We start from the raw sequence: 56,885 nt of genomic DNA, 5'->3' as shown, positions 1-56,885 counted from the left end.
ACGACAAGGCCAATCGCAGCAGCGGCAAGTCGTTTCGCGGTCTTGGAATGGATGAGGGCTTGCGCATTCTGTCCGAAGTGAAGCGTCAGCTCGACGTGCCCGTTCTGACCGATGTTCACACGGAAGAAGAAATCGGCCCGGTCGCATCGGTGGTCGACGTGCTGCAAACGCCCGCGTTCCTGTGCCGTCAGACCGACTTCATCCATGCGTGTGCGCGTTCGGGCAAGCCCGTTAACATCAAGAAGGGCCAGTTTCTCGCGCCGCACGACATGAAGAACGTGATCGACAAGGCGCGCGATGCGGCGCGTGAAGCCGGTCTGTCGGAAGACCGCTTCATGGCGTGCGAGCGCGGCGTGTCGTTCGGCTATAACAACCTCGTGTCGGACATGCGCTCGCTCGCGATCATGCGCGAAACGGGCGCGCCCGTCGTCTTCGACGCGACGCATTCGGTGCAACTGCCGGGCGGGCAGGGCACGAGTTCGGGCGGCCAGCGCGAGTTCGTCCCCGTTCTGGCGCGCGCCGCTGTCGCGACGGGTATCGCGGGCCTGTTCATGGAAACTCATCCGAGGCCGGCCGAAGCGAAGTCGGACGGCCCCAATGCCGTGCCGCTGCATCGCATGGCCGATCTGCTCGAGACGCTGCTGACGCTCGATCAGGCCGTGAAGCGCACGCCGTTCCTCGAGAGCGATTTCAACTGATGCGCGGACGCGGCGAGCGACGCCGTCATCCGGCGTGGCCCGCGCGCACCAACCCGATGGTCGTCGAACGCGTCCGGACGCGAGCAGTCCAAGTGAACCGGACGTCTCACCTTAAGAATTCATCGTTATTTCAGAGGAAACCATGAGTGCTATCGTAGATATCATCGGTCGCGAGATTCTCGATTCGCGAGGCAACCCCACCGTCGAATGCGACGTGCTGCTCGAATCGGGCACGATGGGCCGCGCGGCCGTTCCTTCGGGCGCATCGACGGGCTCGCGCGAAGCGATCGAGCTGCGCGACGGCGAAACCGGCCGCTACAGCGGCAAGGGCGTGCTGAAGGCCGTCGAGCATATCAACACCGAAATCTCCGAAGCGATCATGGGTCTCGACGCTTCCGAGCAGGCTTTCCTCGACAAGACGCTGCTGGAGCTGGACGGCACCGATAACAAGTCGCGTCTGGGTGCGAACGCGATGCTGGCCGTGTCGATGGCCGTCGCGAAGGCCGCGGCTGAAGAAGCCGGCCTGCCGCTGTACCGCTACTTCGGCGGCTCGGGCGCAATGCAGTTGCCCGTCCCGATGATGAACATCGTCAACGGCGGCGCGCACGCGAACAACAGCCTGGACATCCAGGAATTCATGATCGTCCCCGTCAGCCAGCCGACTTTCCGCGAAGCGCTGCGCTGCGGCGCCGAAGTGTTCCACGCGCTGAAGAAGATCCTGTCGGATCGCGGCATGAGCACGGCCGTCGGCGACGAAGGCGGCTTTGCGCCGAACTTCGGCAGCAACGACGAGTGCCTGTCGACGATCCTGCAGGCGATCGAAAAGGCCGGCTACCGCGCCGGTGAAGACGTGCTGCTCGCGCTCGACTGCGCGGCAAGCGAGTTCTACCACGACGGCAAGTATCAGCTGGCGGGTGAAGGGCTGCAGCTGTCGTCGGCGGAATTCACGGACTACCTGGCCACGCTCGCCGACAAGTTCCCGATCGTCTCGATCGAAGACGGCATGCACGAAGGCGACTGGGAAGGCTGGAAGCTGCTCACCGACAAGCTCGGCAAGAAGATCCAGCTGGTCGGCGACGACCTGTTCGTGACGAACACGCGCATCCTGAAGGAAGGCATCGAGAAGGGCATCGCGAATTCGATCCTGATCAAGATCAACCAGATCGGCACGCTGACGGAAACCTTCGCGGCAATCGAAATGGCCAAGCGCGCGGGCTACACGGCTGTGATCTCGCACCGTTCGGGCGAAACGGAAGATTCGACGATCGCGGACATCGCCGTCGGCCTGAACGCCGGTCAGATCAAGACGGGCTCGCTGTCGCGCAGCGACCGTATCTCGAAGTACAACCAGCTGCTGCGCATCGAGGAAGACCTGGGCGATATCGCCAGCTACCCGGGCAAGTCGGCGTTCTACAACCTGCGTTGAACGACGCCCGACGGGCAACCTTCGAGGCAGATCGGCGCGCGAGAGTGACGCTTGCCGTCAACAATTTGTCTCAATAACCGTTAAAACGGTTATGCTTCGCTACTGATTCACCTTTGCCGCCCTGCGTACAGCGCAGGGCGGCGCGTATTCCACCCTGCAATTCAATTCATGCGGCTCGTCACCGTCGTTCTGCTCGTCCTGCTGGTGCTGATCCAATATCCGCTGTGGTGGGGCCATGGCGGTTGGCTGCGCGTTCACGAGCTGCAACAGGAACTCGCTCAGCAACTGAAAAAGAACGCCGACGAGAAGACGCGCAACGAGCGCATTCAAGGCGAAGTGCAGGATCTGCAGAACGGCTCGGCTGCCGTTGAAGAACGCGCCCGCTACGAGATGGGCATGGTGAAGGACAGCGAAGTGTTCGTGCAGTTCGTGTCGCCGAACGCGCCGCTGTCCGCTTCGAGTGCCGCGCAATCGAATACGTCGACGCGTGGGCAGATCACGGGCGCGCCGTTGCGCGTGGTGCCGAACCCGGAATCGCGCGCGAAGCCGGATCGCAAGCACTCGAAAAAGGATGCGAAGGAGAAGAAGCCGGGTTGATGTCTGACGCGGTGTGGCGAGAAGCCAGTGCGCTTGCAACGAAAAGGCGCGGTTCATCATGAGCCGCGCCTTTTGTTTTTCATCGTGCGTGCCGTTCGAACGAGCCGGGCGGCGTCCGTTCATGCAAGCAGCGATTCAAGGGCGTATTACCAGCCCCAACCCCAGCCCGGTGCATATCCATAGCCGATGCCCGTGCCCCAGCCATGTCCCCAGCCGCCGCTGGAGTAGCTGCCATAGACGGTGACAGGCGGCGCGGCGTAGCGCGACCAGGCCTGTGCGGCTGCATCGGCGGCCATTGCCTCGTTTTGCTCGACCATCACCTGCTTGTCGATTGCGTCGTAACGCGCGCGCTCCTCGGGCGTGAGCGGATGCGCGGTCGCGGCGATGCCCGACTGGTCGGCGGGCAAGCGGCTGTATATCGGCGACGGACCGGGCGGGTCCATCATGCAGCCGGACAAGGCGGCAGCGCCGGCAACGAGCGTGAGCGTACACACCCGGGCTGGAAGAGTGACGCGTAACAGGGCAAGGATTTTCATTTGGACCTCCATCGATCGGATGCCTAAGCAATTCGGCTGTCAGTGCAATCAGCAATCAGGCAACCGTCAATGTCCGATGATACTGCGCCGCCCGCCGGCGGGGGCGGCTCATGGCGACGCAGTCTGTTCCGGCTCAATGCCGCTGGTCAGCGGCCGGCGCCACACCTTGTGAGAGCCCGGCGGCGACGAAAAGTTGCGCCACGTCGACGGGGTCGAACTCATACCGCTGATTGCAGAACTCGCAGTGGATCTCGACGTGACCGCGCTCTTCGATCACGCTGTCCACTTCCTCGCGCCCCAGCATCTTCAGCATGCGGCCGACTTTTTCGCGCGAGCACGTGCACTCGAAGCGCGTTCTCGCCGGCTCGAAATGCTGGACGTTCTCCTGCCAGAACAGGCGCCGGAACAGCGTGGTCGGTTCTTCGCTCAGCAGTTCGTCCGTCGACAGCGTGCCGCCGAGCGTGCAGAGACGATTCCACGTATCGGCGTCGATTTCGCTGGGATGCGGGACGATGCCGCCGTCGCCGGGCAGCTTCTGCAGCAGCATTCCCACCGCGCGCTGGTCGTTGGCCGCGAGCCACAGACGCGTATCGAGCTGCTCCGAGTGATGCATGTAGTGCTCGAGCACTTCCGCCATCGACTTCAGCGGCCCGTCTTCGCCCGACAGCGGTACGATGCCCTGATACGGCTGCTGGCCGGGCGCCTTGCTCTTCGGGTCGAGCGTGATCACGCAGCGGCCATGGCCGCCTGCGTTGACGAGATCGACGAGCGTGAGATCGTCGGTGATCGTGTACGCGGCGTCGCCGGCGAACTTCGCTGTCGCGCGCATCGACAGGTCCGAGTTGCATTGCACGACGAGCATCTTCACGGGGCCGTCGCCGAAAATCTGCATGATCAGCGTGCCGTCGAATTTCAGATTCGCCGACAGCAGCGCGCACGCGGCCATCATTTCGCCTAGCATGTTCCGCACGGGCGCGGGGTAGCTCCTGCGCGTCAGCACTTCCTGCCACGTATTGGCCAGCGAAACGATCTCGCCGCGAACGGGCGCCGCGCTGAACATGAATTTTTGCAACTGATCACTCACAACTTTTCCTCGATCGAACCGCGCGGCGGGAAGGCCGCGCTTGACGCGTCGTGCCGCCGGTCTTAGCCGATGCGGACGAGTTGCGCCTTGAAATAGTCCCTGCGCTCGACGTAATTATCGGCGATGCGCTGCAGGCCTTTGATATCTGCTTCAGTCAATTCTCGGACGACCTTTGCGGGCGCACCGAGAATCAGAGAATTGTCGGGAAAAACCTTGCCTTCGGTAATGACGGCGCCCGCTCCGACCAGACAATTGCGGCCGATCACGGCTCCGTTCAAGACCACAGCCTGGATGCCGATCAACGCGCCTTCCTTGACCGTGCAGCCGTGCAACATAGCCTGATGACCGACCGTCACGTTCGCTTCGAGCGTCAGCGGAAAGCCTGGATCGGCGTGAAGCACGGCGCCTTCCTGAATGTTGGTGCCTGTGCCGATGGTGATCGGCTCGTTGTCGCCGCGGATCGATGCGCCGAACCAGACGCTCGCGTTTTCTTCGACCGTTACCTTGCCGATGATGGTCGCCGTGTCTGCGACGAACACGCTCTCGTGAATGGTCGGGGCGGCGTCGCCCAGCTTGTAGATTGCCACAGTGTCTCCTCGGTCGTCGGAGGCCTTGCCGCCGCTCATCGGCGGCCGGCGCGGCACGTTGCGCGGATGGCGGCATCCCGCGCTGCATGGTCGGATCGCGTATTGTAAACGGTTGTGCAATAAGCCCGCGTGCCGCGAGCCGTTGCAGCAGCGCTGGCTTCTTTTTTCACGTATCGCTACGTAAGGCACCATGCATTTCCCCGATTTTCCCCGTTCGGATGTCTCCATTTGCGCCCGTGCCGAAGCCTTGGCCGTGCTGGGCGAGCGCGTGCCCGCGACGAAGGCAGCGGCGGCGCAGGCCCTCTATGCGCGCGTGCACGGCGGGACGGCGGCCGTGTCGCCGGAACGGGTGCTGGATGAGCCGGACGGGCTGCCGGGGCGTCCCGCGCGTCCCGAACTCGTCGAGCCGCGCAAGCTCGGGCGGCGCAGCATGCAGTCGCCGGAAGGGCGCGCGGTGCTGCTGCACGCGCTCGCGCATATCGAGTTCAACGCGATTAATCTGGCGCTCGACGCAGTGTGGCGCTTCAGTGGCATGCCGGAGGCGTTCTACGTCGACTGGATGAAGGTTGCGTCGGAGGAAGCGCATCACTTTTCGCTGTTGTCCGCGAGGCTTGCGGAGTTCGGCCACGCGTACGGCGACTTTCCGGCGCACGACGGCCTCTGGGACATGTGCGAGCGCACGCGCGACGACGTGCTCGCCCGCATGGCGCTCGTGCCGCGCACGCTGGAGGCGCGCGGGCTCGATGCGTCGCCGCCGATCCGTGCGCGGCTGCATCAGGCGGGCGATCATGCGTCGGCGGCGATTCTGGACGTGATCCTGCGCGACGAAATCGGTCATGTGCTGATCGGCAACCGCTGGTTCCGCCATCTGTGCGACGAGGCGGGCATCGATGCACATCAGACCTATCTGCGTCTGTCGGATGAATATCGCGCGCCGAAACTGCGCGGACCGTTCAATTTCGAAGCGCGGCGCAGCGCCGGCTTTGAAGAGGAGGAACTGGCGGCGCTCGCCGGCCTTGACGCGCCGCGGCGCGCGGACGACTAAGCGACTGACGCAGCCTTCCACGCGGCCACGCGCGGCGGCGTCGCTATCTCGATATAATCGAACGACCATTCTTTTTAAGCCGCGCCATGGACAGCCCTTTGAATCCTTCCGTTTCCGAATTCGTCACCGTGCGCAGCGTGCGCCTGCACGTGCGCCGCTGGGGCAACCCCGACGCACCGACGCTCTTCATGCTGCATGGCTGGATGGATGTCGCCGCATCGTTTCAGTTCGTCGTCGATGCGCTCGCCGGCGACTGGCAGGTGATCGCGCCCGATGCGCGTGGTTTCGGGCTGTCCGACTGGCCCGTCGCGGAGAAGGGCGGCGGTCACTACTGGTTCCAGGAATATCTGGCGGACCTCGAGGCGCTGCTCGACCACTACGCGCCGACGGGCGAAGTGAACCTCGTCGGGCACAGCATGGGCGCGAACGTCGTGTGTCTGTATGCGGGCGTGCGGCCGGAGCGGGTGCGGCGCGTGGTCGATCTGGAAGGGTTCGGGCTCGCGCCGTCGAAGCCGTCGCAACTGCCCCGCCGTCTCGCGTCGTGGCTCGACGAATTACGCGAGCCGCCGTCGCTGCGCCCGTACGCGACGCTCGACGACGTCGCCGCGCGCCTCATCAAGACCAACGCGCGGCTGGACCCGCGGCGCGCGCGCTTTCTCGCGCAGCACTGGTCGAAGCCGGATGGCAAGGGCGGCTACGTGCTGCTCGCCGATCCCGCGCATAAGATCCGCGGACCGATGCTGTACCGGCTCGACGAAGTGATGGCCGTCTGGGCGAACGTGCGCGCAAAGGTGCTGCATGTCGAAGCGACGGCATCGCCGACGCTCGCGATGCTGGCGGGCAATATTCCGCTCGATGAATTCAAGGCGCGCTTCGGCGCGTTTGCCGACTGGCGCGAAGCGTTCATCGACGAAGCGGGCCACATGGTTCATCACGATCAGCCCGAGCAGGTCGCTGCATTGATCGAAGGCTTTTGCGCCTAGCGCGCATGCCTCGCATCGGGCCGGCGATTCCTCTGCGTTTGCTTACTGCCTTGCAGTAGAATGAGACGTTCAGCTTATCCAGACGACGATGAACGCCGACTTGCATTGCCATTCCACTGTGTCCGACGGCGCCTTTGCGCCCGCCGAAGTCGCGCGCCGCGCGCATGCGGGCGGCGTGACGCTGTGGGCGCTGACCGATCACGACGAGGTGGGCGGCCAGGTGGAGGCGCGCGAGGCGGCCGAGGCGCTCGGCATGCGGTATCTGGACGGCGTCGAGATTTCAGTCACCTGGGCGTCGCGCACGATTCACATCGTTGGGCTGCATGTCGATCCCGCCTGCAAGGAGCTGCTCGACGGGCTCTATCGCACGCGCAACGGCCGCTCGGCGCGGGCCGAAGCGATCGGCGAGCAGCTGGCTACGCTCGGCATTCCCAATGCGTATGAAGGTGCGCTGAAATACGTATCGAATCCCGACATGATCTCGCGCACGCATTTCGCGCGCTTCATGGTCGAGCAGGGCTACGCGAAGGATACGCAGGACGTGTTCTCGCGTTTTCTCGGCGAAGGCAAGCCGGGCTACGTGCCGCATCGCTGGTCGAAGCTCGCCGACGCGGTCAGGTGGATCAAGGCTGCGGGCGGCGAAGCGGTGATCGCGCATCCGGGACGCTACCCGTACACGCCGACCGAATTCGACGCGTTGTACGCCGAATTCATCGATCTCGGCGGCAAGGCGATCGAAGTCGTCACGGGCAGCCACACGCCCGATCAATACCGCGAATACGCGGACGTCGCCCGTCGCTTCGGCTTCGAAGCGTCGCGCGGGTCCGATTTCCATGCGGCGGGTGAAGGCCGCGTCGAACTGGGCAGCCTGCCGCCGCTGCCGTCCGATCTGAAGCCAGTCTGGGAACGTTGGCTGTAAGCTCTGAATTCGCGCCGGCGCGCGGGCACGGGCGCTGCGTGGATGCGCTGTCGCTGTTCCCCGACTTCCTGACCGACATCATGTCCCAATACTTTCGGCTTCATCCGGACAATCCGCAGCCGCGTCTGATCAAGCAGGCGGCCCAGATAATCGAAGGCGGCGGCGTGGTCGCGCTGCCGACCGATTCGAGCTACGCGCTCGCGTGCCAGCTCGACAACAAGAACGCCGTCGACCGCGTGCGGCGCATCCGCGGCATCGATGAACGGCAGCTGCTGTCGTTGCTCGTGCGCGATCTGTCCGAGCTGGCGAACTTCGCGATCGTCGACAACCGCCAATACCGTCTGATCAAATCGGTGACGCCCGGCCCCTACGTGTTCGTGCTGCAGGCGACCAAGGAAGTGCCGCGCCGCCTGTCGCATCCGTCGCGCAAGACGATCGGCCTGCGCGTTCCGGACCACGCGATCACGCTTTCGATACTCGAAGAACTCGGTCAGCCGCTGCTCGGCTCGACGCTGGTGATGCCGGGCGAAACGCAGCCGCTGAACGATCCGGAGGAAATTCGCGAAAGGCTCGAAAAACAGCTCGATCTGGTGATCGACGGCGGCGCGTGTCCGTGCGAGCCTTCGACGGTCATCGACCTGACGGGCGAGGAGCCCGTGCTGGTGCGTGCGGGCCGCGGCTCGCTCGCGCCATTCGGTCTCGAAGAGACGGCCTGATCGTGGTGACATGAGCGAAAGCCGACAGGGCCGCAAGGCGGCGTTGTTACAATAGAGCAATATGGATTCCTCCCTGATACAGACCATCGTCGTCTATGCGCTGCCCGTGATTTTCGCGATCACGCTGCACGAGGCCGCGCACGGCTACGTCGCGCGCATGCTCGGCGACAACACCGCTTACGTGCTCGGGCGCGTGTCGTTCAATCCGATGCGGCACATCGACCCGCTCGGCACGATCTTCATTCCGCTGCTGCTTTACTTCGCCACGAGCGGCGCATTCATGTTCGGCTACGCGAAGCCCGTGCCCGTCGCGTTCGGCAATCTGCGCAATCCGCGCTGGGGCTCGCTGTGGGTCGCGCTGGCGGGCCCGATGTGCAACTTCATTCAGGCGCTCGTGTGGGGCGTGTTCGGCGTGTCGCTCGCCCTCATGCATGTCGACGAGCCGTTCTTCACGCGCATGGCGGCTGCGGGCGTCGGCGTGAATCTCGTGCTCGGCGTGCTCAATCTCTTTCCGCTGCCGCCGCTCGACGGCGGGCGCGTGCTGACGGCGCTGCTGCCCGTGCGTCCGGCGATGATGCTGGCGCGCCTCGAGCCGTATGGCTTTTTCATCGTGATGGCGCTCGTGATGACGGGAACGTTGACGCGCTTCTGGCTGCGTCCGCTCGTGAATATTGGCTATGAAGCCGTCACGGCTATCCTGACTCCTCTCGTTTCGCTTTTCTAAACCAAAACCATGTACCCCGACCGTATCTTCTCCGGCATGCGGCCCACTGGCTCGCTGCACCTCGGCCACTATCACGGCGTGCTGAAAAACTGGGTGCGTCTGCAGTCCGAGTATCCGTGCTTTTTCTGCGTGGTCGACTGGCATGCGCTGACGACCCACTACGAAACGCCCGACGTGATCGAAAAGAACGTGTGGGAAGTGCTGATCGACTGGCTCGCGTCGGGCATCGATCCCGCGCAGGCAACGCTCTTCATCCAGAGCCGCGTGCCCGAGCATGCGGAGCTGTCGCTGCTGCTCGGCATGAGCGCGCCGCTCGGCTGGCTCGAACGCGTGCCGACGTACAAGGAGCAGATCGAGAAGCTGAAGGACAAGGATCTGTCGACCTACGGCTTCCTCGGCTATCCCGTGCTGATGGCGGCTGACATTCTGCTGTACCGCGCGTCGCTCGTGCCCGTCGGCGAAGACCAGGTGCCGCACGTCGAAATGACGCGCGAAATCGCGCGCCGCTTCAACCATCTGTACGGCCGCGAGCCGGGCTTCGAAGAGAAGGCGATGGAAGCGGCCAAGAAGCTCGGCGGCAAGCGCTCGAAGCTGTATCACGAGCTGCGCAACGCGTATCAGCAGGAAGGCGACGACGAAGCGCTCGAACAGGCGCGCGCGATGTTGCAGGAGTCGCAGAGCCTGTCGATGAGTGATCGCGAGCGCCTGTTCGGCTATCTCGAAGGCTCGCGCAAGATCATCCTGGTCGAGCCGCAGGTGCTGTTGACGGAAGCGTCGCGGATGCCCGGCCTCGACGGCCAGAAGATGTCGAAGTCGTACGGCAACACGATCGGTCTGCGCGAAGACGCGGAGACGATCACGAAGAAAGTCCGCACGATGCCGACCGACCCGGCGCGCGTGCGCCGCACCGATCCGGGCGATCCCGACAAGTGCCCGGTGTGGCAGCTGCATCAGGTCTACACCGACAAGGACACGCACGACTGGGTGCAGAAAGGTTGCCGCTCGGCGGGCATCGGCTGCCTCGAATGCAAACAGCCCGTGATCGAGGGCATCCTGCGCGAGCAGCAGCCGATGCTCGAACGCGCGCAGAAGTACATGGACGATCCGTCCCTGTTGCGCGCAATCGTCGCCGACGGCTGCGACAAGGCGCGCCGTTTCGCGTCGGAGACGATGCGCGACGTACGCGAGGCGATGGGCCTCGCGTACACCTGATGCCAGCGACAGACGGACGATGAGCGGCGAACTGCCCGACGTGCGTTGCGCGAGCCATGTGGCCATCGGCGAGCCGTCGCGCTGGGTGAAGCGCTGGGCGCATCTGGTGGAAGGCGGTGGCGCGGTGCTCGACGTGGCGTCGGGCGCGGGGCGCCACGCGCGGTTTTTCGCGTCGCGCGGCCATTTCGTCACGGCCATCGACCGCGATCAGGTCGCGCTGGCCACGATGGACGGCATGAGCGGCATTACGACGCTCGCCGCCGACATCGAAAACGGTCCATGGCCGCTTGCTGCCGATGCGCGCTTCGCGGCCGTCGTCGCGACCAACTATCTGCACCGTCCGCTCTTTCCCCGATTGCTGGACGCGCTGGCGCCCGCCGGCGTGCTGATCTACGAAACCTTCGCGCAAGGCAACGAAACCGTCGGCAAGCCGTCGAACCCCGCATTTCTGCTCGCGCCCGGCGAGTTGCTCGACGCCGTGCGCGGACAGTTACGTGTCGTTGCATTTCAGGACGGTTTCCTCGCGGAACCGCGCCCCGCCTACATTCAGCGGATCTGCGCGATTCGCGAGCCGGATGGATCGGTCAAAACGGATAATACGGGTCTTCCCCCGCGTTACGATTTGGCCGGTTAATCCGCTACAATCGCAGTTTATTGAACAAATTCATGGCGTTTCATGGCTAACGGCACTCAGCAAGACGGCGTCGCGATTCGCGGCAGCATTCCCGCCATCATCACCCCGATGCTCGAAGACGGCAGTCTCGATCTGCCGGCCTTCCGCAAACTGATCGACTGGCATATCGAAGAGGGCACGAACGCGCTGGTCGTGGTCGGCACGAGCGGCGAATCGGCGACGTTGTCGGTCGAAGAGCACGTGCTGATGGTCAAGACGGCCGTCGAACAGGCGGCCGGCCGCATTCCCGTGATCGCGGGCGCGGGCGCCAATTCGACGACGGAAGCGATCGAGCTGACGGAGCAGTCGAAGAAAGTGGGGGCCGATGCGACGCTGCAGGTCGTGCCGTACTACAACAAGCCGACGCAGGAAGGCATCTACCGCCATTTCGCGAAGATCGCCGAGGCCGTCGATCTGCCCGTGATCCTCTACAACGTGCCGGGCCGCACGGTCGCGGACATGTCGAACGAAACGATCCTGCGCCTCGCGAACGTGCCGGGCATCGTCGGCGTGAAGGAAGCGACGGGCAACGTCGACCGCGCCGCGCACCTGATCAAGTCGGCGCCGGCGCACTTCGGCATCTACAGCGGCGACGATCCGACGGCGATCGCGCTGATGCTGCTGGGCGGCCACGGCAATATCTCGGTGACGGCGAACGTTGCGCCGCGTCTGATGAGCGAGTTGTGCAAGGCCGCGATCGCGGCGGACGCGAAGACGGCGCGTGAGATCCATCTGAAACTTCTCTCGCTGCACAAGAACCTCTTCATCGAATCGAATCCGATTCCGGCGAAGTGGGCGTTGCAGCAACTGGGCCGCGTCAAGGGCGGCATTCGTCTGCCCCTCACGCCGCTCGACGCGCGCTACCACGACGTAGTCCGCGCCGCGCTGCGCGAGGCGGGGCTGCTGGGCTGAGCGCCTGAAGGTTCAGGCGCCTCCCGGCATTTTTTCAACTGACGTCGATATCGCCCCCGGTCCCGCACCGAACCAGGCAGCGCGTTTAGCTTCACGAAGGACCCCATGAAACGTTCCGCACTTTCCCTCCACGCAACGCGCCTGGCGGCGTTGACGCTTGCGGCTGGCACGGTTGTGTCGCTTTCTGGCTGCGAGTCGCTGAACGACGTACTCGCGTCCGACCGTGTGAACTACAAGGACACGACGAGCGCGCCGCCGCTCGCCGTGCCGAGCGATCTGACGGCTGCGCAGATCGATCAGCGCTACGTGGCGCCGCCCGTGGGCACGGCGCTCGGCGGCGCGCCGCAGCGGGCGAAGACGCAGGCAGGCAATCTGACGGAAGGCGTGCCGAGCGCGCGGGACCCGCTCGGCATGCACGTCGAGCGCGACGGCGATCGCCGTTGGCTGGTCGTCGACGGTCGTACGCCGGAACAGCTGTGGCCGCAACTGAAGGAATTCTGGACGGAGAACGGCTTTTCGCTGAAGACCGACGCGCCGACGACGGGCATCATGGCCACCGACTGGGCCGAGAATCGCGCGAACATTCCTGACGACTGGTTCCGCCGCACGGTCGGCAAGGTGATCGATTTCGCGTACTCGTCGGGTACGCGCGACAGCTTCCGCACGCTGGTCTCGCGCGATGCGAGCGGCGCAACCGACATCTCGATCACGCACGCCGCGATGGAAGAAGTGCTGACGGGGCAGGACAAGACGTCGTCGCGCTGGGTCGAGCGTCCGCGCAATCCCGCGCTGGAAGCCGAGTTCCTCGCCAAGCTGATGCAAAAGTTCGGCCTCAGCGACGCGCAATCGAAGCAGTTGCTGACCGATGCGCGTGCGTCGACGGCGCACGCGCAGCTCGACAGCGCTGCGGGCGGCGCGACGCTGGATCTGCCTGAATCGTTCGACCGCGCGTGGCTGCGTGTCGGCCTCGCGTTGGATCGCACGAACTTTACCGTCGACAACCGCGATCGCGAAAAGGGCATCTACTACGTGCGTTACGCGGATTCAATGCAGGAACTCAAGCGCGACGGCATCTTCGGCAAGCTGTTCTACAGCGACAAGAGCACGAAGAAAGATGCTCACGAGTTTCTCGTGAACGTGCGCTCGAAGAGCGACACGCTGACGCAGGTTGCCGTCGTCGATGCAAACGGCCAGGTGGATACGTCGTCGGACGCGCAGCGCATCGTGTCGCTGCTGCACGCGCAACTGAACTAAGGCGGGTCGTGCGATTCGCCAGTCTGGGAAGCGGCAGTGAAGGCAATGCATTGCTGGTCGAGGCCCAAAACGGAGCGACGACCACGCGGGTTCTGCTGGACTGCGGCTTCTCGGCGAAGGAAATAGCCCGCCGGCTGGAGCGGCTAGGCGCGGGCGTCGATGAACTCGACGCCATTCTCATCACTCACGAACACAGCGATCACATCGGCGGCGCATTGACGCTCGCCCGCAAGCTATCGATTCCGCTCTACATGAGCTGGGGCACCGCGCGTGCGGTCGGCGCGGACGAAGCCGATGTCGATCTGCATGTGATGTGGAGCGACGAAAGCGTCACGATCGGCGATCTGAGCATGTTGCCGTACACCGTTCCGCACGATGCACGCGAGCCATTGCAATACGTGTTTTCGGATGGCGCGTCGCGCCTGGGTGTGCTGACGGACGTCGGTACGTCGACGCCGCATATCAGCGCGGTGCTGAGCGGCTGCGACGCGCTCGTGCTCGAATGCAACCACGATGTGCAGATGCTTGCGGCTTCGCGTTACCCGCCGTCGCTGAAGGCGCGGATCGGTGGCAATCATGGGCACCTCAACAATGAGGCGGCGGCGGAAATCCTTGCGTCGCTGGATCGTTCGAAGCTGCGGCATGTGGTTGCCGCGCATCTGAGCCAGCAGAACAATCTGCCGGAACTGGCACAAGCGGCGATGGCGGCTGTGCTCGGCGCGGCGGCGACGGAAGTGGTGGTCGCCACGCAAGGCGAAGGGTTCGGCTGGCTCAGTCTTTAAAAGTCGTGGCCGCGGCGAGAGCGCTCGCAGTCTTGTTAGTGCAGACAGCAAAACGCCCGTGACGATTGCTCGTCACGGGCGTTTCGTTTTGGTTCAGGCGTTGAAGCGATCGATCAGTTACGGTTGCCGCCGAAGATACCGAGGATCGACAGCAGATTCACGAACACGTTGTACAGGTCGAGGTAGATCGCCAGCGTCGCCGTGATGTAGTTCGTCTCGCCGCCGTTCACGACGCGCTGCACGTCGAACAGCATGTACGCTGAGAAGATCACGATCGCGAGCACCGATACCGTCAGCATCAACGCGGGCAGTTGCAGAAACAGGTTCGCGACCATCGCCAGCAGCAGCACGATCACGCCGACGAACAGCCACTTGCCGAGGCCCGAGAAGTCACGCTTGCTAACCGTGGCGACCGTCGCCATTGCGGCGAATATCACACCAGTGCCACCGAACGCGAGCATGATCAGCGAAGGCCCGTTCGAAAAGCCGAGAATGAAGCTGAGCAGCCTTGACAGCATCAGGCCCATGAAGAACGTGAAGCCGAGCAGAACGAATACGCCGGCGGCGCTGTCCTTCGTCTTCTGGATCGCGAACATGAAGCCGAAGGCGATCGCGAAGAACGCGAGCATGCTCATGGCGGGGCTGGTCGCGGCGAACAGCGAGAAGCCGGTCGCGACGCCCACCCACGCGCCGATTACCGTCGGCACCATCGACAGCGCGAGCAGCCAATAGGTGTTGCGCAGTACGCGGTTGCGGGTTTCGGCCGTGGTGACGGAACCGCCCCGGCCGAAGTTATAGGGATATTCGTTCATGGTCTCTCCTTGCGTCGGACGCAGTGTTGCGCAGTGGCTTGCAACGGTTTTCGTACGCTGCTGGCAGACGGGTTGCCGCCGGCACGCGAATCCACAACCCTAAGATTAACGCGAGAACGAGGAGTTTCAACGCCGGGGAATTCACCCGCTATTACGTTTTGTTACCCACCGGCCCGCATCTTCGGTATCGGAACTTCGACCCTTACAGGATCGTAAGGGTTCAATCGCAATCATACACGGGAACATGCTACAATAGCGGATTCATTTAAATCTGTAACCTCTTAATTTTCTGGAGTTTTTATGGCGATCGAACGCACCCTGTCGATTATCAAGCCGGACGCAGTGGCCAAGAACGTGATCGGCCAGATCTACAGCCGTTTCGAAAACGCTGGCCTGAAGATCGTGGCATCGCGCATGGTTGCTCTGTCGCGCGCCGACGCAGAGAAGTTCTACGCTGTGCACGCAGAGCGTCCGTTCTTCAAGGATCTGGTCGAATTCATGATCTCGGGCCCGGTGCAGGTTCAGGTTCTGGAAGGCGAAAACGCCATTCTGAAAAACCGTGATCTGATGGGTGCAACGGATCCGAAGAAGGCCGACAAGGGCACGATCCGTGCTGACTTCGCCGACAGCATCGATGCGAACGCAGTCCACGGTTCGGACGCAGCAGAAACGGCTCGCGTCGAAATCGCGTTCTTCTTCCCGGAAGTCAACGTCTACTCGCGCTAAGCAGATAACGCCAGTAGGACAGCAGTAACAGCAGCAGGAGCGGGCGCGAACGGTACCCGCGTTCATGCAGCTTGTTGCATGAACGCAGTCTCGCACTCAATGGCAGGATTCGATATGACGAGCAGTCCAACCGTCAACCTTCTCGATCTCGACGCCGCGGGCCTTGTCGCGTATTGCGACAGCCTCGGCGAGAAGCCGTTTCGCGCCAAGCAATTGCAGCGCTGGATTCACCAGTACAACGCTGCCGACTTCGACGGGATGACCGATCTCGCGAAGTCGCTGCGCGAAAAGCTGAAGGGCCGCGCATCGATCACGATGCCCGGCATCGTCAGCGACCATATTTCCGCCGACGGCACGCGCAAGTGGCTCGTCGACGTCGGCAACGGCAACGCCGTCGAAACCGTCTTCATCCCGGAAGAAACGCGCGGCACGCTGTGCGTGTCGTCGCAAGCGGGATGCGCGGTCAACTGCCGGTTCTGTTCGACGGGCAAACAAGGGTTCTCACGCAATCTCACCACGGGCGAAATCATCGGCCAGCTTCGCATGGCCGAATTTGCGCTGCGTGCGTCGCTCGGCGAGGCCGGCGGCCGCGCGACGGGCGGTGAGGGCAAGGGCGAGCGCGTCGTCACGAACGTCGTGATGATGGGCATGGGCGAGCCGCTGCTCAATTACGACGCCGTCGTGCCCGCGATGCGCCTGATGCTCGACGACAACGCCTACGGCCTGTCGCGCCGGCGCGTCACGTTGTCCACGTCGGGCGTGGTGCCGATGATGGACCGGCTCGGCGCTGATCTGCCCGTCGCGCTCGCCGTCTCGCTGCACGCGCCTAACGACGCGTTGCGCGACATGCTGGTGCCGCTCAACAAGAAACATCCGCTGCGCGAACTGATGGCCGCGTGCCAGCGGTATCTGAAAGTCGCGCCGCGCGACTTCATCACGTTCGAGTACTGCATGCTCGACGGGGTGAACGACAGCGAGGCGCACGCACGCGAGTTGCTGGCCGTTACGCGTGACGTGCCGTGCAAGTTCAACCTGATTCCGTTCAATCCGTTCCCGGAATCGGGTCTGTTGCGCTCGAAGAACGAGCAAATCAAACGGTTCGCGCAGGTGTTGATCGACGCAGGGGTCGTCACGACAGTGCGCAAGACTCGCGGCGATGACATCGACGCTGCCTGCGGCCAGCTGGCCGGCGCGGTCAAGGATCGCACGCGCCTTGCAGAGCGCACGGGGAAGGCGAAAGTCATCGAAGTTCGCGCGGTGTAAGGCTCGTGACAGGCGAATGAGCCGGGATCTCAGCCAGTCTGCATATCGGGACGGGCCTCGTCGCGCGAAGCGAAAAGAAAGTTTGCAAAAGCGATCGGAAGCGGCACGCACAGCCGCGCATTTTGTTATAAACGGTCTGCGAAACGGGACGAAGCCATGTGCCGCCGGTTCGCAAGAGTGAAAAAAGAATCGACGCGAAAGGATTTGGGATGAGTGAGCCGCAGCACCCGCAACCGCACGACGAAGATACGCATTCGGGGCGCCCGCTGTCAGCGGCACCGGCAGTAGCGCAGCCGGGCGGGTTCGACTCGCTGGCTGCCGTCGGGGCACGGCTCGCGCAGTTGCGCGAATCGAAGGGCTTGTCGGTAGAGGATGTGTCGGCGCGTCTGAAGGTCGCGCCGGGCAAGCTGCGGGGACTCGAAGCGGGCGATCTCAGCCAGCTTCCGGATACCACGTTCGCGCTCGGCGTCGTGCGCAGCTACGCGAAGATCGTCGGCGCCGATCCGGCCCCGATGACCCAGGCGCTGCGCCGCGAAAAAGGCGTGCCCGAGCCGGCGCTGACGATGCCGGCTTCCGCAGGGATGGATTTGCCGCGCGGGAAAGTATCGCTGTCGCTAGGCGGCAGCGCGCCGCGCCGGCGTTCGTGGATGTGGGGCGTGGCGCTTGCCATCGTCGTGCTGATCGCGCTCGCCATGTGGCATACGAATAATGGCGAGTCGACGGCGTGGCTCGCGCGGCTGAAGGGAATCGCGGGCGTTCCTGCGACAACCGACAAGGCGTCGGCGGCCGTGGGCGAGTCCGCCAGTAGCGCAGCCGCGACGGGTGAGATCGCGGCATCGCAGGCGCAGACGGATACGCAGGCGGCCGCCGCCGACGGCGCGTCCGCCACGCCGATGCCCGCGCCGCTGCCGACGGCAGGCGCCGCGCCGGCTTCGACGGCTGCATCGGCCTCGATCGCATCGGCTGGGTCGGCCGGATCGGCTTCTACGCCGGCCGCCGCCGCGCCGAAAGCGGCGAGCGCTGCGCCGGCAGTCGCGGCTGCGGCGTCGGCGTCGGCTGCGAGCGAGCCGTCCGCCGCACCAGCGGGTTCGTCGACGATCGCGCTGGCCGTCAAGCAGGACAGCTGGTTCAGCGTGCGCCAGAAGGACGGCAAGGAAATGTTCTCGGGCCTCGTGCATGCGGGCGAGACGAAAGAAGTAAGCGGGTTGCCGCCGCTCAAGGTGACGGTCGGCAACAAGGCGGGTCTGGATTCGATCACGCTGGACGGCCAGCCGGTCGACCCGGCCAAATATGCGTCGGCGAAGGGCAATGTGGCACGCTTCGCGTTGCCCTGACGCAGTTCAATCGCGTGCGTTGCGGCTTTTGAGGCCGCGACGCTTTGTCAATTCACGCGTCGTATTCAGCGACCGGCCGGGACGCTTTCCGGGCCGCGAGCGGGCGGCGTAAGCGGGTTTATCGATGCACTCCGATCAAGTGAAATCCAGCAGTCAGATTGTTTCGAACGTGCCGGTGTTCGGCGGTCATGCGCCGCGTCGCCGTTCGCATGCTGTCGACGTCCGTTGGGGCGGCCAGCTCGTGACGATCGGCGGCGACGCGCCCGTGCGCGTGCAGTCGATGACCAACACGGATACGGCTGACGCGATCGGCACCGCGATCCAGGTGAAGGAGCTGGCGCAGGCGGGTTCGGAACTCGTGCGCATCACCGTGAACACGCCGGAAGCGGCGGCAGCCGTTCCCGCGATTCGCGAGCAACTCGACCGCATGGGCGTGACGGTACCGCTCGTCGGCGATTTTCACTACAACGGCCATCTGCTGCTGCGCGACTATCCGGGCTGCGCGGAATCGCTGTCGAAGTACCGGATCAATCCGGGCAACGTCGGCCAGGGCGCGAAGCGGGACACGCAGTTCGCGCAGATGATCGAAGCGGCCGCGAAGTATGACAAGCCGGTGCGCATCGGCGTGAACTGGGGCAGCCTCGATCAGGACCTGCTCGCGAAGATGATGGACGAGAACGCCGCTCGCGCCGAGCCTTGGGAAGCGCAAAGCGTGATGTACGAAGCGCTGATCCAGTCGGCGATCGGTTCGGCGGAACGCGCCGTCGAGCTCGGCCTCGGCCGCGACAAGATCATCCTGTCGTGCAAGGTGAGCGGCGTGCAGGACCTCATCGCCGTATACCAGGAACTCGCGCGCCGTTGCGACTTCGCGCTGCACCTGGGCCTGACGGAAGCGGGCATGGGCTCGAAGGGTATCGTCGCGTCGACGGCCGCGCTGTCGGTGCTGCTGCAGCAGGGTATCGGCGACACGATCCGCATTTCGCTGACGCCGGAGCCGGGCGCATCGCGTACGGGCGAAGTGATCGTCGGCCAGGAAATCCTGCAGACGATGGGCTTGCGTTCGTTCACGCCGATGGTCATCGCGTGCCCGGGCTGCGGCCGCACGACGAGCACGCTGTTCCAGGAACTGGCGTCGCAAATCCAGACGTATCTGCGCACGCAGATGCCCGTGTGGCGCGGCACGTATCCGGGTGTCGAGAAAATGCACGTGGCCGTGATGGGTTGCATCGTCAACGGTCCGGGCGAATCGAAGCACGCGAACATCGGCATCAGCCTGCCTGGGTCGGGTGAGAATCCGGCCGCGCCTGTCTTTATCGACGGCGTGAAGGTCAAGACGCTGCGCGGCGAAAACATCGCGCAAGAATTCCAGCAGATCGTGAGCGATTACGTCGAGCGCAGCTATGGTCCCAATGCGGTCCGCGCCGAAGCGACGAACTGATTCGCTCCACCCCATTCGTCAACCGAATACAGATGACTGAACAGAAGAAACGGCTTGAAAAGTTGTCCGGCGTGAAGGGCATGAACGACATCCTTCCGCAGGACGCCGGCTTGTGGGAATTTTTCGAAACGACTGTCAAGTCGATGCTGCGTTCGTACGGATACCAGAATATCCGCACGCCGATCGTCGAGCATACGCAGCTCTTCACGCGCGGCATCGGCGAAGTGACCGACATCGTCGAAAAAGAGATGTACAGCTTCACTGACGCGTTGAACGGCGAGAACCTGACGATGCGTCCGGAGAACACGGCCGCCGTCGTGCGCGCGTCGATCGAGCACAACATGCTGTACGACGGTCCGAAGCGCCTGTGGTACATCGGGCCGATGTTCCGCCACGAGCGTCCGCAGCGCGGCCGTTATCGCCAGTTCCATCAGGTCGGCGTCGAGGCGCTCGGCTTCGCCGGACCCGACGCGGACGCGGAAATCATCCTGATGTGCCAGCGTCTGTGGGACGACCTCGGCCTGACGGGCATCAAGCTCGAAATCAACTCGCTGGGTCTCGCCGAAGAGCGCGCGAAGCATCGCGTGGAGCTGATCGCGTATCTCGAGAAGCACGTCGACGTGCTCGACGACGACGCGCAGCGCCGTCTGTATACGAACCCGCTGCGTGTGCTGGACACGAAGAATCCGGCCATGCAGGAAGTCGTACAGAACGCGCCGAAGCTGATCGATTTTCTCGGCGAGGAATCGCGCGCGCACTTCGAAGGACTGCAGCGCCTTCTCAAGGCGAACAACATTCCGTTCACGATCAACCCGCGTCTCGTGCGCGGTCTCGATTACTACAATTTGACCGTGTTCGAATGGGTCACCGACAAGCTCGGCGCGCAAGGCACGGTCGCGGCGGGCGGCCGTTACGATCCGCTGATCGAGCAGCTGGGCGGCAAGCCGACGGCCGCGTGCGGCTGGGCGATGGGCGTCGAGCGTATTCTCGAGCTGCTGAAAGAAGAAGATCTGGTGCCCGAAGCGGAAGGCTGCGATGTGTACGTCGCGCATCAGGGCGAGGCGGCTCGCGAGCAGGCGTTCATCGTCGCCGAGCGTCTGCGCGACACGGGGCTCGACGTGATTCTGCATTGCAGTCCTGACGGTCAGGCAGCGAGCTTCAAGTCGCAGATGAAGCGCGCCGATGCAAGCGGCGCCGCGTTCGCGGTGATCCTCGGCGAGGACGAGATCGCGAACGGCACGGCAGGCGTCAAGGCGCTGCGCGACACGGCGCAGAGCGGCGCGAAGAGCGAGCAGCAAACGGTGCCGCTGGAAAACTTGACCGAACATCTAATCAATGCGATGGTTGCGTCCACCGAAGACGGCGACGACTGATCGCGGCGTCGCGCATCGTCGTTAAACGGGCCGCAAAAGCTGCGGCCCCAATCAGACAAGGCACCAGGAAAGAGGGAATCGCGTCGCGATGAGTTACCACGACGAACAAGAATCGATTGAGAGCCTGAAGGCATGGTGGGCGCAATGGGGTAACGCGACCACGTGGATCGTGCTGGTGGCGCTCGTGGCCGCAGCGGGCTGGAACGGCTGGAATTATTGGCAGCGTCATCAGGCAGCGGAAGCGGCCGTGCTGTACGACCAGGTCCAGCAGGCGGCAGCGGGCACCGACAAGGCGATCATTACGCGCGTCGCCACCGACATGGAAGACAAGTTCGGCAGCACCGCGTATGCGCAGATGACGGCGCTCACGGCCGCGAAGGCGCTCTACGCAGCGGGCGACGAGCCGGGCGCGAAGGCGCAGCTCCAATGGGCCGTCGACCATGCGAAGGACGACGAATTCAAGCAGATCGCGAAGCTGCGTCTTGCGTCACTGCTGCTCGACGAGAAGGCTTATGACGCCGGTCTTGCGTTGCTCGGCGAGCCGCAATCGGGTGCGTTCAAGGGCGTGGTCGCCGACCGCCGCGGCGATCTGCTCGCCGCCGAAGGCAAACGCGACGACGCGCGCGCCGCGTACAAGCTCGCGCTCGACTCGCTGTCGAAGAATGATGCGTCCGCCCGTCAGCTGATCCAGTTCAAGCTCGACGCGCTGGGCGGCTGAGCGTTGCAGCTGTTGCAGCGCTTGCCGTTTCCTTTTGATCACTAGAACCTACATGCTTCGCTCACCGATGAATCTGCTGAAACGTTACGCCGTGCCCGTTGCCTGTGCGATGACCGTGCTCGCTCTGACGGCCTGCTCATCGTCGAAAGACGAGCGCCGCGTGCCCACGCCGCTCACCGAGTTCAAGTCCGTGCTCGATGTCCAGCAGACGTGGACGGCTAGCGTCGGCAAGGCCGGGCGCTATATGTTCTCGCCCGTGGCCGTCGGCGACGCCGTATACGCGGCGGGCGCGAACGGCTCCGTCGCGAAAATCGACGCGAAGACGGGCAAGGACGTCTGGCGCACGAAACTCGACGGCGACCTGTCGGCGGGCGTCGGCACGGACGGCACGCTCACGGCTGTCGGCGGCCTGAAGGGCGAAGTGTTCGTGCTCGACCAGAACGGCAAGCTGTCGTGGAAGGGCACCGCGCCGGGCGAAATCCTGTCGCCGCCGCTGGTCGGCAACGGTCTCGTGGTCGTGCGCACCGTCGACGGCCAGATCACCGCGTTCAATGCACAAACGGGCGAGCAGAAGTGGAACTATCGCAATCGCGCGGTGCCGCTCAATCTGCGCGTGTCGTCGGGCATGACGTTCGCGGGCGACGCGGCCGTGCTGGCCGGCTTCCCGGGCGGCCAGTTCGCGGCGATCAACCTGCAGACGGGCGATGCCTACTGGACGACGCCCGTGTCGTATCCGAAGGGCGTGACGGAAGTCGAGCGCATCAATGACGTGACGGGCCCGCCGACGCTGGTCGGCGCCGAAACCTGCGCGGTGACGTTCCAGGGACAGCTCGGCTGCTTCGACGCGAACTCGGGCCGTGCGCTGTGGGAAAAGGCGTTCTCGAGCACGAGCGGCCTCGCACAGGACGACCGCGTCGTGGTGGCGGGCGATGACTGGGCGATCGTCTCGGCGTTCGACGCTACGACGGGCCAGCAGTTGTGGCGCAACGACCAGCTGAAGAGCCGCGACGTCAGCGTGCCGCTGCTGCTCGGCCATGCTGCCGTGGTGGGTGACTACAAGGGCTTCGTGCACTTCCTGTCGCGTGACGACGGCACGTTCGTCGCCCGCGCGAAGACGGATGGCAGCGCGATCACGGCTGCACCCGTCCTGGCCGGCGATACGCTGGTCGTGCAGACGCATGACGGCGACCTGTACGGTTTCCGTCCGCGTTAAAGGCTGTTCGGCTGTGCGGCGCGTTTGAAGATTACAGAGGCGCCGTGCGGTGACTTGCGGGCCGGCTTTGCCGGCCGCATGCATTTTGTTGGCGCCGACGTCGTCGATGGCGCCTGATGATTCGGCACATGGCTGCTACCTGAATCCTGTCGGACAGGACCAGGCGGACCGCCTGCAATGCCGTCAACAATTCGAGATCGTCAGTCGGGCTGCGCGGGCGATCGTTCAATGCGCGTTGTGCTGCTGTCGTAGGTGAACAATTGCAACGAGGCGGCGGCGCAATCGCTGCGTCGTGCATTCGATGCAATGCGTGCCGAGCCTTGTGCTCAACGCTCGACGCAGCCACTCAGGCAGCCAACCTGAAATCCGTTCGTATGCGCAAGCTCCGCGCGTCCGAAATGGGTCAAATTCGTGATAATTTTCGTCAAACGCAGCCGTGCAACGGCCGCATGGCGTTGCCAGTGCGGAAGGTCGGGTTTTCGACGCCGCGCTTCACTGTGAACAACATCTGATGAAACCCGTTATTGCCCTCGTCGGGCGCCCCAATGTGGGGAAATCCACGCTGTTCAACCGGCTCACGCGTTCGCGCGATGCGCTCGTCGCCGATCTGCCGGGCCTTACGCGCGACCGTCATTATGGCGAAGGGCGCCTCGGCGACCGGCCGTATCTCGTCGTCGATACGGGCGGTTTCGAGCCCGTCGCGAAGGACGGCATTCTGCACGAAATGGCGCGCCAGACGCGCCAGGCTGTCGAAGAGTCGGACATCGTCGTCTTCATCGTCGACGGCCGCAACGGTCTCGCTCCGCAGGACAAGTCGATCGCCGACTATCTGCGCAAGACGGGCCGGCCGATTTTCCTCGTCGTCAACAAGGCCGAGGGGATGCGCTATTCGGCCGTGGCCGCTGACTTCTACGAGCTCGGCCTCGGCGATCCGCGCGCGATTTCCGCTGCGCACGGTGACGGCGTCGCGGAGATGATCAACGAGGCGCTCGACGCTGCATACGCCGGCCAGCCGGAAGAGAGCGAGGAAGAGAAGAAAGCGCACGGCATCAAGATCGCGATCGTCGGGCGGCCGAACGTCGGCAAATCGACGCTCGTGAATACGCTGATCGGCGAAGACCGCGTGATCGCGTTCGACATGCCCGGCACCACGCGCGATTCGATCTACGTCGACTTCGAGCGGCAAGGCAAAAAATACACGCTGATCGACACGGCCGGCCTGCGCAAACGCGGCAAGGTGTTCGAGGCAATCGAAAAATTCTCGGTCGTGAAGACGCTGCAATCGATCTCCGACGCCAACGTCGTGATCCTGCTGCTCGACGCGCGCCAGGACATTTCGGAGCAGGACGCGCATATCGCCGGCTTCGTCGTCGAGCAGGGGCGGGCGCTCGTGGTCGGCGTGAACAAGTGGGACGGGCTCGATCCGCATGTGCGTGAGCGCACGAAAAACGATCTTCAGCGCAAGCTAAAATTCCTCGAGTTCGCGAAGTTCCATTTCATTTCCGCAGCTGAAAAGACGGGAATCGGCCCGCTGATGCGCTCCGTCGACGATGCTTACAAGGCCGCGATGTCTAAGCTGCCAACGCCGAAGCTGACGCGTGCGCTGATCGAAGCTGTCGAGTTCCAGCAGCCGCGTCGCCGCGGCCCCGTGCGTCCGAAACTGCGCTACGCGCACCAGGGGGGGCAGAATCCGCCGATCATCGTGATCCACGGCAACGCGCTCGATGCCGTCACCGACACGTACAAGCGCTACCTTGAAAACCGCTTCCGGGAAACTTTTGCGCTGACGGGCACTCCATTGCGGATAGAGTTCCGGTCGTCGACGAACCCCTACGCGGACAAGGGCTGAACGCGCTGGCGACCGGGCCCGAAACCCGCATGTAGACTGGCTCCTGGCCGAATGGCCAGGCGAAGCGCTGGTCAATAAAAATCGGCTATAGTGTAGCGATTGACGGCGGATTTCTTTTTCTTCGCCGGCAATTAAGTCAACCTGCAAAAAAATACGGAGTTTGCTATGAGCAACAAAGGGCAATTGTTACAAGACCCGTTTTTGAACGCACTGCGTAAAGAGCATGTGCCGGTCTCGATCTATCTCGTCAACGGCATCAAGCTTCAAGGGAACATTGAATCGTTCGACCAGTACGTCGTGTTGCTCCGGAATACGGTGACCCAGATGGTGTACAAGCACGCAATCTCGACCGTCGTGCCTGCCCGTCCGGTAAATTTCCATCCCGATTCCGAATCGTCCTAACCTCTCGTCGCGGCCGGTCGAGCGTCGTCGGCTGGCGACACTGACCGGCCGCTTCATTTTGACATCCACCAATTTGATCAACGCAGCGCTTGTCGGCATCGACTTCGGCAAAATCGATTTCGAAGCCAGTCTCGAAGAACTCAGCCTGCTCGCGCAAAGTGCGGGCGCCCATCCTGCCGTCACCCTCACCGGACGCCGTTCGAGCCCCGATGCCGCCATGTTCGTCGGCAGCGGCAAGGCCGAGGAATTGCGTGTCGCGTGCGAGGCGAACGACATCGAAATCGTCATCTTCAATCACGCACTCGCGCCGGCGCAGCAACGTAATCTGGAGCGCGCGCTTAACAGACGCGTCGTCGACCGCACGAGCCTCATTCTTGACATCTTCGCGCAGCGCGCGCGCAGCCATGAAGGCAAGCTGCAGGTCGAGCTTGCGCAACTGCAATATCTCGCGACGCGGCTGGTTCGCGCGTGGACTCACCTGGAACGGCAAAAAGGCGGTATCGGCCTGCGCGGCCCCGGTGAAACGCAGCTCGAAACCGACCGCCGGCTGATCGGCGATCGCATCAAGATGCTCAAGGGGCGGCTCGAAAAGCTGCGCCGCCAGCATGGCACGCAGCGCCGCGCGCGCGCCCGCAACCAGACGATGTCGGTGTCGCTCGTCGGCTATACGAACGCGGGCAAGTCCACGCTGTTCAATGCGCTGACGAAAGCGCAAGCGTATGCCGCCGACCAGTTGTTCGCGACGCTCGATACGACTTCGCGCCGCGTCTATCTTGGCGAGGAAGCGGGGCAGATCGTCGTATCGGACACCGTAGGATTTATCCGCGAGCTGCCTCACCAACTGGTGGCCGCATTTCGCGCGACGCTCGAAGAAACGATTCACGCCGATCTGCTGCTGCATGTTGTAGATGCATCGAGTGCGGTGCGGCTCGATCAGATCGATCAGGTCAATGACGTCTTGCGCGAGATCGGCGCGGACACGATCCGGCAGGTGCTCGTGTTCAACAAAATCGACGCTGTGCCAGAACTGGCGGCCCGAGGCGACGCGGTCGAGCGGGACGAGTATGGTAATATTTCGCGCGTCTTTTTGAGCGCGCGCACGGGGCAAGGGCTGGACACACTGCGCGCTGCCATCGCCGAAATCGCGACAGCCGAACATCTTTCGGAATCTGACGGTCTACTGTTGGAGGGAGACCCGAGAGCGGCGGCATTTCAACAAGATCAGCGCGATGATGCGGGCGAAGACCACCGCGAAGACCGCAAGATCCCAGACACGGGCATCGACCCGTTCCAATTGCATTGACCCGCTGTCTACTCTGGTGAACGAACACAGGTGAACGATTACAACGAGCGGAGTATCTGGCTGCGTCTGCGTGCCATGTTGTCGCTGAACGACCCGCGGTGGGGCCGGGGCGATAGCAATGGCGACCGCCAGCGTCTGAACGATTCGAAGCGTCCGCCTAACGGCAAGGAAAGCGAAGGGCCGCCCGATCTCGATGAAATGTGGCGCGACTTCAACCGGCGCCTGTCACGCATGTTCGGCCGCAAGGGCGGAGGCGGCGACCGTCGGCCCGACAACGGGCGCGGCGCGCGCATCGGCGTCGGCATCATCATCGGCGTCTTGATCGCGATCTATCTCGGCAGTGGTGTATTCGTCGTGCAGGATGGCCAGGAAGCCGTGGTGCTGCGCTTCGGACAGTTGCGCGGCACGGCTGCGCAGGGCGTGCACTGGCGTCTGCCCTATCCGTTCGAATCACACGACGTCGTCAATGTCGGCCAGTTGCGTTCCGTCGAAATCGGCCGTAACAACATCGTGCGTCTCGCGAACGTGAAGGACGCGTCGATGCTCACGCACGATACCGATATCGTCGATGTGCGCTTCGCCGTTCAGTACCAGATCCGTAAGCCGACCGACTACCTGTTCCGCAGCGCCGACCCCGATCTCAGCGTGATGCAGGCGGCGCAGGCGGCCGTGCGCCGGATCGTCGGCTCGCGCAGCACGAACGACATCCTCTATCAGGATCGCGAAGCCATCCGTGCGCAACTGACGGAAGCGATCCAGCATTCCCTGGATGAATATCGCACGGGTCTCGCCGTCACGGGCGTGACGATCCAGAGCGTGCAGGCACCCGACCAGGTCCAGGCTGCATTCGACGACGCCGCGAAAGCGCGTCAGGACCGCGCGCGGGCGAAGCGCGACGCGCAGGCCTACGCGAGCGATCTGCTACCCCGCGCGCAGGCGGAAGCCGCGCGCATCATCGACGACGCGAAAACTTATAGCGACCGCGTGGTCGCGCAGGCGGAAGGCGATGCCGAGCGCTTCAAGGAAGTGTACGCACAGTACTCGAAGGCACCCGCCGTGATCCGCGAGCGCATGTACCTCGAAACCATGCAGCAGATCTATTCGAATACGACGAAGGTGTTCGTCGACAGCAAGTCGGGCAGCAACGTGCTCTATTTGCCGCTCGACAAGCTGGTCGAACAGACGCGTCAGCGCTCGGCCGAAGCGGCTGCGGCCGCTGCGGCTGGCTCCTCTCCGGGTGCCCAGGCCGCGCCGTCCACGCCGAATGCACAGGGCGCGTCGAATCCGTCGAACACGCAGCCGGCAACCCAGGGCGGTAACCCGCCGACCATCGTCGCGCCGCCCGCCGCGCCTGTGAGCAGCGCAAGCCAGGCCGCCGCCGCGAGCGACGCATTCCGTTCGCGCGATTCGCTCCGCAGCCGCGGACGCGAAGACGATCTGCAATAAGGAGCGCGAACATGAACAAGATCGTTGCGCTCGTCGTAGCCATTGTGATCGTGCTGTTCGCGGCATCGTCGATGGTGTTCGTCGTCGATCAGCGGCATATGGCCGTCGTCTCCGCACGCGGCGATGCCGCGCCGACGCTTGCCGGTCCCGGCTTGCACGTGAAGCTGCCGCCGCCGTTGCAGACGGTGACGTCGGTGGATACGCGCATCCAGTCGCTCGATTCGCCCGACGAGGACCACTACGCGACGTCCGACAAGACGGAAGTGCTGGTGAATCCCGTCGTGAAGTTCCGTGTGTCCGATCCCGCGAAGCTGGTTGCGGAAACGAAGGGCGACCTGCAGAGCCTGCCCGATCGTCTCGCGCTGCTCACGCGCGGCGCGCTCGGCGACGCATTCGCGAAGTACGCGTTGCCCGACGCGCTCGCGAAGCAGGATGCGATCGCAACCGAGGCGCGCGAAGGCATGCAGAAGGGCGCGGCGTCGCTGGGCGTCGATGTCGTCGACGTGCAACTCACGCGCATCGATTTCCCCGCTGCGATGGCCGACGCGGTGTACAAGCGGATGATCGCCGCGCGCGAAGAGGCGGCCAGCCAGGAACGCGCGCAAGGCGCGTCGGAAGCGGATCAGATCAAGGCGGATGCCGGCCATCAACAGCAGGCGATCCTCGCCGATGCGTACAAGCAGGCGCAGTCGATCAAGGGCGACGGCGATGGCAAGGCCGCATCGATTGCCGCCGACGCATTCAGCCGCGACCCGCAGTTCTATCAGTTCTACCAAAGCATGCAGGCCTACAAGAACAGCTTCAAGCCGGGCGACGTGATGGTCGTCGACTCGAGCAGCGAGTTCTTCCGCTTCATGCGCAGCCCGGACGGCGCAGCCGCCGCTGCTCAACCGACTTCCGGCGCGTCGACGGGCGCGCACAACAAACACTGATTACGGGAGCGCCGCGGCAAACGCATCGCGGCGGCCGCATCGCATGGACATAGCCGGCTCGTTTTTGCTCGCGATCGCACTGATGCTGATCATCGAGGGGATGTTCCCATTCGTATTTCCGAGCGCCTGGCGCGACACGTTTCGTAAAATAGCGGAGCGTCCGCCGCACCATATCCGGATCGGCGGACTGATCGTCATGGTGCTCGGGCTGTTGCTGCTGATGGTTGCGACATGACGAAGAACCATGCGGCTTCGAACGGCGCTCATGAGGCGCGGTACGTACATGGACTCCATGCATTGAGTTTGCGGTATCACGCGCCGGTTCCCGTTTCGATCGCGCGTTGACCGCAGCGCCTCTGGACAGCATCGGTCGGCCAGCAATTCGCCGCCGCTGGCCGAACGCAACGCGCAGCGCCGGCACGAATGCATCGTGTCCCCGTGCACAGCGCGCCATTCATATTTCCAACGGCGTTTGTGATGACGCCGGATTCACCGTCGTAGGACTGTATCGATGTCGACCTGGTTACTTCCCGAGAACATTGCCGACGTGCTGCCGTCGGAGGCACGCAAGATCGAAGAACTGCGCCGCCGGCTGCTCGACCGTTTTCGCGCATACGGCTACGAGATGGTCATGCCGCCGCTGCTCGAATACCTGGAGTCGCTGCTGACGGGCGGTGGCAGCGATCTGAACCTGCGCACCTTCAAGCTCGTCGATCAACTGTCGGGCCGCACGTTGGGCTTGCGCGCCGACATCACGCCGCAGGTCGCGCGCATCGATGCGCATCTGCTGAACCGCCAGGGCGTGACGCGGCTGTGCTATGCGGGCAACGTGCTGCACACACGTCCGCGCGGCCTGCACGCGACGCGCGAGCAGATCCAGATCGGCGCTGAAATTTACGGCCATGCGGGCCTCGAAGCGGACCTGGAGATCCAGCAACTGATGCTCGATGCGCTGCATCTCGCGGGCCTCGGCAGGGTGCGTCTCGATTTGTGCCACGCGGCCGTGCTCGCAGCGCTGATCGACCACGAGCCAGCTGCAGCCTCGCTCGGCGAGGCGTTGTTCGAAGCGCTCGCAGGCAAGGACGTGCCGCTGCTGAACGAATTGACGGCGAATCTCACGCCCGTCACGCGTGACGCGCTGCGTGCGTTGCCCACGCTTTACGGCGATGCATCGGTGCTTGAGGAGGCACGTGCGCGACTGCCTAACGCGCCGGAAATCTCGCGCGCGCTCGACGATCTCGCGTTCCTCGCGCAACAGGTTGGCGGCGCGGAAGTGATGATCGATCTCGCCGATCTGCGTGGCTATGCGTACCACAGCGGCGTGATGTTCTCGGCGTATGTCGATGGCGTGCCGAATGCCGTTGCGCGCGGCGGCCGATACGACAAGGTCGGTCAGGCGTATGGCCGCGCCCGCGCGGCAACGGGCTTTTCGTTGGACCTGCGCGAAGTCGCGCGCATCTCGCCCATCGAGGCGCGCAGCAGCGCCATTCTCGCGCCGTGGCAGCACGACGACGCGCTGCGCACGAGCGTCGCTGCGTTGCGCGATGCGGGTGAAGTCGTGATCCAGGCACTGCCGGGCCACGACCATGCGCTCGACGAATTTGCGTGCGATCGCGTGCTGATCGAGCGCAACGGCCAGTGGGTCGTCGAAGCGAAGCCCTGAGTGTGGCGCTCGAGTGTCGTGCTCAGTGTCGTGCTCAGTGTCGTGATTACGCACTGCGTCATTTGAAAAGTGACGCCGCAACGATCGGGATGCGTGCCGCCGCGAGCCGCGCGTGACGGCGCCAAAGCGCGTCGCCGCATCCCATGCCTTTGAGCCGAAACGGAAAAATCCCGCGATCAGTCGGTGAAAAAATCGGGAACCGTCGTCGAACATAGGTAAAATACGTTTTTAACCAGCTTAAGAATCAACATGTCTGCCAGCGCAGTGAATGTGAACCCTGGGCGCAATGTCGTCGTCGTGGGTACCCAGTGGGGTGATGAGGGCAAGGGCAAGATCGTTGACTGGCTGACGGACCACGCGCAAGGCGTCGTTCGTTTCCAGGGCGGTCACAACGCCGGACATACGCTCATCATCGGCGGCAAGAAAACTATCTTGCGTCTGATTCCGTCGGGCATCATGCGCCCGGGCGTCGCCTGCTATATCGGCAATGGCGTCGTGTTGTCGCCGGAGGCACTCTTCAAGGAAATCGAAGAGCTGGAATCCGCCGGCATCGACGTCCAGAAGCGTCTCTTCATTTCTGAAGCCACCACGCTGATCCTCCCGTATCACGTCGCCATCGACCAGGCCCGCGAAGCACGCAGTGGCGCCGGCAAGATCGGCACGACGGGTCGCGGCATCGGTCCGGCGTATGAAGACAAGGTCGCGCGCCGCGGTCTGCGCGTGCAGGACCTGTTCGAGCCGAAGGCATTCGCGGAACGTCTGCACGCAAATCTCGACTTCCACAACTTCGTGCTCACGCAATACCTCGGCGCACCTGCTGTCGACTATCAGCAGACGCTCGACATGATGCTCGGCTATGCCGACCGTCTGAGGCCGATGGTCACGGACGTCTCCCGCCGTCTGTACGACGAGAACCACGCCGGCCACAACCTGCTGTTCGAGGGCGCGCAAGGCACGCTGCTCGATATCGACCACGGCACGTATCCGTTCGTCACATCGAGCAACTGCGTCGCGGGCGCGGCCACGTCGGGCGCGGGCATCGGTCCGCAGAAGCTGAACTACATCCTCGGCATCACGAAGGCGTACTGCACGCGCGTCGGTTCGGGCCCGTTCCCGAGCGAGCTCTACGACGCGGACAACGCAAGCCGCCAGGAAGAAGTCGGCCTGACGCTCGCGAAGGTCGGCAAGGAATTCGGCTCGGTCACGGGTCGTCCGCGCCGCACGGGCTGGCTCGACGCCGCGGCGCTGCGCCGCTCGATCCAGATCAACGGCGTGTCGGGTCTGTGCATCACGAAGCTGGACGTGCTCGATGGCCTCGATGAAGTGAAACTGTGCGTCGGCTACACGGTCGACGGAAAGAATGCCGACATCCTGCCGCGCGGCGCGTATGAAGTGTCGCGCTGCGAACCCGTCTACGAGACGTTCGGCGGCTGGAAGGAAAGCACCGTCGGTATCAAGGAATGGGACAAGCTGCCTGCGAATGCCCAGGCGTATCTGGCGCGCGTGCAGGAAGTGGCGGGCGTGCCGATCGACATGGTATCGACGGGTCCGGACCGCGATGAAACCATTCTTCTCCGTCATCCGTTCAAGGCTTAATACATGACGCAGGGTGTACCGATGATTGCGATGAAAGACCCACGCAACGATGACCGCAATCTGTGGGTTGGCTGGGACGAATATCACCGGCTGATCGAAATGCTCGCGCTGAACGTGCACGAATCCGGCTGGAAGTTCGACAAGATCCTGTGCCTCGCACGCGGCGGCCTGCGTGTCGGCGACCAGCTGTCGCGCATCTACGATCTGCCGCTGGCTATTCTCGCGACCAGCTCGTATCGCGAAGCGGCGGGCACGGAGCAGGGCGAACTCGACATCGCGCAATACATCACGATGACGCGCGGCGAACTGTCGGGCAACGTGCTGCTCGTCGACGATCTGGTCGACTCGGGCGTGACGCTCGCGCGCGTGCAGCAGCATCTGAAGGAGCGTTATCCGGCCATTACGTCCGTGCGTTCGGCCGTGCTGTGGTGGAAGGCATGCTCGAAGGTGAAGCCGGACTATCACGTCCAGTATCTCGCGACGAACCCGTGGATCCATCAGCCGTTCGAGGAGTGGGACACAGTGCGTCCGCACAATCTCGGCGCGTGGATCAAGCGCGGCCAGGAGCGTTCGACGGACGCAAGCTAGCCAGCCTTGTCAATGCCGTCGCGCACCGTTGCGGCGATCGGCAGCGAATCGAGCGGAGCCCTTCGGGGCTCCGTTTTTTTTGTCCGGGACCTGGCGAACGCGAGCGGGAGGGAATTTAACAATCACGCGATTGACATTCGCGAATGCCCGTCCGGAGCGGGAGTGCGATGCTACACTGCTTGTCACGAAGCGTTGCTACGTGGCGTTTGCACAACGGGTCGAATGGTGGGCTTTAATGCCCATATTCTTTAGAATAGCGTTCGTTTTTGCCGCTCAGGAACGGATTCTTTTCGCGTTTATGACAAACAATCATCACGTCCCGAAGCAGCCGTTGCCATCGCTTGCAGTCGCTGCGATCGGCGTGGTTTTCGGGGACATCGGCACTAGCCCGCTGTATGCGCTGAAAGAAGCCTTCAGCCCCTCCCACGGCATTCCCCTTACTGACGGTTCCATTCTCGGCGTCATTTCGCTGCTGTTCTGGGCGATCATCGTCGTCGTGAGCATCAAGTACGTGATGTTCGTGATGCGTGCCGACAATAACGGCGAAGGCGGCGTGCTCGCTCTGATGGCGCTGTCGCTGCGCTCGTTCGACGCGAAGAGCAAGGCGGCCGGCTTGTTGATGATGCTCGGCATTTTCGGCGCGTGCATGTTCTATGGCGATGCCGTCATCACGCCGGCCATTTCGGTGATGTCGGCCGTCGAAGGGCTGGAGATCGCTGCGCCCAAGCTCACGCATCTGGTGCTGCCGCTCACCATTGTGATCCTGATGCTGCTCTTCTGGATCCAGCGCCACGGCACGGCGATGGTAGGCCGCCTGTTCGGCCCCATCATGGTGATCTGGTTTCTCACGCTGGCCGTGCTCGGGGTGTCGCATATCGTGCAGTCGCCGGAGGTCATCAAGGCGCTCAATCCGTATTACGCGGTCTCGTTCATGGCCGCGCATGTGCTGCAGGCGTATGTCGTGCTTGGCTCTGTCGTGCTGGTGCTGACGGGCGCCGAAGCGCTTTATGCCGACATGGGCCACTTCGGCGCGAAGCCGATTCGCTATGCGTGGTACGCGCTCGTGATGCCGTCGCTGGTGCTGAACTACTTCGGCCAGGGCGCGCTTCTGATGCACGATCCGAAGGCCATCGAAAACCCGTTCTATCTGCTCGCGCCGGAATGGGCGTTGCTGCCGCTCGTCGTGCTGTCGACGGTCGCGACTGTCATCGCGTCGCAAGCGGTGATTTCGGGCGCGTATTCGCTGACGAGCCAGGCGATCCAGCTCGGCTACGTGCCGCGCATGAAGATCCTGCACACGTCGGAGCTTGCGATCGGACAGATCTATGTGCCCGTCGTCAACTGGATGCTGCTGTTCATCATTCTGTGCATCGTCATTGCGTTCAAGAGCTCGGATAACCTGGCCGCTGCGTACGGTATCGCCGTGACGGCGACGATGGTGATCACGACGGTTCTCGCGAGCGTCGTGATGGTGAAAGTGTGGAACTGGAACAAGGGCATCGTGGCGCTGATCATCGCCGCGCTGATGACTGTCGACCTGGGCTTCTTCGGCGCGAACCTGCTCAAGGTCGCGGAGGGTGGCTGGCTGCCGCTGTGCATCGGCGCGCTGCTGTTCTTCCTGCTGATGACCTGGTTCAAGGGCCGCATGATCGTGAAGGAGCGCACGGCCGCCGACGGCATTCCGCTGATGCCTTTCGTGCAGGGTCTGCTTGCGCATCCGCCGCATCGTGTGTCGGGCACGGCGATCTATCTGACGGGCAGCGCGACGCTGGTTCCCGTGAGCCTGCTGCATAACCTCAAACACAACAAGGTGCTGCACGAGCGCACGATCTTCCTGACGTTCATCACGCGCGATATTCCCTATGTCGACGACAACGACCGGCTGACCGTGAAGGACGTGGGCGGCGGACTGTTCCTCGTGAAGGCCGCGTATGGCTTCAACGAAACGCCCGATGTGAAGGCCGTGCTCGAGCAGATCAGCGTGACGCACGACATGTCGTTCGAACTGATGGACACGTCGTTCTTCCTTGCGCGCGAAACGGTGGTGCCGACGCAATTGCCGGGGATGTCGGTATGGCGCGAGCGCGTGTTCGCGTGGATGCATCAGAACGCCGCGAAGCCGACAGATTTCTTTAGCATTCCGGCAAATCGCGTCGTGGAGCTGGGGACGAAGATCGAAATTTGATCCGGCGAGCGCGCCTCGCGTCAGGTGGAGTGTCTCGATCGGTAAAGACGATTGGCAAAGACAAAGGCCCACGCATTTACATGCGTGGGCCTTTTGCTTTCGTTGTTCTGCGCGGTGGCTTCGATACCATCGGCGGCAGCGAGATACGATGCCGCCGATCTTCGAAAGCGCGCGCTTAACGCTTCAGCTTCGCAAACGCGGCCGCCATCGCGTTGACAGGCTCCTGTTCGCGCGAGCGCTGTTGCGGACGTCCGCCGCCCGCACGACCGCCCATGCCGCCGCGCTCCTGCTGGCCGCCTGCGCGTGCGGCCGGAGCCGGCGAGAAGTCGTCGTCGAGACGCATCGTCAGCGAAATGCGCTGGCGCTTCACATCGACTTCGAGCACCTTCACCTTGACGATTTGCCCCGCCTTCACGACTTCGTGCGGGTCCTTGATGAACTTCGTCGACATCGCCGATACGTGCACGAGACCATCCTGATGCACGCCGATATCGATGAACGCGCCAAACGCGGCCACGTTCGTCACGACGCCTTCGAGCACCATGCCGGGCGACAGGTCCGAAATCTTCTCAACGCCTTCGCGGAAGGTCGCCGTTTTGAACTCGGGGCGCGGGTCGCGGCCGGGCTTTTCGAGCTCGGAGAGAATGTCACGCACGGTCGGCAGACCGAAGCGATCGTCTACGAACTCGGTGGGCGACAGTTTGCCGAGCGCGTCGCGATTGCCGAGTACTTCGCCGATGCTCTTGCTGATCTTCGCGAGCATCCGTTCGACGACGGGATACGCTTCCGGGTGCACCGACGAGCGGTCGAGCGGATTCTCCCCACCGTTGATGCGCAGAAAGCCCGCGGCCTGCTCGAACGTCTTGTCGCCGAGACGCGGCACCTTGCGCAGATGATCGCGCGTCGGGAAGGGACCGTTCGCGTCACGGTAATCGACGATGTTGCGCGCGAGCGTTGCGTTCAGGCCGGACACGCGCGCGAGCAGTGCGACGGAAGCCGTGTTCGCATCCACGCCCACCGCGTTCACGCAGTCCTCGACGACGGCATCGAGCGAGCGCGCGAGTTCGCGCTGGTTCACGTCGTGCTGATACTGGCCGACGCCGATCGCCTTCGGCTCGATCTTCACGAGTTCGGCGAGCGGGTCCTGCAGACGGCGCGCGATCGACACCGCGCCCCGCAGCGACACGTCCAGTTCCGGGAATTCCTTCGCCGCCAGTTCCGACGCCGAGTAGACGGAAGCGCCCGCTTCCGACACGACGATCTTCTGCAGCTTCAGCTCAGGATGGCGCGAGATCAGTTCGCTCGCGAGCTTGTCCGTCTCGCGCGATGCCGTGCCGTTGCCGATGCTGATCAGTTCGGCTTGCGTCTGCGCGGCGATGCGCGCGAGCTTCGCGAGCGAGCCGTCCCAGTCGCGGCGCGGCTCGTGCGGGTAGATCGTATCGGTGGCGAGCAGCTTGCCCGTGCGATCGACGACGGCGACTTTCACGCCCGTGCGCAGACCCGGGTCGAGGCCGATCACGGCCTTCGGGCCCGCCGGCGCGGCAAGCAGCAGATCCTTCAGATTGCGTGCGAACACGCGGATCGCTTCGCTTTCGGCTTCCTCGCGCAGATTCGTCAGCAGTTCGTTTTCTATGTGCGGCTGCACCTTCACGCGCCAGCACCAGCGGCACACGTCCGAGAGCCACTTGTCGGCGGGACGGCCCTGATTCGCGATGCCGAAGTGGCGCGCGATCATCGCTTCACCCGGATGCGGCACCTGCGCGTCGAGCTCTTCACCCAGGCCGAGCTTGATCATCAGGACGCCTGCATTGCGGCCGCGGAAAAGAGCGAGCGCGCGGTGCGACGGCACCGTGCGGATCGTTTCCGAATAGTCGTAGTAGTCGCGGAATTTCTCGCCTTCTTCGCCTTCCTTGCCTTCCACCACGGCCGACACCAACACGCCCTGGTTGAACAGATAGTCGCGCAGCTTGCCGAGCAGTTCGGCCGTTTCGCCGAACTGCTCCGAGAGGATGTCGCGCGCGCCGTCGAGTGCAGCCTTGATATCGGCGACGCCTTTCTCGGCATCGACGTATTGCGCGGCTTCCGTCTGCGGATCGAGCAGCGGGTTCGCGAGCAGCGCGTCGGCGAGCGGCTGCAGGCCGGCCTCGCGGGCGATCTGCGCACGCGTGCGGCGCTTCGGCTTGTACGGCAGATAGAGATCTTCGAGCACCTGCTTGCTGTCGGCGCCTTCGATCGCGGCGCGCAGCTCGTCCGTCAGCTTGCCCTGTTCGTCGATGCTCGCGATGATCGCGGCGCGGCGGTCTTCGAGTTCGCGCAGATACAGCAGGCGTTCTTCGAGCGTGCGCAGTTGCGTGTCGTCGAGATTGCCGGTGACTTCCTTCCGGTATCGGGCGATGAATGGAACGGTCGCTCCCTCATCGAGTAGTCCCACCGCGGCCGCGACCTGGCGCGGCTGGACGGTCAATTCTTCGGCAATGCGCTGTACGATCTTGAGTGCTACGGTGTCCGTCATAGGGTCTTGATGTTCCTGCCGGATTCGACTGGTGGCCCACCTGCGCGCAGGCAAGGCGGCCGGATTGCTGAAAGGTCGCTGAAGCTCGTGAAAGCTTCTGGAGCGGGGCATTTTGCCATAAATGGCCGAGCGCTCAACCGTGGGGTGATAGAATTTCAGGCATGTTCCGTTGCCCATCTACGACGTTGCCGACCTCCCGCATTTCGCCCGGATCTCCACGCCGATCTCCGCTCGCATCGCCCGTCTTCGGGCCACAGATTGCTCCGATTGCCTTCGGGTTCGCCGCTATCGCCCGTCGCATTGCGGTTGCGGCGTCGCTTTCATTTGCCGTCGCTATGCCGGCGTTCGCACAGCAGACTTCCGCGGCGGCACCTAGCATCGTTGCCGCATCGGATGCCACTGCCGATGCGGGGATGCCCGCCGGTGCATCGGGCGTGCCGGCGAAGCGTACGGATGCAGGCTCGCAACCTCCCGCAGCGAACGACTTCGACGCGCGGCAAAAAGCGCTCGATGCCCGTACGGCGGAGAACAACTACCGTTACGCCGTTGCGCAGCACAATTGTTATAGCAAGTTTTTCGTCAATCACTGCCTGAACTCGGCACGTGACGACATGCGCGTCGTCGCTGCCGATATCCGCAAGGAACAGCTCGCGCTCGACGACGAAAAGCGCGTCGAGCATGCACGTCAACGCGACGAGCAGGCGGCGATCAAGCGCGCGCAAAACGAGGCCGACGCGCCCGCGCGCGCCGCGCAGGACGCGCGCAACGCGCAGGCTTACGACGAGAAGCAGCGCCAGCATCAGTTGAGCCAGGCGCAGCGCGAAGCGGAGGCGCCGCAGCGCGCCGCGAACGAGAAGGCGTATCAGCAGAAGCAGCAACAGCACGCGATCGATCAGGCGCAGCGGGGCATCTCGCCATCGCAGGCGGCGGCGAACCAGAAGGCCTATGACGCGAAGCAGGCCGACTTCCAGCGCAAGCTCGACCAGGCGCATCAGCAGGCCGCGCAGAAGGCGCAGGAGCGTGCTGAGAAGCAGCAGCGCTTCGAGCAGAAGCAGAGCGAAGCCACGCAGCACAAGGCCGACGTCGAGGCACGCCAGAAGCAGGCCGCCGAGAAGGCCAAACAGAAGCAGGAAGAGCAGGCGAAGCAGCAACAGCAACTCGACCAGCAACAGAAGCAGCAACCGCAGCAGTAACCGCAGCAGTAAGCAGCGAGCATCATCAGCCGTAACGCGTTTCAGGCCGGACAGCAACCTCGAGCGGAGCGACTGCACGACGCGGCCTTCGCCATTTCGAAAGAGGAGGCGAGCATGCGCGATCATCATCGCGTCATCAACTCGGACACACTGCGCGACCGCATTCTGCAACTCGAATCGGAGCACAGCGGACTTGATCGGTTGATCGACAGGATGTCCGAGGAACCCGGCATCGACGACCTTGAGATACAGCGCCTGAAAAAGCGCAAACTCAAGGTCAAGGACACCATCATCTTGCTGCAATTGCAGCTTGAACCGGAAGCGCGCAGCTGATACAGCGGCCCGGCAGGCGCCGGCCGCGTTCAGTTCGTGGCGCGCCCGATTTTGCAGGAAACGCTTGCCTTGAATTCACCGCTTCAATCTTCTTCGCGCGCGACGCCCGCCGACGACGCGCCCGCACGCGACGAGCGCGCCGGGAAACCCGCAGCGGGCGGCGGCGCGCTGGCCGCGTCGCTGAGTCACAAGCACTCGTCCGAACTCGCCGATATCTTCGCCGCCGACGGGCTGCTCGCCCGTCAGATCGACGGCTACCGCCCGCGCGCGTCGCAGATCGAGATGTCACGCGCCGTTGCGGCCGCGATGGAAGCGTCGGGCCGCGCGATGCCCGAGCCCGCGATGTTCGAAGCGCAGAAGCGCCCGGCGCGGCGGCTGCAGCAGTCGTCGGCATCCGCATCGGCGGCAGCGCCGGACGACGCGGCGCCGACGGACGCCAATGTGGACGGTGGCGAAAACACGCTGATCGTCGAAGCCGGGACGGGCACGGGCAAGACCTACGCGTACCTCGTGCCCGCGATGCTGTGGGGCGGCAAGGTCATCGTGTCGACGGGCACGAAGCACTTGCAGGACCAGCTCTATCAGCGCGACATTCCGACCGTGCGCGATGCGCTCGCAGTGCCCGTCACCGTCGCGATGCTGAAGGGCCGCGCGAACTATCTGTGCCACTACTATCTGCAACGCACGGCGGACAACGGACGTCTGCCGTCGCGGCAAGAAACGTCATATCTGCAGGACATCGTCCGCTTTGCGAAGATCACGCGCACAGGCGACAAGGCCGAACTCGCGAGTGTGCCGGAGACGGCGGCCGTGTGGTCGATGGTGACGTCGACGCGCGACAACTGCCTCGGCCAGGAGTGTCCGCATTACAAGGACTGCTTCGTGATGCAGGCACGCCGCGAGGCGCAGCAGGCCGATATCGTCGTCGTCAATCACCATCTGTTTTTCGCCGACATCATGTTGCGCGACACGGGCATGGCCGAGCTGCTGCCGACAGCGAACACGGTCATCTTCGACGAAGCGCATCAGCTGCCCGAAACCGCGACGCTCTTTTTCGGCGAAACGCTTTCGACGACGCAGTTCCTCGAACTCGCGCGCGACTCGGTCGCCGAAGGCCTCGGCCACGCGCGCGATGCCGTCGACTGGGTGAAGCTCGGCGCGGCGCTCGAACGCTCGGCGCGTGATGTGCGGCTCGCGTTCAAGGAAGATTCGGTGCGTCTGTCGATCGGGCAACTGCCTAACGATCATCCGCTGTTCCCCGCGCTCGAAGCCGTCGAAACCGAACTCGATGCGCTCGCCAGTGCGCTGGCGGGGCAATCGGAGCGAGCCGAGTCGCTGGGGGCGCTGTTGCGTCGCGCGCGCGAGTTGCAGGACATGCTGGCGGGCTGGACGACGCCGCCGACCGCGACCGAGCGCGATGCGGCGTCCGGTTCGGCGTCGCAGGCGAGCGATGCGAATGATCCTAACGAGAAGGTTCGGTGGATCGAAGTGTTCTCGCATACCGTGCAACTGCATGAGACGCCGCTGTCGGTCGCGCCGATCTTCGCGAAGCAGCGTGCGGGCGTGCCGCGCGCGTGGGTCTTCACGTCGGCGACGCTTTCCGTGCGCGGCGACTTCACGCACTATGCGGCGCAGATGGGCCTGAACGCGCGTCGCTCGATGACGCTGCCCAGTCCGTTCGACTACGGCACGCAGGGCCTGCTGTACGTGCCGCGCAACCTGCCGCAGCCGTCGTCGCCCACGTTCACCGACGCTGTGTTCGACGCCGCGTTGCCGGCGATCGAAGCGTCGGGTGGCGGCGTGTTCATGCTGTGCACGACGCTGCGCGCGGTCGATCGCATTGCGTCGAAGCTGCGCGACGTCATCGAATCGCGCGGCTGGAACATGCCGCTGCTCGTGCAGGGCGATGCGAGCCGCACGGAACTGCTCGATCGTTTCCGTTCGTACGGCAATGCGATTCTGGTGGGCAGTCAGAGCTTCTGGGAAGGCGTCGACGTGCGCGGCGATGCGCTGTCGCTTGTGATCATCGACAAGCTGCCGTTCGCGCCGCCCGACGACCCCGTGTTGTCAGCGCGGCTCGATGCGTTGACGAAGAAAGGCTTGAGCCCGTTTGCCGTTCACCAACTGCCGCAGGCTGTCATTACGCTCAAGCAGGGCGCGGGGCGTCTGATTCGCTCGGAGACCGATCGCGGCGTGCTGATGATCTGCGATACGCGCCTTGTCGACAAACCGTATGGACGCCGTATATGGCAAAGTCTGCCACCCTTCAAGCGGACGCGGGAACTCGATGTGGTGCGGGAGTTCTTCGAAGAGAACGCGCAGACTCAGTGAAGCGAGACGCGCGTTGCATCGATACTCGATGTTGCCGATGCAACGGGCGCGTAATTGCGACGAAGGCAATTCGACGCGTCGCTGTTTTGAATTCACTTCCAGTTCAAATACAAGTCGAAATGCATCGAATACGTGCAAGCGAAATAATCTCGATATAAAAGACGACGCATAAAACAAAACGCCACGGACTGAAATCCGTGGCGTTTTGTTTTTTGCCCGGGAAGCCCTGCGGACCTCCCGTTGCAGTTTTCGCCCTGAGGACGAACCCTGTGCTACAGCTTACTGGCTTGCGCCCGAAGCCGGAGCAGCTGCCGATGCAGCACCTTCCGAAGCAGCAGCGCCTGCGTCCGAAGCAGCAGCAGCCGGTGCCGAAGCGGGGGCTTCGCTCGCAGCAGCAGCGCCCGAAGCAGCAGCGCCCGTATCCGAAGCAGCGGCAGCCGGTGCCGATGCGGCAGCAGCGTCGCTAGCCGGGGCAGCTGCCTGGTCGCTGCTCTTGTTGCATGCAGCCAGTGCCACAGCTGCCAACAGGGATGCTACGAGGAGGGATTTCTTCATGATCACGTCCTTTTATGGTTAAAGGTAAGCAACAGCGCAAAATAATACCGGTAATGTGCTCCAACACCGACCTGGGCCGCTGGTGGAGACCGCACTTCATGAGCGTGAATCTTCCCTACGGCTTGGGCGGAAATTATATGCACTTTCGTATCGACCGTCGACAAATCCGGGGCCAATACGTTGTCTTTCTCAGACAATTTTTCGCTATACGGTATAACAGCGGAGCGAATCTTATCGCAGTTCACCCATCTGTATCCAGCCCGCACGATACCACTCGTGAAGTAGTGCTGTCACCGACGATTGTGGTGAGAGTGTTACAAAGCGTTTCGCACTCAGAGAGCGGTTGTCGGCGAGTTCAATCACCCATTTTTTCACGCCTGCAAGCCTGCTTTCTTCTCCATTTAGATAATAAGAGCGGTTGTCGTAAAGCAGCACGGTTTTACGGTCGAGCCGCACGCCTTCCTTGATCGCGCGGCTGATGAAACGCGCTTCATCGAGCGGGCGTTCGGGCGGATCGAACACGACGCTCGGCTTCGGCTCGCTCAGATACGTGCCGAGGAACGACGAGACGTCCTTGTCGCTCCAGTCGACGCCGGCAAGGATCGCGCCCACGCGGTTGACCAACGCGGGAGGCAGTTCCGCCGGGCGTTCGACAGCGGGTTGCTGCGGATCGCGATAGAGCGCGGAACCATTCGGCGACGCATGTGCCTCACCGCGTTCGGCGAGGTAATAGAGGAACTGCGCAGCCAGTTCGCTCGTAGAGGGGGCGCGAAAACCGATCGAGCAGGTCATGCATTCGCCTTGCGCGACACCGTCATGCGCGATATGCGGCGGCAGGTAAAGCATGTCTCCTGGCTCCAGCACCCAATCCTCTTCCGGCTCGAAGTGTTGGAGGACTTTCAACGGCAGGCCCGGCTGCAACGACAGATCGCGCTGCGCGCCAATGCGCCAGCGTCGCTTGCCATGAACCTGCAGCAGAAAGACGTCGTAGGAATCGAAGTGAGGACCGACGCCGCCGCCGTCCGTCGCGTACGAAATCATCAGATCGTCGAGGCGCGCGTCGGGCACGAAGCGAAAGCGGTCAAGTAAGGCGCGTGCGCGGTCGTTATGCAGATCGACCCCTTGCACGAGAAGTGTCCACGCACGTTGCTTGACGGAAGGTAATTCGTCTGCAGCAAACGGGCCATGCTCGAGCTGCCATCGGTTGCGAAAATGCGTGATGAGGCGCGACTCGACGTCGTCCTGATCGGCGAGTTCGAACAGTTCGTCGCGCGCAAGCGGCGTGACGATGTCGGAGATCGCCTGGCGGATCAGAAGGGGCTTTTTCTGCCAGTAACGTCGCATGAATTGCGACGGCGTCAGGTTGCCTAATAGAGGTGTGGACTGGTCCGGCGAGGGTGCCGACGAAGCGCAAACGGAAGTAGGGGAAGTACGCGCCGAAGCTTTGGCAGCGGGGTAGTCAGGGGGCCGCACGGGCATCGTATAATGTGAGTCGTAATCTGGAGAATCGAATGAAAATCGTAAAGAACACCGTCGTATCGGTCGCGTACAAGCTGTCGGATGCGCAAGGCAATCTGATCGAGGAAAGCGACGAGCCGATGGTTTATCTGCACGGCGGCTATGATGGCACGTTCCCCAAGATCGAGGAAGAGCTCGACGGCCATGAGCCCGGCTTCGAAACCCAGATCCAGCTGGAGCCGGTGGACGCGTTCGGCGAGTACGATCCGGAGCTCGTGAAGATCGAGCCGCGCAGCCGTTTCCCCGAGCCGCTCGAAGTCGGTATGCAGTTCGAAGGCACGCCTGAAGAAGGCGATGAAGATCTCGACTCGCTGATCTACACGGTGACGGACGTCGCCGAGGACAAGGTCGTGCTCGACGGCAATCATCCCCTCGCTGGGATGGCGCTGCGTTTCAAGCTCACGGTGAAGGACGTGCGCGAGGCGACGGAAGATGAAATCCAGCATGAACATGCGCACGGCGCGAGCGGCCTCGAAATCGTCGATGAAGACGATGACGAAGACGATGCCGACGACGCTGAACCGTCACGGCCGACGCTGCACTGAACTAGCAGGGTTGGCGCCCGGGCCGATGCCCGGATAGACGCCGGAAGGTTGGGCAATTCCCGAAGCGGGCGCGTAAGCGCCCGTTGTCGCATCTGGCGGGCCGTATCGATATGTCGTGCCGTTGCTGGTGTTACCGCCGTCGTTGCTGTTGCCCGTATCGGACGATGGCGCGCGCGGCGGCTCCGGCAGAATCGGCGGCAACTCGGATGCGGGGGCGGAGCCCGGCACGGCGGGCATCGAAGGCGTCATCGGCGGCGCCGTGTATTCGTTATGCGACGGCAATGCCGGCGCGGCAGGCAGCGGCAAACTCTTCGGCACGTTCTGCACGCTTACGCGAAACACCGGCCGTTTCGCAAGATCGGCATCGATCTGTATCCACTGGTTCTGGGGATTGCGCGGAGCGAATGCGATGCGCGTCAGATTCGTCACCAGGTCGCCCTTATCGTTGCGCAGCGGTTGATCGATCATGAAGCCCGCGTGCATTCGATCGTTATCCTGATGAATCACGACGACAGGTCCATGAAAGCTATCGGCCAGCTTCACGAGGCTGCGCTTGAATTCGAGAAAGCCGTCGCGCTTCGCCTTGTGGCCGAAGCGCAGCCACGCGAAGCGCTCGGGTCGCTCGTAACGTTCAGGATCGAAGTCGCCTTGTAGCAGCACGACGATCGCGCGCGCGTTGTGCCGCTTCGCGTATTCGGCGGCGTGGTCCAGCCAGAACGCATTCGCGATCACGCGGTCTTCGAACTCGCCGTTGCGTCCGCCCGCATACAGGAAATGATTGTTCGGGCCCGGCACGTTCAAGCCGACGAACACGGTATCGCCGAGCTGCCAGCGCACGTTCTCCCGATACGTACGAAAGCGCAGCACCTCGCTTTCGCGCGCGAGGGGAATCGGATTCTGCCCCATCGATGACGTATCCGCGAAGAGCGTCTGCCGCAGCAGATCGAGCCGTTCGACGGGGTCATAGCCGCCCGCTTCCTCCGTGCCGCAGTCGGCCCAGTCGTGTTGTCCGGGAATGAAAACGAGCGCGGGCTTCGACGTTTCGAGCAGTGTCTGGCGCGTCTCGAACAGCGAGTCGCGGCACGTTTCCTTTCCGCTTTTCAGATTGCCGTCGTACACGATGAACGAAATGTCAGGCTCGCGTCCGATCGCCTCGAGGAGCCGCTGCGTTTGTGCTTCGTCGGCGGGACTTTGCAGCGTGCTGCCGATGACGGCAAACGAGTAGCGCGGCTCCGATTTCGATTCCTTTGCGAACGACGCGCGTTCGGGCAAGGCCAGCGACATGACGGCTGCGAGCGCGACGGCGAGCGCCGCTCCTCGCGATCGACGACGCCTCGCCGACGCGGGGTGCGCGTACGCGTCAGTGATGCGCATCTGGCGACTTGGCCAGTTCATGCAGTTCGTACAGCAGGTCGAGCGCTTCGCGTGGACGCAGATCGTTCGGATCGATCTCGCGCAGCCGCTCGACGAGCGCCAGCATGGCAGGGTCCAGTGCGGGCGCGGCGGGCTCATCGTCGGCATCTTCGAGCATCGCCACGGGCGCCGCAAACAGGTCGAGTTGCGGCGCCGGCTGCGCGGCCGACTGCTGTTCGAGATACGCGAGATGCTTGCGCGCCGCGCGGATCACCGCGTTCGGCACGCCCGCCAGTTGCGCGACCTGCAGGCCGTAGCTCTGATTGGCGGGGCCTTCGTTGACGGCGTGCAGAAACACGATGCCATGCCCATGCTCGACGGCCGACAGATGCACATTCGCTGCATGCGGAAACTCGGCGGGCAGTTGCGTCAGCTCGAAGTAGTGCGTCGCGAAGAGCGTGTGACAGCCGTTGTGCGCGAGCAGATGTCGCGCGATTGCCCATGCGAGGGCAAGGCCGTCGAAGGTCGACGTGCCGCGGCCGATTTCGTCCATCAGCACGAGGCTTTGCGGCGTCGCGTCGTTCAGGATCGCGGCGGCTTCCGTCATTTCGACCATGAATGTCGAGCGGCCGCCCGCCAGATCGTCGGCGGCGCCGATGCGCGTGAAAATGCGATCGATGGGGCCAAACGACGCGCGGCGCGCCGGCACGTAGCTGCCCACGTACGCCATCAACGCGATCAACGCGGTCTGACGCATGAAGGTCGATTTACCGCCCATGTTCGGGCCGGTAATCAGCAGCAGCTTGCGTTCGGGATTGAGCGTGCAGTCGTTTGCGATGAACTGCTCGACTTGCGCCTCGACGACGGGATGCCGTCCCTGTTCGATTTCGATGCCGCCCGTCGGCATAAAGCCTGGCGCGACCCAGTCGAGCGCGCGGGCTCGTTCGGCGAACGCGGCGAGCACGTCGAGTTCGGCGAGCGCCGAAGCGACGCGCTGGGAATCCGCGATGAACGGCAGAAGCGCCTGCAACAGCGCGTCGTACAGCGCCTTCTCGCGCGACAGCGCGCGTTCCTGCGCAGACAGCGCCTTGTCTTCGAAGGTCTTCAGCTCCGGCGTGATGTAGCGCTCGGCGTTCTTCAGCGTCTGACGGCGGCGATAGTCGTCCGGGACCTTGTCGGTCTGGCCGCGCGTCACTTCGATGTAGAAGCCGTGCACCTTGTTGTACTCGACGCGCAGATTGCCGATGCCTGTCCGCGCACGCTCGCGCGTTTCGAGGTCGATCAGGAACTGTCCGCAGTTCTCCGAAATATCTCGTAGTTCATCGAGTTCGGCATCGTAGCCGCGTGCGATCACGCCGCCGTCGCGGACCATCGCGGCGGGTTCCTGCGCGACCGCGTGCTTCAGTAAATCGACGCACTCGGCAGGCGGCTCCAGCGACGCGTCGATACGCGCGAGCGAATCGGCAGCCTGCGTGAGCGCGGTCAGTTGCGCGCGCAGTTCGGGCAACGCGATGAACGTGTCTCGCAGACTCGACAAATCGCGCGGACGCGCCGACAGCAGCGCGAGCCGGCCCGTGATCCGTTCGATATCCGAGATCTGCCGCAATGCGCTGCGCAGCGAATCGAGACTGGCTTGGGGCGGCGCGTCGAGCAATGCGCCGATCGCTTGCTGGCGCGCCTGCGCAAATGCTGCATCGCGCGGCGGATGATGCAGCCAGTGCCGCAGCAGACGGCTGCCCATCGTTGTACAGCACGTGTCGAGCAGCGAGCAGAGCGTGGGCGAATCCGTGCCGCGCAGCGTTTCCGTCAATTCCAGATTGCGGCGCGTGGACGGATCGAGCCCGATGTACTCCGATTCGTATTCGACCTTGAGGCTGCGCACGTGGCGCAATTGCTGGCCTTGCGTTGCCGCCGCATAGAGCAGCACGGCGCCCGCCGCGCCGCACGCGCAGGACAGCGAGTGCGCCCCGAAACCGTCGAGGCTCGCGACTTCGATTTGATCGCACAGCCGCTGCGTGCCCGACGCGACATCGAAATGCCATGCCGGGACGCGCGTCATCGCGCCGAAGCCGGAAGGCAGCGTCCACGCATTCGATTCGGCGGGCGAGGGCGTGTCGGCGACGAGAATCTCGGCAGGACGGATGCGCTCCAGTGCGGCGGCGACCTGATCGGGCGCGACTTCGGCAAGACGCAGTGCGCCGCTCGCCAGATTCAGCCAGGCGAGGCCGACGGCCGACACCACGCCACGCCGGTTGTACGCCGCGCACACGGCGAGCAGATACGTGTCGCTCTTGTCGGAGAGCAGCGCGGCGTCTGTCAGCGTGCCGGGCGTAACCACGCGCACGACCTTGCGCTCGACGGGTCCCTTCGAAGTCGCCGGATCGCCGATCTGTTCGCAGATCGCGACCGACTCGCCGAGCTTCACCAGTTTCGCCAGATACTGTTCGACGGCATGATGCGGCACGCCCGCCATCTTGATCGGATTGCCGCCCGACGCGCCGCGCTGCGTGAGCGTCAGATCGAGCAGGCGCGCGGCCTTTTCGGCGTCGTCGAAGAACAGCTCGTAGAAATCGCCCATCCGGTAGAACACGAGCGTGCCCGGATGCTCCCCTTTAATGCGGAGGTACTGCTGCATCATTGGGGTATGTTGAGCCAGCTCTGTTTCTGACATTGCTTGTGGCGCCGGGCCGGAATCGGGTGTAAGGCTCAGCCTAACAGGGGTTTCGGACAATTCTGAAGCTCGCTGACGTGTATGTTTAATGCCAATCTAGGAGGCTTAAATCTGGATTTTCAGTGTAGGTTTCGGTATCGTTTCCCTGTCGAGGAGAAACAACAATGCCTAAACCTACACAGAAAGTCGAAGACGCTCCCGCGCTAACACCGGGGATTATCGCCGCTATGACTCCAGGCGTCGAATTGGCCGATCGGAGTAATCCGGGGTTGCGTGTCCGGTGCAATGCGTCCGGCACGAAGACGTTCTTTTATCGCTACCGGGCACAGGACGGTGGCCTGCGGCAGATCAAGCTCGGTGAGTTCGGCGCTATGACATTGGCCGGCGCCCGAAGTGCCCTGCAAAAGAAAAAGCTCGAGCGCGAGCAGGGGATAGATCCGCAGAAGGAAAAGCGCAAGGCGCGCGCAGAGGCGACACGTGCTCGCGAAGCATCGCGCGCAAAAGCCTACACCGTCGCCGATCTGGTCGAAGACTACATCTCAGAGAACCTGAGCAAGCTCAAGCGCGGCGGGGAAGGCGAGCGGCTGCTGCGGAAAGAACTGCTGCCGAAGCTCGGCCATCGGCCGGCAGCTGCCGTCACGCGGCGCGAACTGCAGGATGAGGTGATGCGTCCCACGATGACGCGCGCTGCGCGCGTTGCGACGATGCTGCTCAGCCGGATCCGCTGCGCTTACGCGCACGGGCTCGAGCAGGGGCGCCTGCCCGACGACCACATCTCGCCGACGATCGGCATCAAAGGGGCGCCGCAGGTTCGGCGTACGCGGGCCCTCAGCGACGGTGAACTCGCCACGTTCCTGCGCTGGCTTCCGCATTCACCTTATAGCCGGTCGGTCCGCGATGTGGTGCACTTGTGTTTGTTGACCGGCTGCCGCAGCGGCGAGATCGTCGCTGCGCGGTGGCGCGACATCGACCTCGAGCGCGGGACGTGGGTGCTGCGAGATACCAAAAATTCGTTGCCCCATACCGTCATGCTGTCGCGTCAGGCTGTCGAACTGCTGCGATACAGACGGGATCTCGATGACGAATTCGCGTTTCCTAGCCCGAAGCGGCCGAACCGGCACATCAATCAGAAGGCTGTTGGGCTTGCGCAATACGAGGCACGACAGCCGACAGCCGACGGCAAGGTGACCGATCCGCTCACTGCGAACTGGTCTACGCACGATCTGCGCCGCAGCGCGGCGACTGGTCTTGCGCGCCTCGGTTGCCCGCGCGTCGTGCAGGACCGGATTCTGAACCACGTCGACAACTCGATCGGCGCGATCTACGACGTGCATCGGTACGACGACGAGGCGCGGCACTGGCTTCAGGTATGGAGTGACCATCTGACCGCATTGACGGCGCCGAATGTGGCGTCAATCGCGGCATAGCAAGAAGAGGAAGGGACGATCAAGCCCGCCACCTTGCAAGCCCGGGGGTGCTACCGGAGACTGATCGTCTGGCTTCTCCGGCGCTTGCCCGACCGAGTCCCAGTGGCGGACTGCCAAAAGAAAGCCTAGCACAGGAACCTGACAACGACGCCAGTCGCATCACGGCGCGATCTTGCATAGGGAAGGGCGGTCAAGCTGGCCCCATCGCAAGCCCGGGGGAAAACTCGACGACTGACCGCCGTGCATCGTCGAATGACACCCGACCGGGTTTTAGTGACCAGCCGCAGAAACGACTTTATCACATTCGATTATCCCGCTTCGGCGGGCTTTTCTTTTGGTGTGCGCTCACCACCCAAGGGGTACGCATACCTGGACGGCGTTGAAGGAAACTGCACTCCGTTGATCCATTTTGAACAGGGGCTATTTCATGAAAAATGCCGCCGACACGGCCACCGATGACATTTACACGCTAATCAAGATTGTGCGCGTTCAGACCATGCTCGGCTTGAAGTCTCGCTCGTCTGTGTACACGAAGCTCCGCGAAGATCCGACATTCCCGCGTCCAGTACGAGTGGGGGCGCATTCAGTCGCCTGGCGCCTACAAGAGGTCCGCGACTACATCGCTAATCTGCCGCGCGCTGAGCTGTCGGGCCTGTCTGGCCCCGACCAACGCCGCGCAGCGGCAAGGGGCGCCGCATGACGCTGAAAACGCCTATTGCAGCTGCAATCGTCCCAATGGCTCGGGCTGGCAGATCTATCGCGCGAGTCTGCCTCGATCGTTGCGGCTCTGCGGAAACGGCCCTCGCCGAACCTCTTGCGCTGCTGCGCCGCGCTCAAAAGGCAATCGACGGCCTTGTGCTTCAAAACCATCCGAATGCCGTTGTGCACATTGGCGAAGTGCAATCGAAGATCAATCATCTGATCGAGGTTATCCAGTCCGTGTTACCGCGACAGGGCCGAACCTACAGCATGGAAAAAGCCGCGCCTGTCGTCGCACCACTGCTCGGTGAGATCCCCGCGCTGATTGATCTCGTGGCGGGCCTGAACGTGTACGTTCCCGAAACGGGGGAGCTATGGCGGTGACAGCATTGAACCTGTTGGCCCACGAAATCGCAGCGATGCGGCCCGATGGCGCGATCGTGAGCTCAGACCATGATAGCGAATGGCAGACCGACGACCGAAACTGGTTCGAAGCCCGACCGGTGCGCGGGTTTCGCATTCGTAAGCCGCACGTCGGCGAGCCGGGCCTCGAAAAAGCGCAGTGGGTAATCGTGAAGCAGCTCGAGCCGGGGCGTCGGGTGAAGATGCCTGCGCACTGGCGCGGTGACGGCGCAGACCAACTTGTCGACCTCGCACAGAGATCGAACGGCGTGGGCGACGACGTGTATCACGATATCGTGCTCGGGCTGATCTATCAGGGATTCATGCAACGCAAGTTTCAGCCGATGAGCGCTATCTATGCGCAGGCGGATGCACTGCAGGCTTTCGCGACGAACGCGCGGCACTAAAAGAAAACCCGTTGCATAGCGGCAACGGGTCGGTAAGGTTTCATTTCAACGAGCGCCAACCCATTGAACGAAAACAGGAGTTTGCAAGGTGAATAGTACTCCTACACAAGATGTTGTCAAGCATAGCCATACGGTCGATGGAACCGATCTAGCTCATGACTTGCTGAAATGGATAGAGCCGCTGCGCAGGCGCATGCGTTCCGATATCCATGGCCGCAAGACGGCAGACGGGCAGAAGTGTGCGCGCCGACCGCTTTCAGATCGCGCGTTGCTCGCGCACTTCAGCGGAGGTGAGCCAGTCGGACTCTATCCGATGGCGAAAGGAAGTAGCGAGACACAGGTCGGTGTGCTCGATTTCGACAGCCATCGAGGCGCGACGCCGTGGTCAGAGATGTTCACCACCGCACAGCGTGTCGCGCTTCGAGCTGCGGCGTTCGGACTTGTGGCCCACGCGTTCCGCTCGTCAGGCGGCCGGGGCGTGCACCTGATTTTCATGTGGGATGTGCCGCAACATGCTTACAGCGTGCGCGAACTGCTTCGCGAGATTCTTCACGCCGAGGGATTGAGCAGCGGAACGACAGGTGTGGTCAACGGACAGGTCGAGATATTTCCGAAGTCCGATTTCTGCTTCGATTGCGGAAACTTCTTTGTGCTTCCGCTAGGCGGCAAATCGTTGCCGCTGGACATAGAAGATATTGACGACGCGCCTCTGCCGTCTGAATGGCTCCTGGGTCGCGATTGGGTCGCGTCGGCGCATGTCCCGTTACGAGAGCGACCCGCGCCTCGCGCGATGTCAGTAGATGGCCTGACGATGGATCTCAAGCGGGTAAGGGCTTATCTCGATCTCATCCCGAACAGCGGAGCCGACGATCTGCCATTCGGGGAGGGGAGCGGCGAAGGGGGGCGCGCATATCTTGATCTGATGATCGCGACTCATCGCGCGACGGGCGGCAGCGAAGAAGGCATGGCGCTCTACGCAGAGATGGCCGGTCGATCCGCCAAGTTCAGAATGGAAGACCTTGAACACCGTTGGCCGTCGATCACGCCGCGCGAAGGTGGAATTACCGTTCGCACGTTGATCGCAGCGGCGCGGCACTACGCGCCCGAAGCCGTCGCCGCCATCGAGCTCGCGGGTGTGGTCGACGAGTTCGACACAATGGCACCAGTGCCGATCTCGCTATACGCTAATTATCAGGGGCGTCCGTGGTCGCGCCAGCTCATGAAAACAGAGGGGAAAAATCCGCGCCCCCTCTGCAATGAGGCGAACGCGGCGTGGGCGTTGCGCAACGAACCGCTGTTCGACAAGTTGTTCGCCTACAACACATTCAGCGATCGCGTCGACGTGCTGCGCGCGAACGACTTCGGGCTGCCCGTGGGCGAGTGGAAAGACGGGCACGATCTTGTGCTGCTCGAGTGGTTCCAGCGTATCGGGCTGCAGTTCAATCACACGCAGGTCGAGCGCGCCGTCAACATTGTCGCCGCGGAGCGCGCCTATAACCCGGTGCAGGACTATCTGCGCGGTCTGGTGTGGGACGGAACTCTGCGGCTTGATACGTGGCTGCGCGACTATGTCGGCGCCGAGCAGACCGCGTACAAGCGCGCCGTCGGATCCCGCTGGATGATTGGTGCCGTGGCTCGCGCGCTCTTGCCGGGCGCGAAGATGGACAACGCGCTGATCTTCGAAGGCGCGCAGGGCAAATTCAAATCGACGGTGTTCGACGTGCTCGGCGGTGCGTGGTTTCAGGACACTTGTCCCGACATCGGCCGCAAAGATGCGCTCGAGAATCTGCGCGGCGCGTGGATCATCGAGATGGGTGAACTGTCGGCGATGCGCGCAGCTGAGATCGAACCGATGAAGCAGTTCATCGCGGCACGTCAGGACCGCTACCGGCCGTCTTACGGGCGCCGCGCGGCGAACTATCCGCGCACCTGTGTTTTTGCCGGCACGACCAATGGCGAGAAATACCTCAAGGACGACGAGAATCGCCGCTTCTGGCCGGTCAGCGTCGGCACGATCGACATCCAGGCGCTTCGCCGCGACCGCGATCAGCTTTGGGCCGAAGCCGTACACCGGTTCAACGCTGGCGAGCAATGGTGGTTGAACGCCGCTGAGACGGTCGACGCTGTTGGCGAACAGGCCGCGCGGAAAGCCGACGATGATTGGTTGCCGATCATCGCCGCGTGGCTCGCAAATCTCGACGGCGACTTCGAAGGTATCGATTCGCACATCACCAACGCGCGGATCAAAACCGACGCGTTGCGGATTCCTATCTCCGAATTAGGCCGGCGCGACGCCGACAAGGACGGCAAGCGAATCCGTTACGTCATGGAAACGCTGGGCTACCAGCGCGGCAAACAGATCCGGGTCAATGGCGTTCCCGACAGACCGTGGCTTAAATAGCTGTCACAGGCTGTCACAGGTGGGCCGGATGCGCCTGTGACAGCGAAACCCTTATAGATAAAGGGTTGTACAGGTGTCACAGGTGTCACAGGCTTTTTATAAGAGATAGAAGATAGTTAAAAGGGGAAGGGGAAATCACCCGCTACGCGGAGCCTGTGCGGTGAGTTGCAGAGCCCTCTACGCAAAATAGCCTGTACAACGTGTGACACCTGTACAACCCTTGTGGGATAAGGCTCTGCGCGTAACAAGCTGGATTTCGGGCCCTGTGACACCCTGTGACATCAGCTGGCCGATTTCGGATTTTGCAGGGTATTGCGTGTAGGAGTCCTAATAGTGATTGGTCGAACGCGGTTGTTTTTGCGCAACACGGTCTGTAGCGGGCCGCAAAACCGGGGCAGTTGCAGCTTGCTTCACGTACATGCGCGCGTACGCGGAGTGCGTCCCTCGCTGCCGAGCCTGAAAGGCGGACACCTGAAGAAGAGGCAAAACCACGGCGCGGCGGGCGCGAGCGCCAGTAGTGGGTGACGCAACTTGCCGTAAGGCAAAGCCATACACCTATCTGCGAGCGGCGTATGAGCAACGCTACGTAAGGCCGCGCACTACAGTGCCGAAAAACCTATACCGAGAGCGACACATGTCGACCGATTCCATATTCAACATCCGCATCCCTATCGTGCTCGAGCTCGGCGGCGTCGAGATACCACACTCACACGCCAACCTGATGCTCTGGCGGCTTTACAACCATCCGCGCCGCGCGCTGCCGATTGCGGAATGGATGGGGCTCAGCGGTAACGCGGCGATGAAGCGGCTGCATCGAGCGGCCGAAGCGCTTGGACGTGTTAGCCCGCGCCTTGCAGTCGAACTGCGGCACCACATCCACTGGCAGCGCGGCATCGCCACATACACGCCATCACGTGTAAGGTAAATGGCACTGGCGTATGTGTTTGAGCGCCGTGCCCGTAGCCTGCTCTCATCGATCATTGGGAGAGCAGCATGGCGCAGAAGCGCAGCACACTCGTCAAAACAAAGCTCGCGCAAGCACGCTCGGAGCACCAGAAGGCGATTACCGCTCGCTCCAACGCACTCGCGGCGTTGAGCAAGGACCCGCTCAACGAAGACGCCGACAGGCAGCTCGACGAAGCGCTCGCCACAATCCCCGCATGGAAAGCCCGCGTCGACTCACTCGAGGCGGCACTCGAAAGCGCCTTGGCCCACGACCGTGCCGAAGCCATCGCCGCACGTCGCGATGACTGGCGCGCGGCCCGCGACAAGGCCGTCGAACTGGCGAACGCGCGCGCACCGATCCTCAACGCGCTCCAGACCGCCATCGACGAAGTGGCGAAGCAGATGACGCTGCTCGAGCAGGCGAACGACGCGGTGCTATTGCAAGTCTTCGAAGCAATGCACGAAGTTGAGATGCCGCCTTCGCACGAGATCGCATCCGATCACGTTCATCAGCAGACCGCGCTCGCGGCTCGCGCAGTGCACGCCTCGATCGAAGCCGCCTTCGCCGTCGCGCTGTACGACGCGCGCGTTCACAACGGCGGCATTGACCTGTCGTCCTACCTCGACAAGTGGCTCAACCCGTCCTTCATGGTGCACGCGAGCCGCGACGGCTTCGTTGTTGCGTGTCAGCAGTCGGCGGCAATGATCGGTGCGGCCATTGACCGGCACCACACGCTGACGGGCGTGCTGGCACCGGCTGACGATCAGGCGGCCAGCAATGAGTGACGTTCAAACCACGACCGCCGCGCCGGTCGAAACGTCGAGCACCGGCCCCGATCTCGCATCAATCGCGAGCCGTCTGTATCGCAACGCGGAGCCGACGCTGCTCGACAGCAATGCGCAACCCGCAAAGCCCGAACAGCAGCCCGCCACGACGCAGCAGACGAGCGAGGCGAAGCCTGCCGAAGAGAAGCCGGCAGAAGCCACCACGACGGACGCGAAGTCACACATCCCCGACGCGATCCGCGAGCTGCGCGACGATCCGTTGCGCCGCATGTTCGGCGCGCAAGGCACATTCGCGCAGGTACCGCTCGAGGAAGGCATGCAGAACATTGGCCTGCAGCCCGACACGGTGAAGGCCATTGCCACGGAATTTCGCGAAGTGTTCGCGGATCTCGGCGCGAGCCCCGATGACGCGAAGCAGTTGGTGATATTCGCCGCGCAGCACAACGCGAACATGCCGGTCGATAACGCTGCCGACGCACGACTGGCAGCATCCGCCGCTGACGCGCTCGTGCGGCAATACGGGAGCGAGGCAGATAGCGCACTGCGAGATGCGCAGCGATTCGTCGCTCGTGATCCGCGATTGGGCCGGATGCTCGACGAGACGCGGCTCGGCAACGATCCGCAGACCGTGCTGAAAGTCGTTCAACTTGCACGCAGCGCGAAGATGCGCGGCGAACTCAAATAACAAGGGGCGCACCATGATCCTCGATCAACAAACCCTGCTGAGTGACGCGCAGACGGTCACGATTACGGCGAACTCGGCGAATGTCATCGATACCTTGGCGCCGGGCATGGTCACCAACGACATCTCTGTGTTCGCGCAGGTTATGACAGCGTTCGCAGGCGGCACGTCGCTCGGCATCGCCGTAGTGTCAGCTGACGACGCAGCGCTTACGGTGAACGTTACGAAGCACTTCGATACGGGCGCGATCCCCGTTGCATCGCTGACCGCGAAGGCGCTGCCCATCGCCATGCGCTTGCCGCCGCAGAAGATGCGCAGGTATGTCGGTCTGGTCTACACGGTCGTCGGCACGATGTCGGCCGGCACGATCACGGCGGGCATTGTCGAAGATCTGAATACCGTCCTGCGAACAAGCGACTACGCAAAGGGATTCAGCGCATGACAATCACAAGCGCAGTTCGCAAAGCAGGCCCGTTCAACGGCAATAACGTTGCCACTTCGTTCCCCTTCTCGTTCAAGGTGTTCGACAAAACGAACATCGGCGTCGTACGCGCGCAAGGGCTTGGCATCGGTCAGTTTCTCGTTCTCGATTCTGACTATTCCGTCGCGCTCAATGCCGACCAGAACAACAGCCCAGGCGGCACGGTCACCTATCCGATCAGCGGCATGCCGCTGCCGGCAGGCTATTCGCTGACTATTCTCGGCGCGCTTCCCTATACGCAGCCGACGGACATCACGAATTCGGGCGGCTTCTACCCGACCGTGATCGAAGACGCGCTCGATCGCGCCGAAATCCAGATCCAGCAGCTTGCCGAAATCGGTTCGCGCACGTTGCAGTTTCCGCCCGCAGATAGCGCATCGCCGTTGCTCGGTGCGGCCAGCGATCGCGCCGGAACCGCGCTTGGCTTCGATGCCAACGGCAACGCAATCGCGATCCCGCTGCCCACCAGCATCGGCGCGGGCGATCTGAAAAACGAGTCGTGGACGGCCGGGATCGATTACGTTCAGAACACGTCGACCACGGTCGCGCTCTCGCGCGCGTACACGAGCAAGGCCAATCTCGGCAGCGTGGTGATGGACGGTGTTGGGCAAGACCCGAACACCTATTCGCTGGTTGGTGCGCAGTTGCAGTTCAA

The 56,885-nt window shown here is 63.2% G+C and carries 53 protein-coding genes (2 of these 53 only partly in view); 44 read left to right on the top strand and 9 right to left on the bottom strand.

Annotation, left to right across the window (positions count from 1 at the left end; all coding sequences use genetic code 11):
* From kdsA to ftsB, 3 genes are all read left to right on the top strand, one after another.
* Positions 1 to 698, top strand: the 3' portion of a protein-coding gene (kdsA, locus tag BMW76_RS09665) for a 3-deoxy-8-phosphooctulonate synthase (RefSeq protein ID WP_090864901.1). It extends 157 nt beyond the left edge of the window; the window shows 698 of its 855 coding nt (coding positions 158–855); its start codon lies beyond the left edge, outside the window; its stop codon occupies positions 696 to 698.
* A 142-nt stretch (positions 699 to 840) separates the two neighbouring features.
* Positions 841 to 2,124: a phosphopyruvate hydratase gene (gene eno / locus BMW76_RS09660; protein WP_090864900.1), complete on the top strand. Its 1,284-nt coding sequence runs from the start codon at positions 841 to 843 to the stop codon at positions 2,122 to 2,124.
* A gap of 168 nt (positions 2,125 to 2,292) precedes the next feature.
* Positions 2,293 to 2,721, top strand: a complete 429-nt coding sequence (gene ftsB / locus BMW76_RS09655) for a cell division protein FtsB (RefSeq protein ID WP_090864899.1) — start codon at positions 2,293 to 2,295, stop codon at positions 2,719 to 2,721.
* Between the two features lie 146 nt (positions 2,722 to 2,867).
* On the opposite strand, the gene BMW76_RS09650 is transcribed toward ftsB, so the two are convergent.
* The 3 genes from BMW76_RS09650 to BMW76_RS09640 all read right to left on the bottom strand — a co-directional run bounded on the left by BMW76_RS09650 (position 2,868) and on the right by BMW76_RS09640 (position 4,928).
* Positions 2,868 to 3,257 (bottom strand): hypothetical protein, encoded by a 390-nt coding sequence (locus BMW76_RS09650; protein WP_090864898.1) that lies wholly within the window; start codon positions 3,255 to 3,257, stop codon positions 2,868 to 2,870.
* A gap of 133 nt (positions 3,258 to 3,390) precedes the next feature.
* Entirely contained in the window at positions 3,391 to 4,341 is a 951-nt protein-coding gene (gene hslO / locus BMW76_RS09645) for an Hsp33 family molecular chaperone HslO (RefSeq protein WP_090864897.1), read from the bottom strand.
* 62 nt (positions 4,342 to 4,403) lie between these two features.
* Positions 4,404 to 4,928, bottom strand: coding sequence for a gamma carbonic anhydrase family protein (locus BMW76_RS09640; RefSeq protein WP_090864896.1), 525 nt, complete (start codon positions 4,926 to 4,928; stop codon positions 4,404 to 4,406).
* Positions 4,929 to 5,118: 190 nt separating this feature from the next.
* On the opposite strand from BMW76_RS09640, the gene BMW76_RS09635 reads away from it, so the two are divergent.
* The 10 genes from BMW76_RS09635 (at position 5,119) to BMW76_RS09590 (ending at position 14,148) form a co-directional block, all read left to right on the top strand.
* A complete protein-coding gene (locus BMW76_RS09635; RefSeq protein WP_090864895.1) occupies positions 5,119 to 5,973 on the top strand; it encodes a ferritin-like domain-containing protein in 855 nt (284 codons plus the stop codon).
* Positions 5,974 to 6,059: 86 nt separating this feature from the next.
* Positions 6,060 to 6,956 carry an alpha/beta fold hydrolase gene (locus tag BMW76_RS09630; protein ID WP_090864894.1) on the top strand — a complete coding sequence of 299 codons (897 nt, stop codon included), beginning with the start codon at positions 6,060 to 6,062 and terminating at the stop codon, positions 6,954 to 6,956.
* A gap of 88 nt (positions 6,957 to 7,044) precedes the next feature.
* On the top strand, positions 7,045 to 7,875 hold the full coding sequence (locus BMW76_RS09625; protein WP_090864893.1) for a 3',5'-nucleoside bisphosphate phosphatase: 831 nt from the start codon (positions 7,045 to 7,047) through the stop codon (positions 7,873 to 7,875).
* Between the two features lie 80 nt (positions 7,876 to 7,955).
* Positions 7,956 to 8,591 (top strand): L-threonylcarbamoyladenylate synthase, encoded by a 636-nt coding sequence (locus BMW76_RS09620; protein ID WP_090864969.1) that lies wholly within the window; start codon positions 7,956 to 7,958, stop codon positions 8,589 to 8,591.
* 61 nt (positions 8,592 to 8,652) lie between these two features.
* Complete coding sequence (locus tag BMW76_RS09615; protein WP_090864892.1) at positions 8,653 to 9,315, top strand: site-2 protease family protein; 663 nt, start codon at positions 8,653 to 8,655, stop codon at positions 9,313 to 9,315.
* A 9-nt stretch (positions 9,316 to 9,324) separates the two neighbouring features.
* Positions 9,325 to 10,527 (top strand): tryptophan--tRNA ligase, encoded by a 1,203-nt coding sequence (locus BMW76_RS09610; RefSeq protein ID WP_090864891.1) that lies wholly within the window; start codon positions 9,325 to 9,327, stop codon positions 10,525 to 10,527.
* 19 nt (positions 10,528 to 10,546) lie between these two features.
* Positions 10,547 to 11,161 (top strand): class I SAM-dependent methyltransferase, encoded by a 615-nt coding sequence (locus tag BMW76_RS09605; protein WP_090864890.1) that lies wholly within the window; start codon positions 10,547 to 10,549, stop codon positions 11,159 to 11,161.
* A 42-nt stretch (positions 11,162 to 11,203) separates the two neighbouring features.
* Complete coding sequence (gene dapA / locus BMW76_RS09600; RefSeq protein WP_090864889.1) at positions 11,204 to 12,112, top strand: 4-hydroxy-tetrahydrodipicolinate synthase; 909 nt, start codon at positions 11,204 to 11,206, stop codon at positions 12,110 to 12,112.
* Between the two features lie 105 nt (positions 12,113 to 12,217).
* The gene (bamC, locus tag BMW76_RS09595; protein WP_090864888.1) at positions 12,218 to 13,366 is read left to right on the top strand and encodes an outer membrane protein assembly factor BamC; all 1,149 of its coding nucleotides are present in this window, start codon (positions 12,218 to 12,220) and stop codon (positions 13,364 to 13,366) included.
* Between the two features lie 8 nt (positions 13,367 to 13,374).
* Entirely contained in the window at positions 13,375 to 14,148 is a 774-nt protein-coding gene (locus BMW76_RS09590; protein ID WP_090864887.1) for an MBL fold metallo-hydrolase, read from the top strand.
* 113 nt (positions 14,149 to 14,261) lie between these two features.
* Here BMW76_RS09590 and BMW76_RS09585 read toward each other — a convergent pair whose 3' ends face one another.
* Positions 14,262 to 14,960 carry a Bax inhibitor-1/YccA family protein gene (locus BMW76_RS09585; RefSeq protein ID WP_090864886.1) on the bottom strand — a complete coding sequence of 233 codons (699 nt, stop codon included), beginning with the start codon at positions 14,958 to 14,960 and terminating at the stop codon, positions 14,262 to 14,264.
* Between the two features lie 300 nt (positions 14,961 to 15,260).
* Between BMW76_RS09585 and ndk the strand changes: the two genes are divergently transcribed.
* From ndk to BMW76_RS09500, 17 genes are all read left to right on the top strand, one after another.
* Positions 15,261 to 15,686, top strand: coding sequence for a nucleoside-diphosphate kinase (ndk, locus tag BMW76_RS09580; protein ID WP_090864885.1), 426 nt, complete (start codon positions 15,261 to 15,263; stop codon positions 15,684 to 15,686).
* 114 nt (positions 15,687 to 15,800) lie between these two features.
* Positions 15,801 to 16,949, top strand: coding sequence for a 23S rRNA (adenine(2503)-C(2))-methyltransferase RlmN (gene rlmN / locus BMW76_RS09575; protein WP_090864968.1), 1,149 nt, complete (start codon positions 15,801 to 15,803; stop codon positions 16,947 to 16,949).
* 209 nt (positions 16,950 to 17,158) lie between these two features.
* Positions 17,159 to 18,283: a helix-turn-helix domain-containing protein gene (locus BMW76_RS09570; RefSeq protein WP_090864884.1), complete on the top strand. Its 1,125-nt coding sequence runs from the start codon at positions 17,159 to 17,161 to the stop codon at positions 18,281 to 18,283.
* A gap of 124 nt (positions 18,284 to 18,407) precedes the next feature.
* A complete protein-coding gene (ispG, locus tag BMW76_RS09565; protein WP_090864883.1) occupies positions 18,408 to 19,721 on the top strand; it encodes a flavodoxin-dependent (E)-4-hydroxy-3-methylbut-2-enyl-diphosphate synthase in 1,314 nt (437 codons plus the stop codon).
* A gap of 32 nt (positions 19,722 to 19,753) precedes the next feature.
* Positions 19,754 to 21,094 carry a histidine--tRNA ligase gene (gene hisS, locus BMW76_RS09560; protein ID WP_090864882.1) on the top strand — a complete coding sequence of 447 codons (1,341 nt, stop codon included), beginning with the start codon at positions 19,754 to 19,756 and terminating at the stop codon, positions 21,092 to 21,094.
* A gap of 88 nt (positions 21,095 to 21,182) precedes the next feature.
* The gene (locus BMW76_RS09555) at positions 21,183 to 21,812 is read left to right on the top strand and encodes a YfgM family protein (protein WP_090864881.1); all 630 of its coding nucleotides are present in this window, start codon (positions 21,183 to 21,185) and stop codon (positions 21,810 to 21,812) included.
* A 67-nt stretch (positions 21,813 to 21,879) separates the two neighbouring features.
* The gene (gene bamB / locus BMW76_RS09550) at positions 21,880 to 23,025 is read left to right on the top strand and encodes an outer membrane protein assembly factor BamB (protein WP_090864880.1); all 1,146 of its coding nucleotides are present in this window, start codon (positions 21,880 to 21,882) and stop codon (positions 23,023 to 23,025) included.
* Between the two features lie 511 nt (positions 23,026 to 23,536).
* On the top strand, positions 23,537 to 24,874 hold the full coding sequence (der, locus tag BMW76_RS09545) for a ribosome biogenesis GTPase Der (protein WP_090864879.1): 1,338 nt from the start codon (positions 23,537 to 23,539) through the stop codon (positions 24,872 to 24,874).
* Positions 24,875 to 25,039: 165 nt separating this feature from the next.
* Positions 25,040 to 25,276 carry an RNA chaperone Hfq gene (gene hfq / locus BMW76_RS09540; protein ID WP_007580427.1) on the top strand — a complete coding sequence of 79 codons (237 nt, stop codon included), beginning with the start codon at positions 25,040 to 25,042 and terminating at the stop codon, positions 25,274 to 25,276.
* Positions 25,277 to 25,349: 73 nt separating this feature from the next.
* Positions 25,350 to 26,579, top strand: a complete 1,230-nt coding sequence (gene hflX / locus BMW76_RS09535) for a GTPase HflX (protein WP_177200344.1) — start codon at positions 25,350 to 25,352, stop codon at positions 26,577 to 26,579.
* Positions 26,580 to 26,609: 30 nt separating this feature from the next.
* Positions 26,610 to 28,025, top strand: coding sequence for an FtsH protease activity modulator HflK (hflK, locus tag BMW76_RS09530; RefSeq protein WP_090864877.1), 1,416 nt, complete (start codon positions 26,610 to 26,612; stop codon positions 28,023 to 28,025).
* 11 nt (positions 28,026 to 28,036) lie between these two features.
* On the top strand, positions 28,037 to 28,957 hold the full coding sequence (hflC, locus tag BMW76_RS09525) for a protease modulator HflC (protein ID WP_090864876.1): 921 nt from the start codon (positions 28,037 to 28,039) through the stop codon (positions 28,955 to 28,957).
* Between the two features lie 43 nt (positions 28,958 to 29,000).
* A complete protein-coding gene (locus BMW76_RS09520; protein ID WP_087735440.1) occupies positions 29,001 to 29,192 on the top strand; it encodes a DUF2065 domain-containing protein in 192 nt (63 codons plus the stop codon).
* Between the two features lie 276 nt (positions 29,193 to 29,468).
* Positions 29,469 to 30,620, top strand: a complete 1,152-nt coding sequence (locus BMW76_RS09515) for an ATP phosphoribosyltransferase regulatory subunit (protein WP_090864875.1) — start codon at positions 29,469 to 29,471, stop codon at positions 30,618 to 30,620.
* 249 nt (positions 30,621 to 30,869) lie between these two features.
* Positions 30,870 to 32,216 carry an adenylosuccinate synthase gene (locus BMW76_RS09510; protein WP_090864874.1) on the top strand — a complete coding sequence of 449 codons (1,347 nt, stop codon included), beginning with the start codon at positions 30,870 to 30,872 and terminating at the stop codon, positions 32,214 to 32,216.
* Between the two features lie 3 nt (positions 32,217 to 32,219).
* On the top strand, positions 32,220 to 32,804 hold the full coding sequence (locus BMW76_RS09505) for a phosphoribosyltransferase (protein ID WP_090864873.1): 585 nt from the start codon (positions 32,220 to 32,222) through the stop codon (positions 32,802 to 32,804).
* Positions 32,805 to 33,102: 298 nt separating this feature from the next.
* Positions 33,103 to 34,989: a potassium transporter Kup gene (locus BMW76_RS09500; RefSeq protein WP_090864872.1), complete on the top strand. Its 1,887-nt coding sequence runs from the start codon at positions 33,103 to 33,105 to the stop codon at positions 34,987 to 34,989.
* Positions 34,990 to 35,164: 175 nt separating this feature from the next.
* Here BMW76_RS09500 and BMW76_RS09495 read toward each other — a convergent pair whose 3' ends face one another.
* Complete coding sequence (locus BMW76_RS09495) at positions 35,165 to 37,501, bottom strand: Tex family protein (protein WP_090864871.1); 2,337 nt, start codon at positions 37,499 to 37,501, stop codon at positions 35,165 to 35,167.
* Between the two features lie 161 nt (positions 37,502 to 37,662).
* On the opposite strand from BMW76_RS09495, the gene BMW76_RS09490 reads away from it, so the two are divergent.
* The 3 genes from BMW76_RS09490 (at position 37,663) to BMW76_RS09480 (ending at position 41,358) form a co-directional block, all read left to right on the top strand.
* Positions 37,663 to 38,694: a colicin transporter gene (locus tag BMW76_RS09490; protein ID WP_090864870.1), complete on the top strand. Its 1,032-nt coding sequence runs from the start codon at positions 37,663 to 37,665 to the stop codon at positions 38,692 to 38,694.
* Positions 38,695 to 38,808: 114 nt separating this feature from the next.
* Complete coding sequence (locus BMW76_RS09485; RefSeq protein WP_087735434.1) at positions 38,809 to 39,027, top strand: DUF465 domain-containing protein; 219 nt, start codon at positions 38,809 to 38,811, stop codon at positions 39,025 to 39,027.
* Between the two features lie 69 nt (positions 39,028 to 39,096).
* The gene (locus BMW76_RS09480) at positions 39,097 to 41,358 is read left to right on the top strand and encodes an ATP-dependent DNA helicase (RefSeq protein ID WP_090864967.1); all 2,262 of its coding nucleotides are present in this window, start codon (positions 39,097 to 39,099) and stop codon (positions 41,356 to 41,358) included.
* A 279-nt stretch (positions 41,359 to 41,637) separates the two neighbouring features.
* Here BMW76_RS09480 and BMW76_RS41800 read toward each other — a convergent pair whose 3' ends face one another.
* Positions 41,638 to 41,913 carry a hypothetical protein gene (locus tag BMW76_RS41800; RefSeq protein WP_087735433.1) on the bottom strand — a complete coding sequence of 92 codons (276 nt, stop codon included), beginning with the start codon at positions 41,911 to 41,913 and terminating at the stop codon, positions 41,638 to 41,640.
* 231 nt (positions 41,914 to 42,144) lie between these two features.
* The gene (locus BMW76_RS09465; protein ID WP_090864869.1) at positions 42,145 to 43,392 is read right to left on the bottom strand and encodes a cupin domain-containing protein; all 1,248 of its coding nucleotides are present in this window, start codon (positions 43,390 to 43,392) and stop codon (positions 42,145 to 42,147) included.
* Positions 43,393 to 43,424: 32 nt separating this feature from the next.
* Here BMW76_RS09465 and BMW76_RS09460 point away from each other — a divergent pair, with 32 nt between their 5' ends.
* Complete coding sequence (locus BMW76_RS09460; protein ID WP_090864868.1) at positions 43,425 to 43,976, top strand: FKBP-type peptidyl-prolyl cis-trans isomerase; 552 nt, start codon at positions 43,425 to 43,427, stop codon at positions 43,974 to 43,976.
* Here BMW76_RS09460 and BMW76_RS09455 read toward each other — a convergent pair.
* Together BMW76_RS09455 and mutS are read right to left on the bottom strand one after the other, a co-directional pair.
* Positions 43,956 to 45,350, bottom strand: a complete 1,395-nt coding sequence (locus tag BMW76_RS09455) for a hypothetical protein (RefSeq protein WP_177200343.1) — start codon at positions 45,348 to 45,350, stop codon at positions 43,956 to 43,958. The genes BMW76_RS09460 and BMW76_RS09455 overlap by 21 nt on opposite strands.
* On the bottom strand, positions 45,337 to 48,000 hold the full coding sequence (gene mutS / locus BMW76_RS09450; RefSeq protein WP_090864866.1) for a DNA mismatch repair protein MutS: 2,664 nt from the start codon (positions 47,998 to 48,000) through the stop codon (positions 45,337 to 45,339). The genes BMW76_RS09455 and mutS overlap by 14 nt, the downstream gene beginning before the upstream one ends.
* 164 nt (positions 48,001 to 48,164) lie before the next feature.
* Between mutS and BMW76_RS09445 the strand changes: the two genes are divergently transcribed.
* From BMW76_RS09445 to BMW76_RS09400, 10 genes are all read left to right on the top strand, one after another.
* Complete coding sequence (locus BMW76_RS09445; RefSeq protein ID WP_090864865.1) at positions 48,165 to 49,427, top strand: tyrosine-type recombinase/integrase; 1,263 nt, start codon at positions 48,165 to 48,167, stop codon at positions 49,425 to 49,427.
* Between the two features lie 427 nt (positions 49,428 to 49,854).
* Entirely contained in the window at positions 49,855 to 50,127 is a 273-nt protein-coding gene (locus BMW76_RS42765) for a helix-turn-helix transcriptional regulator (protein ID WP_143062233.1), read from the top strand.
* On the top strand, positions 50,124 to 50,510 hold the full coding sequence (locus BMW76_RS09435; RefSeq protein WP_143062232.1) for a hypothetical protein: 387 nt from the start codon (positions 50,124 to 50,126) through the stop codon (positions 50,508 to 50,510). The genes BMW76_RS42765 and BMW76_RS09435 overlap by 4 nt, the downstream gene beginning before the upstream one ends.
* A gap of 56 nt (positions 50,511 to 50,566) precedes the next feature.
* On the top strand, positions 50,567 to 50,935 hold the full coding sequence (locus BMW76_RS09430) for a hypothetical protein (protein WP_143062231.1): 369 nt from the start codon (positions 50,567 to 50,569) through the stop codon (positions 50,933 to 50,935).
* Between the two features lie 193 nt (positions 50,936 to 51,128).
* Positions 51,129 to 53,336, top strand: a complete 2,208-nt coding sequence (locus BMW76_RS09425) for a VapE domain-containing protein (protein ID WP_090864861.1) — start codon at positions 51,129 to 51,131, stop codon at positions 53,334 to 53,336.
* A gap of 634 nt (positions 53,337 to 53,970) precedes the next feature.
* Positions 53,971 to 54,261, top strand: a complete 291-nt coding sequence (locus BMW76_RS09420) for a hypothetical protein (RefSeq protein WP_090864860.1) — start codon at positions 53,971 to 53,973, stop codon at positions 54,259 to 54,261.
* Positions 54,262 to 54,329: 68 nt separating this feature from the next.
* Positions 54,330 to 55,067, top strand: a complete 738-nt coding sequence (locus tag BMW76_RS09415; RefSeq protein WP_090864859.1) for a hypothetical protein — start codon at positions 54,330 to 54,332, stop codon at positions 55,065 to 55,067.
* Positions 55,060 to 55,752, top strand: coding sequence for a hypothetical protein (locus BMW76_RS09410; protein ID WP_090864858.1), 693 nt, complete (start codon positions 55,060 to 55,062; stop codon positions 55,750 to 55,752). Before BMW76_RS09415 ends, BMW76_RS09410 begins: the two co-directional genes overlap by 8 nt.
* A gap of 13 nt (positions 55,753 to 55,765) precedes the next feature.
* Entirely contained in the window at positions 55,766 to 56,191 is a 426-nt protein-coding gene (locus BMW76_RS09405; RefSeq protein WP_090864857.1) for a Bbp16 family capsid cement protein, read from the top strand.
* Positions 56,188 to 56,885: the 5' portion of a hypothetical protein gene (locus tag BMW76_RS09400; RefSeq protein ID WP_090864856.1), read on the top strand. It continues 1,726 nt past the right edge of the window; only the first 698 of its 2,424 coding nucleotides appear in the window; its start codon is at positions 56,188 to 56,190; its stop codon lies beyond the right edge, outside the window. Before BMW76_RS09405 ends, BMW76_RS09400 begins: the two co-directional genes overlap by 4 nt.

Source organism: Paraburkholderia diazotrophica, assembly GCF_900108945.1.
Lineage (GTDB): Bacteria > Pseudomonadota > Gammaproteobacteria > Burkholderiales > Burkholderiaceae > Paraburkholderia > Paraburkholderia diazotrophica.
This window is presented reverse-complemented; position numbering and strand designations above follow the sequence as displayed.

Excerpts from the sequence above, each read along its gene's own strand:
- BMW76_RS09435 (WP_143062232.1), top strand. The coding sequence starts at position 50,124 with ATGACGCTGAAAACGCCTATTGCAGCTGCAATCGTCCCAATGGCTCGG.
- BMW76_RS09455 (WP_177200343.1), bottom strand. The coding sequence starts at position 45,350 with ATGCGCATCACTGACGCGTACGCGCACCCCGCGTCGGCGAGGCGTCGT.
- BMW76_RS09460 (WP_090864868.1), top strand. The coding sequence starts at position 43,425 with ATGAAAATCGTAAAGAACACCGTCGTATCGGTCGCGTACAAGCTGTCG.
- BMW76_RS09465 (WP_090864869.1), bottom strand. The coding sequence starts at position 43,392 with ATGCCCGTGCGGCCCCCTGACTACCCCGCTGCCAAAGCTTCGGCGCGT.
- bamC (WP_090864888.1), top strand. The coding sequence starts at position 12,218 with ATGAAACGTTCCGCACTTTCCCTCCACGCAACGCGCCTGGCGGCGTTG.
- ndk (WP_090864885.1), top strand. The coding sequence starts at position 15,261 with ATGGCGATCGAACGCACCCTGTCGATTATCAAGCCGGACGCAGTGGCC.
- BMW76_RS09520 (WP_087735440.1), top strand. The coding sequence starts at position 29,001 with ATGGACATAGCCGGCTCGTTTTTGCTCGCGATCGCACTGATGCTGATC.
- rlmN (WP_090864968.1), top strand. The coding sequence starts at position 15,801 with ATGACGAGCAGTCCAACCGTCAACCTTCTCGATCTCGACGCCGCGGGC.
- hfq (WP_007580427.1), top strand. The coding sequence starts at position 25,040 with ATGAGCAACAAAGGGCAATTGTTACAAGACCCGTTTTTGAACGCACTG.
- BMW76_RS09605 (WP_090864890.1), top strand. The coding sequence starts at position 10,547 with ATGAGCGGCGAACTGCCCGACGTGCGTTGCGCGAGCCATGTGGCCATC.
- BMW76_RS09405 (WP_090864857.1), top strand. The coding sequence starts at position 55,766 with ATGATCCTCGATCAACAAACCCTGCTGAGTGACGCGCAGACGGTCACG.
- BMW76_RS09500 (WP_090864872.1), top strand. The coding sequence starts at position 33,103 with ATGACAAACAATCATCACGTCCCGAAGCAGCCGTTGCCATCGCTTGCA.
- BMW76_RS09485 (WP_087735434.1), top strand. The coding sequence starts at position 38,809 with ATGCGCGATCATCATCGCGTCATCAACTCGGACACACTGCGCGACCGC.
- BMW76_RS09515 (WP_090864875.1), top strand. The coding sequence starts at position 29,469 with ATGTCGACCTGGTTACTTCCCGAGAACATTGCCGACGTGCTGCCGTCG.
- hisS (WP_090864882.1), top strand. The coding sequence starts at position 19,754 with ATGACTGAACAGAAGAAACGGCTTGAAAAGTTGTCCGGCGTGAAGGGC.
- hflC (WP_090864876.1), top strand. The coding sequence starts at position 28,037 with ATGAACAAGATCGTTGCGCTCGTCGTAGCCATTGTGATCGTGCTGTTC.
- BMW76_RS09625 (WP_090864893.1), top strand. The coding sequence starts at position 7,045 with ATGAACGCCGACTTGCATTGCCATTCCACTGTGTCCGACGGCGCCTTT.
- BMW76_RS09570 (WP_090864884.1), top strand. The coding sequence starts at position 17,159 with ATGAGTGAGCCGCAGCACCCGCAACCGCACGACGAAGATACGCATTCG.
- ftsB (WP_090864899.1), top strand. The coding sequence starts at position 2,293 with ATGCGGCTCGTCACCGTCGTTCTGCTCGTCCTGCTGGTGCTGATCCAA.
- der (WP_090864879.1), top strand. The coding sequence starts at position 23,537 with ATGAAACCCGTTATTGCCCTCGTCGGGCGCCCCAATGTGGGGAAATCC.
- BMW76_RS09630 (WP_090864894.1), top strand. The coding sequence starts at position 6,060 with ATGGACAGCCCTTTGAATCCTTCCGTTTCCGAATTCGTCACCGTGCGC.
- BMW76_RS09505 (WP_090864873.1), top strand. The coding sequence starts at position 32,220 with ATGACGCAGGGTGTACCGATGATTGCGATGAAAGACCCACGCAACGAT.
- BMW76_RS41800 (WP_087735433.1), bottom strand. The coding sequence starts at position 41,913 with ATGAAGAAATCCCTCCTCGTAGCATCCCTGTTGGCAGCTGTGGCACTG.
- dapA (WP_090864889.1), top strand. The coding sequence starts at position 11,204 with ATGGCTAACGGCACTCAGCAAGACGGCGTCGCGATTCGCGGCAGCATT.
- BMW76_RS09620 (WP_090864969.1), top strand. The coding sequence starts at position 7,956 with ATGTCCCAATACTTTCGGCTTCATCCGGACAATCCGCAGCCGCGTCTG.
- BMW76_RS09650 (WP_090864898.1), bottom strand. The coding sequence starts at position 3,257 with ATGAAAATCCTTGCCCTGTTACGCGTCACTCTTCCAGCCCGGGTGTGT.
- eno (WP_090864900.1), top strand. The coding sequence starts at position 841 with ATGAGTGCTATCGTAGATATCATCGGTCGCGAGATTCTCGATTCGCGA.
- BMW76_RS09410 (WP_090864858.1), top strand. The coding sequence starts at position 55,060 with ATGAGTGACGTTCAAACCACGACCGCCGCGCCGGTCGAAACGTCGAGC.
- BMW76_RS09585 (WP_090864886.1), bottom strand. The coding sequence starts at position 14,960 with ATGAACGAATATCCCTATAACTTCGGCCGGGGCGGTTCCGTCACCACG.
- BMW76_RS09635 (WP_090864895.1), top strand. The coding sequence starts at position 5,119 with ATGCATTTCCCCGATTTTCCCCGTTCGGATGTCTCCATTTGCGCCCGT.
- BMW76_RS09495 (WP_090864871.1), bottom strand. The coding sequence starts at position 37,501 with ATGACGGACACCGTAGCACTCAAGATCGTACAGCGCATTGCCGAAGAA.
- BMW76_RS09415 (WP_090864859.1), top strand. The coding sequence starts at position 54,330 with ATGGCGCAGAAGCGCAGCACACTCGTCAAAACAAAGCTCGCGCAAGCA.
- BMW76_RS09555 (WP_090864881.1), top strand. The coding sequence starts at position 21,183 with ATGAGTTACCACGACGAACAAGAATCGATTGAGAGCCTGAAGGCATGG.
- BMW76_RS09425 (WP_090864861.1), top strand. The coding sequence starts at position 51,129 with ATGCGTTCCGATATCCATGGCCGCAAGACGGCAGACGGGCAGAAGTGT.
- BMW76_RS09490 (WP_090864870.1), top strand. The coding sequence starts at position 37,663 with ATGTTCCGTTGCCCATCTACGACGTTGCCGACCTCCCGCATTTCGCCC.
- BMW76_RS09445 (WP_090864865.1), top strand. The coding sequence starts at position 48,165 with ATGCCTAAACCTACACAGAAAGTCGAAGACGCTCCCGCGCTAACACCG.
- BMW76_RS09615 (WP_090864892.1), top strand. The coding sequence starts at position 8,653 with ATGGATTCCTCCCTGATACAGACCATCGTCGTCTATGCGCTGCCCGTG.
- BMW76_RS09420 (WP_090864860.1), top strand. The coding sequence starts at position 53,971 with ATGTCGACCGATTCCATATTCAACATCCGCATCCCTATCGTGCTCGAG.
- BMW76_RS09610 (WP_090864891.1), top strand. The coding sequence starts at position 9,325 with ATGTACCCCGACCGTATCTTCTCCGGCATGCGGCCCACTGGCTCGCTG.
- BMW76_RS09510 (WP_090864874.1), top strand. The coding sequence starts at position 30,870 with ATGTCTGCCAGCGCAGTGAATGTGAACCCTGGGCGCAATGTCGTCGTC.
- mutS (WP_090864866.1), bottom strand. The coding sequence starts at position 48,000 with ATGTCAGAAACAGAGCTGGCTCAACATACCCCAATGATGCAGCAGTAC.
- BMW76_RS42765 (WP_143062233.1), top strand. The coding sequence starts at position 49,855 with ATGAAAAATGCCGCCGACACGGCCACCGATGACATTTACACGCTAATC.
- ispG (WP_090864883.1), top strand. The coding sequence starts at position 18,408 with ATGCACTCCGATCAAGTGAAATCCAGCAGTCAGATTGTTTCGAACGTG.
- bamB (WP_090864880.1), top strand. The coding sequence starts at position 21,880 with ATGAATCTGCTGAAACGTTACGCCGTGCCCGTTGCCTGTGCGATGACC.